The 48,472-nt window shown below is 37.4% G+C and carries 40 protein-coding genes, 3 tRNA genes and 1 pseudogene (1 of these 44 running past the window's edge); 38 read left to right on the forward strand and 6 right to left on the reverse strand.

What is annotated here, in order from left to right:
- The 6 genes from serS to ACFIMC_RS02285 all read left to right on the forward strand — a co-directional run.
- Positions 1–527 carry the end of a serine--tRNA ligase gene (gene serS / locus ACFIMC_RS02260; RefSeq protein WP_375612912.1) on the forward strand. 751 nt of this gene lie to the left of the window's left edge, so only the last 527 of its 1,278 coding nucleotides appear in the window; its start codon lies off the left edge, out of view; its stop codon occupies positions 525–527.
- Between the two features lie 133 nt (positions 528–660).
- The gene (locus tag ACFIMC_RS02265) at positions 661–1,320 is read left to right on the forward strand and encodes a protein-L-isoaspartate(D-aspartate) O-methyltransferase (protein WP_375672008.1); all 660 of its coding nucleotides are present in this window, start codon (positions 661–663) and stop codon (positions 1,318–1,320) included.
- Between the two features lie 155 nt (positions 1,321–1,475).
- Positions 1,476–2,654, forward strand: coding sequence for a peptidoglycan DD-metalloendopeptidase family protein (locus ACFIMC_RS02270; protein WP_375612911.1), 1,179 nt, complete (start codon positions 1,476–1,478; stop codon positions 2,652–2,654).
- A gap of 685 nt (positions 2,655–3,339) precedes the next feature.
- Positions 3,340–3,792 carry a preprotein translocase subunit YajC gene (gene yajC / locus ACFIMC_RS02275; RefSeq protein WP_375672005.1) on the forward strand — a complete coding sequence of 151 codons (453 nt, stop codon included), beginning with the start codon at positions 3,340–3,342 and terminating at the stop codon, positions 3,790–3,792.
- Positions 3,793–4,254: 462 nt separating this feature from the next.
- Entirely contained in the window at positions 4,255–4,641 is a 387-nt protein-coding gene (locus ACFIMC_RS02280) for an Mth938-like domain-containing protein (RefSeq protein WP_375606262.1), read from the forward strand.
- Positions 4,642–5,517: 876 nt separating this feature from the next.
- Entirely contained in the window at positions 5,518–6,378 is an 861-nt protein-coding gene (locus ACFIMC_RS02285) for a phytoene/squalene synthase family protein (protein WP_375611260.1), read from the forward strand.
- 912 nt (positions 6,379–7,290) lie between these two features.
- On the opposite strand, the gene ACFIMC_RS02290 is transcribed toward ACFIMC_RS02285, so the two are convergent.
- On the reverse strand, positions 7,291–9,180 hold the full coding sequence (locus tag ACFIMC_RS02290) for a peptidyl-prolyl cis-trans isomerase (protein ID WP_375612908.1): 1,890 nt from the start codon (positions 9,178–9,180) through the stop codon (positions 7,291–7,293).
- A gap of 154 nt (positions 9,181–9,334) precedes the next feature.
- Between ACFIMC_RS02290 and tpiA the strand changes: the two genes are divergently transcribed.
- The 15 genes from tpiA to ACFIMC_RS02365 all read left to right on the forward strand — a co-directional run bounded on the left by tpiA (position 9,335) and on the right by ACFIMC_RS02365 (position 24,298).
- Complete coding sequence (tpiA, locus tag ACFIMC_RS02295; protein ID WP_375672004.1) at positions 9,335–10,099, forward strand: triose-phosphate isomerase; 765 nt, start codon at positions 9,335–9,337, stop codon at positions 10,097–10,099.
- An 82-nt stretch (positions 10,100–10,181) separates the two neighbouring features.
- Positions 10,182–10,634 (forward strand): preprotein translocase subunit SecG, encoded by a 453-nt coding sequence (gene secG, locus ACFIMC_RS02300; protein WP_375612906.1) that lies wholly within the window; start codon positions 10,182–10,184, stop codon positions 10,632–10,634.
- 129 nt (positions 10,635–10,763) lie between these two features.
- A complete protein-coding gene (locus ACFIMC_RS02305) occupies positions 10,764–12,392 on the forward strand; it encodes a CTP synthase (RefSeq protein ID WP_375631768.1) in 1,629 nt (542 codons plus the stop codon).
- 36 nt (positions 12,393–12,428) lie between these two features.
- Positions 12,429–13,265, forward strand: a complete 837-nt coding sequence (kdsA, locus tag ACFIMC_RS02310; protein WP_273791141.1) for a 3-deoxy-8-phosphooctulonate synthase — start codon at positions 12,429–12,431, stop codon at positions 13,263–13,265.
- A 71-nt stretch (positions 13,266–13,336) separates the two neighbouring features.
- Positions 13,337–14,608, forward strand: coding sequence for a phosphopyruvate hydratase (gene eno / locus ACFIMC_RS02315; RefSeq protein ID WP_375612904.1), 1,272 nt, complete (start codon positions 13,337–13,339; stop codon positions 14,606–14,608).
- Between the two features lie 111 nt (positions 14,609–14,719).
- Complete coding sequence (locus tag ACFIMC_RS02320) at positions 14,720–15,127, forward strand: TM2 domain-containing protein (RefSeq protein WP_375672003.1); 408 nt, start codon at positions 14,720–14,722, stop codon at positions 15,125–15,127.
- 368 nt (positions 15,128–15,495) lie between these two features.
- Positions 15,496–15,906 carry a TM2 domain-containing protein gene (locus ACFIMC_RS02325; protein ID WP_375620764.1) on the forward strand — a complete coding sequence of 137 codons (411 nt, stop codon included), beginning with the start codon at positions 15,496–15,498 and terminating at the stop codon, positions 15,904–15,906.
- A 373-nt stretch (positions 15,907–16,279) separates the two neighbouring features.
- Entirely contained in the window at positions 16,280–16,711 is a 432-nt protein-coding gene (locus ACFIMC_RS02330) for a hypothetical protein (protein ID WP_375622161.1), read from the forward strand.
- A gap of 180 nt (positions 16,712–16,891) precedes the next feature.
- On the forward strand, positions 16,892–17,203 hold the full coding sequence (locus ACFIMC_RS02335) for a septum formation initiator family protein (protein ID WP_012754998.1): 312 nt from the start codon (positions 16,892–16,894) through the stop codon (positions 17,201–17,203).
- Between the two features lie 135 nt (positions 17,204–17,338).
- Positions 17,339–18,379, forward strand: coding sequence for a pyruvate dehydrogenase (acetyl-transferring) E1 component subunit alpha (gene pdhA / locus ACFIMC_RS02340; protein WP_375628974.1), 1,041 nt, complete (start codon positions 17,339–17,341; stop codon positions 18,377–18,379).
- 16 nt (positions 18,380–18,395) lie between these two features.
- Entirely contained in the window at positions 18,396–19,763 is a 1,368-nt protein-coding gene (locus ACFIMC_RS02345) for a pyruvate dehydrogenase complex E1 component subunit beta (RefSeq protein WP_375612900.1), read from the forward strand.
- A gap of 14 nt (positions 19,764–19,777) precedes the next feature.
- Positions 19,778–21,121 carry a pyruvate dehydrogenase complex dihydrolipoamide acetyltransferase gene (locus ACFIMC_RS02350; RefSeq protein ID WP_375672002.1) on the forward strand — a complete coding sequence of 448 codons (1,344 nt, stop codon included), beginning with the start codon at positions 19,778–19,780 and terminating at the stop codon, positions 21,119–21,121.
- A gap of 222 nt (positions 21,122–21,343) precedes the next feature.
- Positions 21,344–22,804, forward strand: coding sequence for a dihydrolipoyl dehydrogenase (gene lpdA / locus ACFIMC_RS02355; protein WP_375672001.1), 1,461 nt, complete (start codon positions 21,344–21,346; stop codon positions 22,802–22,804).
- A gap of 67 nt (positions 22,805–22,871) precedes the next feature.
- Positions 22,872–23,834 carry a lipoyl synthase gene (gene lipA, locus ACFIMC_RS02360; protein ID WP_375612897.1) on the forward strand — a complete coding sequence of 321 codons (963 nt, stop codon included), beginning with the start codon at positions 22,872–22,874 and terminating at the stop codon, positions 23,832–23,834.
- 2 nt (positions 23,835–23,836) lie between these two features.
- A complete protein-coding gene (locus tag ACFIMC_RS02365) occupies positions 23,837–24,298 on the forward strand; it encodes a type II toxin-antitoxin system RatA family toxin (protein ID WP_273791149.1) in 462 nt (153 codons plus the stop codon).
- Between the two features lie 599 nt (positions 24,299–24,897).
- Here the strand turns inward: ACFIMC_RS02365 and ACFIMC_RS02370 are convergent.
- Genes ACFIMC_RS02370 through rirA form a run of 3 tightly spaced genes read right to left on the reverse strand, consistent with a single transcriptional unit; the run spans position 24,898 to position 27,041 of the window.
- Entirely contained in the window at positions 24,898–25,386 is a 489-nt protein-coding gene (locus ACFIMC_RS02370) for a CinA family protein (protein WP_375628982.1), read from the reverse strand.
- Positions 25,383–26,573, reverse strand: coding sequence for a bifunctional 2-C-methyl-D-erythritol 4-phosphate cytidylyltransferase/2-C-methyl-D-erythritol 2,4-cyclodiphosphate synthase (locus ACFIMC_RS02375; protein WP_375613044.1), 1,191 nt, complete (start codon positions 26,571–26,573; stop codon positions 25,383–25,385). The genes ACFIMC_RS02370 and ACFIMC_RS02375 overlap by 4 nt, the downstream gene beginning before the upstream one ends.
- 24 nt (positions 26,574–26,597) lie before the next feature.
- The gene (gene rirA / locus ACFIMC_RS02380; protein ID WP_375611276.1) at positions 26,598–27,041 is read right to left on the reverse strand and encodes an iron-responsive transcriptional regulator RirA; all 444 of its coding nucleotides are present in this window, start codon (positions 27,039–27,041) and stop codon (positions 26,598–26,600) included.
- Between the two features lie 172 nt (positions 27,042–27,213).
- On the opposite strand from rirA, the gene ACFIMC_RS02385 reads away from it, so the two are divergent.
- The 8 genes from ACFIMC_RS02385 to ACFIMC_RS02420 all read left to right on the forward strand — a co-directional run bounded on the left by ACFIMC_RS02385 (position 27,214) and on the right by ACFIMC_RS02420 (position 38,397).
- Positions 27,214–29,481 carry an ATP-binding protein gene (locus ACFIMC_RS02385; protein WP_375611277.1) on the forward strand — a complete coding sequence of 756 codons (2,268 nt, stop codon included), beginning with the start codon at positions 27,214–27,216 and terminating at the stop codon, positions 29,479–29,481.
- A gap of 1 nt (position 29,482) precedes the next feature.
- Complete coding sequence (locus ACFIMC_RS02390) at positions 29,483–30,841, forward strand: sigma-54-dependent transcriptional regulator (RefSeq protein ID WP_375611278.1); 1,359 nt, start codon at positions 29,483–29,485, stop codon at positions 30,839–30,841.
- Between the two features lie 4 nt (positions 30,842–30,845).
- Positions 30,846–32,222, forward strand: coding sequence for a Trk system potassium transporter TrkA (gene trkA / locus ACFIMC_RS02395; RefSeq protein WP_375611279.1), 1,377 nt, complete (start codon positions 30,846–30,848; stop codon positions 32,220–32,222).
- Positions 32,223–32,232: 10 nt separating this feature from the next.
- Entirely contained in the window at positions 32,233–33,042 is an 810-nt protein-coding gene (locus tag ACFIMC_RS02400; RefSeq protein ID WP_375680713.1) for a hypothetical protein, read from the forward strand.
- A 147-nt stretch (positions 33,043–33,189) separates the two neighbouring features.
- The gene (clpP, locus tag ACFIMC_RS02405; protein WP_375611281.1) at positions 33,190–33,822 is read left to right on the forward strand and encodes an ATP-dependent Clp endopeptidase proteolytic subunit ClpP; all 633 of its coding nucleotides are present in this window, start codon (positions 33,190–33,192) and stop codon (positions 33,820–33,822) included.
- Between the two features lie 182 nt (positions 33,823–34,004).
- Complete coding sequence (clpX, locus tag ACFIMC_RS02410) at positions 34,005–35,279, forward strand: ATP-dependent Clp protease ATP-binding subunit ClpX (protein ID WP_273723371.1); 1,275 nt, start codon at positions 34,005–34,007, stop codon at positions 35,277–35,279.
- A 183-nt stretch (positions 35,280–35,462) separates the two neighbouring features.
- Positions 35,463–37,889, forward strand: a complete 2,427-nt coding sequence (gene lon / locus ACFIMC_RS02415) for an endopeptidase La (protein WP_375628987.1) — start codon at positions 35,463–35,465, stop codon at positions 37,887–37,889.
- A 229-nt stretch (positions 37,890–38,118) separates the two neighbouring features.
- Complete coding sequence (locus ACFIMC_RS02420) at positions 38,119–38,397, forward strand: HU family DNA-binding protein (protein WP_375611283.1); 279 nt, start codon at positions 38,119–38,121, stop codon at positions 38,395–38,397.
- Positions 38,398–39,456: 1,059 nt separating this feature from the next.
- Here the strand turns inward: ACFIMC_RS02420 and trmFO are convergent.
- Entirely contained in the window at positions 39,457–40,869 is a 1,413-nt protein-coding gene (trmFO, locus tag ACFIMC_RS02425; RefSeq protein ID WP_375612893.1) for a methylenetetrahydrofolate--tRNA-(uracil(54)-C(5))-methyltransferase (FADH(2)-oxidizing) TrmFO, read from the reverse strand.
- 134 nt (positions 40,870–41,003) lie between these two features.
- On the opposite strand from trmFO, the gene ACFIMC_RS02430 reads away from it, so the two are divergent.
- From ACFIMC_RS02430 to ACFIMC_RS02455, 6 genes are all read left to right on the forward strand, one after another.
- Positions 41,004–41,086: transfer RNA gene (locus ACFIMC_RS02430), tRNA-Leu, on the forward strand.
- 135 nt (positions 41,087–41,221) lie between these two features.
- The gene (tig, locus tag ACFIMC_RS02435) at positions 41,222–42,649 is read left to right on the forward strand and encodes a trigger factor (RefSeq protein WP_375680714.1); all 1,428 of its coding nucleotides are present in this window, start codon (positions 41,222–41,224) and stop codon (positions 42,647–42,649) included.
- Positions 42,650–42,779: 130 nt separating this feature from the next.
- Complete coding sequence (gatB, locus tag ACFIMC_RS02440; protein WP_375634068.1) at positions 42,780–44,279, forward strand: Asp-tRNA(Asn)/Glu-tRNA(Gln) amidotransferase subunit GatB; 1,500 nt, start codon at positions 42,780–42,782, stop codon at positions 44,277–44,279.
- Between the two features lie 181 nt (positions 44,280–44,460).
- Positions 44,461–44,859: an NADH:ubiquinone oxidoreductase subunit NDUFA12 gene (locus ACFIMC_RS02445; RefSeq protein WP_375633064.1), complete on the forward strand. Its 399-nt coding sequence runs from the start codon at positions 44,461–44,463 to the stop codon at positions 44,857–44,859.
- An 89-nt stretch (positions 44,860–44,948) separates the two neighbouring features.
- On the forward strand, positions 44,949–45,374 hold the full coding sequence (locus ACFIMC_RS02450) for a DUF2155 domain-containing protein (RefSeq protein ID WP_375633117.1): 426 nt from the start codon (positions 44,949–44,951) through the stop codon (positions 45,372–45,374).
- A gap of 883 nt (positions 45,375–46,257) precedes the next feature.
- The gene (locus ACFIMC_RS02455; protein ID WP_375680715.1) at positions 46,258–46,989 is read left to right on the forward strand and encodes a rhomboid family intramembrane serine protease; all 732 of its coding nucleotides are present in this window, start codon (positions 46,258–46,260) and stop codon (positions 46,987–46,989) included.
- Here the strand turns inward: ACFIMC_RS02455 and ACFIMC_RS02460 are convergent.
- The gene (locus tag ACFIMC_RS02460; protein WP_375671998.1) at positions 46,986–47,816 is read right to left on the reverse strand and encodes a TrmH family RNA methyltransferase; all 831 of its coding nucleotides are present in this window, start codon (positions 47,814–47,816) and stop codon (positions 46,986–46,988) included. The two genes, ACFIMC_RS02455 and ACFIMC_RS02460, sit on opposite strands and share 4 nt — an antisense overlap.
- Positions 47,817–48,021: 205 nt before the next feature.
- On the opposite strand from ACFIMC_RS02460, the gene ACFIMC_RS02465 reads away from it, so the two are divergent.
- The 3 genes and pseudogenes from ACFIMC_RS02465 to ACFIMC_RS02475 form a co-directional block, all read left to right on the forward strand.
- Positions 48,022–48,105: transfer RNA gene (locus tag ACFIMC_RS02465), tRNA-Tyr, on the forward strand.
- Between the two features lie 32 nt (positions 48,106–48,137).
- Positions 48,138–48,211: transfer RNA gene (locus ACFIMC_RS02470), tRNA-Gly, on the forward strand.
- 181 nt (positions 48,212–48,392) lie between these two features.
- Positions 48,393–48,472 (forward strand): annotated as a pseudogene (locus ACFIMC_RS02475) (elongation factor Tu); the annotation flags it as partial.

The raw sequence follows: 48,472 nt of genomic DNA on the forward strand, positions 1-48,472 counted from the left end.
CACTGCGATTTTCTTCTTTATCTCCCTGTTTTCGTTCAGAGGCGGGAGCAGCCGGTCGTGATACGCGCGGTATGTTGCGTCAGCATCAATTTTGGAAAGTTGAAATGGTCTCGATTACCAGTGAAGAGCAGTCTTTAATTGAATTAGAACGTATGACGGAATGTGCAGAAGATATATTAAAGCGGCTTGGTTTGCCTTTTCGCACAGTGGTTCTTTCTACGGGTGATATGGGGTTTGCAGCGCGTAAAACCTATGACATCGAGGTTTGGCTTCCTGGTCAAGAATGTTATCGTGAAATTTCTAGCTGTTCAGTTTGTGGAGATTTTCAAGGTCGCCGTATGAATGCGCGCTATCGTAAAGAAGGCGATAAAAAATTGCATTTTGTTCATAGCCTTAATGGTTCTGGTACGGCTGTTGGACGTTGTCTTATTGCCGTACTTGAAAATTATCAACAGGCTGATGGATCAATTATTATTCCAGATGTTTTACAACCTTATATGGGAGGCATGCGCTGTATTACTGCTTAATTTTACGAAAGGAGAGACAATATGCGTTTATTGCCAAGAGGTGATGATACACAGACGCAAGTTTTTGCCATTTTAAAAGAAGCAGTTTGTCAGTATGATAAAAGTGCACCTCCATTGGAGATTGAATGATACTATGGGGCAAAAGGGTATTTTACAATTTCGTGAGGAGTTAGCCGCTCTTGTACTGAAAATGCGTAGCAAAGGCATTGATGACGTGCGATTTTTTTCGGTATTAGAGAAAATTCCGCGTCAACAGTTTGTTGCTGCTCCTTGGTTCAATAGTGCTTATGATAATAAAGTTATTCCCCTTGAGTGTGGTGAATATATGGAACGTTTGGAAGAACAACTCTTAATTCTTTCGGCATTATCGTTGAAAAAAAGGCATCGTGTCTTAGAAATTGGTACAGGATCTGGTTTTTGTACTGCTCTTATGGCATGTCTGAGTGACCGTGTGACAACGATTGATCGTTATAAAACGCTTGTTGATTTAGCACGCCAAAAATTTCAAACTTTAGGAATTGAAAATATTGTTATAAGGCAGATTGATGGAAGTCATAGCGTGACAGGCTTAGGATCATTTGATCGCATTCTTATTTGGCCATCACGTTTTGATGAACCAAAGGAATTTTTAGAACTTTTAGCTGAAAATGGAATTCTCATTCAGGCGATAGGACCTGACGAAGGGGTACAAACGGTGACGCGCTATACAAAAATTGGTAGTCGATTTGAGTGTTTAGAACTGTTCCAAGTGCGTTACCAACCTTTTATTAAAGGCATTGCGGAGATACTTTAATTTTTAAAAGCTAAGAAGTTTCTGCGAATTGTCTACGTTAAATTCATTTTGATCTTATATAAAGATATTTATGAATAAAACATCTCATTTTAACTCTTCGGTAATTTAAAAAAGCTTTAATGGAGTGAGTTGATTATTGATGAGTGAGCAAAACGATGTGTCTAAAAGCTTTGGATAATATTTTCCAGCATAATTTTCAGAGAATAACTTTGTTAGCGGTGGTAACTATTGTTGCTGGTTGTAGTTCTGGTACACAGCGTTTTTCCAATACGTTCTCTCATCGTACGGTATCATCTCAATCAAATATATCAAGCACTATGTATACAGACCCGCGAATGCTATCATACGGTAGTGGTATGATACAAAGCACTGAATTGCCACCTGTGGAATCAAGCGATGATTCGTGGGGAGATGATAATTCCCCCTATAATTTTCCACATCAAGATAGGATAACTTCTTCTGATGGTCGCGTTATGGGCTCCCCTCCACGTAATCTTGGAACACTTTCTCGTTCACAAATGGATAAATCTCCTATTTTTCGGCGGAATTCTTATATTGTCCAGAGTGGAGATACACTGCTCAGTATTGCACGACAAGTAGGGGTTAGTGTTGAGGCATTAAAATTAGCAAATGGTATAAACAGCAATTCCATTTATATCGGTCAGGTCCTTGTTGTTCCAAGCAGGCGTACATTAGCAGCTTCAAATGCACACAATAATAACGATTGGGCAGTGTCAACAACAGAATCTGCATCCCAATCTGTGATGTCCTCTATAAAAAACAAGAAGTCCTCTCCTATATATAAAGCTCCTGTAACAACGCCACCCTCTGCAAAGATGAACAAATCAAGTTCTGAGAAAAATTTTTCTAAACAGATGACGCAATTGAAACATGAGACTGGTTTGTCAAGTACTGTTACGAATACAGATAATATGACGACTCCGCAAGCCACAGGAATTTCTAAGATGCGTTGGCCAGTACGAGGGCGTTTATTAAGCCAGTTCGGTCAAAAAAAGGGAACAGTAATGAATCGAGGAATAGATATTGCAGTGCCTGAAGGGTCTTCGGTAAAGGCGGCAGAAAATGGTGTGGTTATTTATGCGGGAGATGGACTAAAAGAGCTTGGTAATGTTGTGATGATTCGACATGAAAATGATATTATCACTATTTATGGATGTAATAGTAAGCTTGTTGTTAACAAAGGACAAAGGATAAGGCGCGGTGATGAGATTGCTAAATCTGGTGTTTCAGGAAATGTTAAAACGCCACGTGTCTATTTTGAGATGCGTAAGAATTCATTACCTGTTGATCCCCTTAAATATTTAGAAAACTAATTTATTGATGACGTTTACATTTGAATAGTCTTACAGTTTATAGAAAATTCATGAAAAATAATTGATTTTCTTAAATCAATGACATTACAGCAAAAAATCATTGGTTTTAGAAAAGTAGTTCGTTGGGGTCGGTAAATATTACCATTTTTGTATTTATGAAAGTGTAAGACAATAGTATCATACTATTTGTCAGCTTTGAGTGTTTCAATTGCTCTTGCATTTGAGAGAAGCATGAAAAAGATATTTTCACGCCTTTCTTAAAAAGTTTTTATCTACAGGCTCATTTAATATGTGTGACGTGCAAGAAAATCGTTTTGATTAATTCAGAAGGTTTGAAATGAGAGCGTTTTATTGTATTTAGATCTGTCATTTGATATCAAAAACGATAAATTATCTATATAAATTAAGTTTGTTCATTAGAAAAATTATCTTGTATAATTTATTGAGTTAGTGAAAAGATTTGTATTGTAGGATATACAATAGGGGAAAGTGAATCTATTTTTTAAGATTTTTCTCATTGTATTTTGGTATTCTGCCTCTTAAGGATTTATTGTATTTTTGTAAAGCTGTGATTAGATTATGTCGTTATTGCTTTTTATGATAAATTCTTTAGGAATTTTTTCTGTATCGGAATTTCATTTTAATAGAGTGGGAAATACCTGAGGTTTAACTATAGGAGATAAAAATGTTTATTACGAACGCTTATGCTCAAGTTGCAGGCGATGTTTCCGGTGGAATTTCATTTGCTAGCGCTGTCCCATTCATTTTAATTTTTGCAATTATGTATTTTTTTATGATTCGTCCACAGCGTGCCCAAATGAAAAAACGCCAAGAAATGCTTAATGCAGTACGTCGTGGTGATACAGTTATAACGGGTGGTGGTATTATCGGCAAGGTTACGAAGGTTCACGACGAGAGTGGTGAATTAGAGGTTGAAATTGGTGAGAGTATGAATATTCGTGTTATTCGCTCAACATTAGCTGATGTGCGCGTTAAAGGTGAGCCGGTTGCAGAAAAAAAATCAAAACTTAATGCTAAAGCAAAAAGACCACAAAAGTCTAAATCTAAAACGACAACGAAAGAAGATATGAGTATCTCTAAAGAGAAAAAAGCTATATCAAAGGAAAATGCATCTTAAGGTGTAATGGCAGTTTATTACATTTTTTAAGCATTTTTATAAAAAGCTTGGCAAGATCAAGACAATTTCATTGAAAAAGAGGCTTTTATAGTGGCTACAGAAAATGGAGTTTTTGTTTTCTTTAGATTATTAAAATAGTTGTTTTATTTATAGAATATTACGCAATTTTTTTCTGTTTTTTAAACAAGATCATTGTTTTTATAAAAAGCAATTTGTGAGTAAATAAGCTGAGGAAACTTTTTAAAAGATAGATTTATTTAAGCAGGTATAGCATTTTACAGCGGTTTATTCCCAAATTTTCATATATTTGTTGTATGAGAAGATTAGGGCATTATATAAAAATTTTCACTTCAATACTAGGCTATGTTTAACATATCAATGTTTATATCAGCCTTACTTTAATTTTTATGGTGAGAAGAAGCAAAGACAATTGGATTATTCAAAAATAAAAGGTGCATATTCATGTTCGATGCAATTCAAATTCGTGAAGCACATTTTCCAAGTCGCGCACCTATTGATGCTTATGGAAATGGTGGGTTTCGTTTTGCTGATATGTCTCATAGAGGTTCTATTATTTGTGTACCATCAGGTATTTATGGCATTGAGATGGCAGGGCCTGTTCCCACTCAAGGGGATATATCTCGTATTTTAGAAGAAGCTTCTGAAATCGAAGTTTTATTAATAGGTACTGGAATTGAATTATTACGATTACCTGAAGAGTTACGGGTGCTTTTATGGGAAAAACGTATTTCATCAGATACAATGAGTACGGGAGCGGCGGTGCGTACATTTAATGTTTTATTGGCTGAAGATCGCGCTGTTGCAGCGTTATTATTTGCGGTAGAATAGAGTATTGTTTAATAAAACAAAGGCTCTGGTCTAGCATGAAAGACTTGTGTGATTATTTTCTGCGCTGTAAAATACTGTCGTTTAAGGCGGTGATATAAGGGTATAGAATATACATAACTTAACACATTAAGTGTTTTTAAATACAGCAGCAAGTATTCAGGACAAAGTTTGCTCATAGTTCCTAATGAATCACATGAGTGATCAGCTCTTGGCACTTAAGACGGTTCATAAGAGGCATTTTAATTCTTTCTTATACAGTTTTACCTACAAGCCAGTTCCGCTTGTGACGTGCAAGGGAATAGTTTTTATTGATGTAACATGGAATTGGTTTGAAATGAAAGCATATCTACGATATTTGGGATTCTAATTTAACATACAAAACACAAAATTATCATTATAAATCAATGCGTTTATAGTAACAGAAACGTACCGAGAGCAATTGGATTTTTTAGAAATTGGTGTTGGTAAGAACCTTTGTCTTTTAGGATGGGGAGGAGGTCAATGATTTGATGAAGTTTTTGTGATCAGTGCATTTTTTATAAAATAACATTGTCATCTATCCACTGAAAAAGTGTCTTGCATTGTTTGTTGTTCAAGTTTTACTATGCATGTTACGATTGGTTTTTAGCTTTTTTATTGCAAATGAAAACTTGAAGTCCGATAAGATAAGTTTTATCAGAAAAATTATTTATTTAATTTTTTTCTTTCTAAAACGAAAAGGGATTAGAAAAGAAATTTTAATTCATAATACAGTTAAGAGACACATTTAAAAATCTTATTTTCTGAACTGTATTTGCTTATCCTTCATTTTTTAATATGAATAAAAAGAGGGTATTAATTTAATTGCTAAAAAAGGGACGTTAATAGGTTCATAGAATGATAGGCTCTCTTCCTTATTGTCTTGATATTTTACGTACCATAGATCGTGATCGCTATATATCGGTTTTATTTGCACCTAAAAAAAAGCGCCAAGCATTGGCTGCTCTTTATGTATTTAATGCTGAAGTTTCTCGTATCCGCGAAAGTGTACATGACCCACTCATAGGAGAAATACGGTTACGTTGGTGGTATGATGCTATTGCTCATGGTGAAATGCAAACGAGTGGAAACAATCCGATTTTGAATGATTTATTAAAAGCAATCACTCTTTTTAATTTACCTAAGACAGCTTTTTTACGTTATTGTGATGCGCAAATTTTAGATCTTTATCACAATCCAATAGAAACACTTCATGATCTAGAGCATTATTGTGGTGAGACAGCAGGCATAATTTTACAGCTTTCTTGTCAGATATTAGATCCTGAAACTGCACAAGAGTTTACAGATATCTATGAACATGGAGGGATTTCTCAAGGATTAAGCGGTGTATTGCGTCTTTTATCATTCATGCAATCACGATATCAATATTATTTACCCACTGATATATTAAAGGCTGTAGGAGTGAATAGGGAAGATTTGGAATCTCATCGTCTCAGCGATCAACAAAAGGGTTGTATTGTTGAAGCTATGGTAGCATTATCGCGCGATCATTATACCCAATTTTACGAGTATTCTTGTACTTTACCTAGAGTTCTTAAGCCAGCTTTTCTTCCATTGGTCATTGTACCAGCTTCTCTTCAAAAAGCTATACAGCTGGGGGCAGCAATTTTTCAAGAGAGTGCAACTTTGCCATTGATGTATCGCTATTGGTTGATAACAAGGGCAGCAATAAGCGGCAATTTTCCAAAGATATTGTAAAAAAATATTACTACGTTGGAATGCGTAACATGTAGACTGATTTTTTCATATGAAGATAAAAGGAGCTATTGTGATTCCAAACCATTTTTTTGTTATAAAAAATGTTGATGTTTTGGTTGTTATGAACGCAAAAGAATAAGAAATTTTATGATCTTGAAAATACGCTGTATTTCTTCATCAGTAATATGTTTTATTCAGAGTATTGGATGGGTGAGATGCAGAGAAAGAAAAACATGAGATAAATCTTAATACATTGGTTTGTTTGAAGAAGAACTTTTAAGTACTCTGAATGTATTGATTGTATCTCATTTGCAAATGAAATGAAATTTCTATTTTATGAGAGAAGTTATCTTAGCAGTCTATAAGTCTATAAAAAACTCTTATTTTTGAGAAATTATAACATCATAATTGATGACTGTTATGATTGATGAATATATTGATTTATAATGATAATACGTTTTTTCTTATATTGAATGAGAGTCTTGAATAGAAAAAGATTTCTCCATTTTTATAATGAATTTTAAAAATAGTTTTTTTATCTATTATAAGTTGGATGTGTAAATGAAATCATTTAAGGAAGAAGCAATACGCTCCCTATGAATGAATATTAAGAGTAGCAATATAATGAGCTATGAATGAATGACGATAGGGATGATGTTTATAGCTTAATGGGCGGCAACCTTTACGACCTTTGGATGGATAATGTTTTTTAATGCATTGCAAAAACGATTCTACATTCCATTGACTATTTTCTCGCAAATCCATACATGCACTGTTTTGCGAGAAAATGAATCATTATACAAACGCTGATCCTAAGATATGCAGACAAGAAATCCGTCTTACCTCTTCAACTATAGACGAAGAGCTGATGAAAACTTTATCAATAAGTTCTTAAAATTATGCACAATCTTTTTATTGGAGAGCGTTAAAGATCTGATTATAATTTGTGCTATTAATTTCCAAAGGATGTTCTTTATTGGCAACTTGTAGCATTTCTAGCTTGAGATCTTCTCTTATCATCATATCTATATTGGCGCGGACCTCAGTTGAAAGATTATGAGACGTGATATCTTTAGGCATGGTTACAGTCTTTATTTGATAAATGATGCGGTTTGTTGCAACCGGACCTTTTATGATGCCATAATGACCTTTGGGAGCGGAAAATAATGCTTTAATGCCTTCAACGCCAAGGGTTTCAGATGAGTCTTGACGCCGGAGGGTTGGTGTTGTTTGTTTTGTAACACCAAGGGTATGAGCAAGAGCAACAAGACTTTTTCCTTCCGTGAGCTGTTTGAGAGCATTTTGGGCTTTTTCATCAAGAAGACGTTGGATTTCCTCATCTTTCCATTGAGAAAGAACATCTAGCTTAGCCTCTTCAAGTGTCTTATCACGGGAAGGAATAATTTTATCGACCTTGTACCAGAGATATCCACCATTTTGAAAAGAGAGAGGATCAAGATCGACTCCTTCGTTTGATTGATAGATGGCATTCAGTAAAATATCTTTTTGAGGCAAATCCGTGAGTATTGCACCTTCAAGCGTTTTTCCCGTTTTATCAATAGTAATTGTGCGCAAAGATAACTTGTATTGGTCAGCTAACTCTTTGAGAGAAGCACCCTCAAAACGAGCATTTTCAATGGCAGCATAATTGTTACGGATATCATCAGTAGCACGATTTTTGGCAAGTATTTGGCGAATATTTTCTTCTACACTTTCAAAAGGAAGAGAGCTTGAAGGTTCAATATGCGTAACGCGAATGAGAACAGGTCCCTGTAAGTCATTTATCACAGGACTGACTTGGCCTTGTTGAAGTTCAAAAATTTCAGATGTCAGATGATTAGGAAGTTCGTTTTCTGCGAGAGGACCTTTTTTTATGTCATTAAGAGTCTTTTTTTCAGCTTTTACCAGTTCATCAAAACTCAATCCATCAGCTATTTTTTTTGCTGCATTATCGGCTTCTTCGCGTGAGGGGAATCGCAGTTCTTCGAATGTACGCTTTTCAGGCGTTACAAAACGTGAAGCATTTTGTGTATAATAGGCTTTCGCCTCATCTGTTGAGATATCTTTAGGTTTTACAAAATCATTAAGTTCCATAGATAGCAAAGAGACAGTACGGTATTCTGGAGCACGAAATTGACTTTGATGTGTTTCAAACCATTTTTGTAATGTTTCGTAATCAGGATCAGCAATTGTTTTCTTTTCTTTTAGATCAATAACGAGATAATCAGCAATACGCATTTCTCCTTGATAAAGAGCAAGTGCTTTATAAAAGAGATTTGGTGCCTTCATATCAGAAAGTAAAGCAGCAATAAGCTGATTACGCTTTTCTTGTTTGGTGTAATAATTAAGAAAAGCACTTTCACTAATACGTAAATGCTGAAGATAGTTATAAAACAAGTTTTTATCAAAAGTGCCATTTACCTGGAACATCTTATCAGAACCAATCGTATGAGCTATTGTATCTTTTGAAAGACTTATTTTCATTTTACGTGCTTGTTCATCAAGCAGTACATTTTGTTGTAATTGATTAAATACAAAAGCAGGAATTTGGTATTGCTGCATTTCATTTGTTGTAAACATTCGTCCAAGATGAGCAGCATATGCTAAACGTGCGCTTTGATCGGCGAGTGCAAGACGATAATCATCGACAGTTACTGTGGACTTTCCAGAAGTAATAAGATCTCTTTCACTTTTTTTGTGTAACTGCGGTACCCCCCATAAAAGAATGAAGCATAAGAGTAAAATAGCAAGGAAAATTCTAAAAATCCAAGAATTTGTAGCATTTCTTATGATGTCAAGCATTGTTCAAGTCCATTTTTAATGTGAGTTATTATCAAAGCTGTAATGGAATTTGCAATAAAGAGATGAAAGATGCAAGCTTTAAAGACTTGCTTTCATTTTATAATTTGGTAACTACAGATAAACAATGTATTGTAAAAGCTCTTGAGGTGAAAATATGTCTCAAAATATTCGGCCTTTTCTTGCTGGAAATTGGAAAATGAATGGAACGAGTGAATCGCTTGGAGAGTTGCGTGCTATTGCTACAGGCGTTAGCTCTGATCTAGGTCATCTATTTGAAGCCCTAATTTGTGTTCCAGCAACGCTTTTATCGCGTGCTTCTAATACGCTGAATGGTGAAAATCTCCTTTTAGGAGGACAAAATTGTCACTTTGATGATCATGGTCCTTATACTGGAGATATTTCAGCTTTTATGCTTAAAGAAGTGGGAGCAAGTCATGTTATTATTGGGCATTCAGAACGTCGTACAGTGTACCAGGAAAATGATGCGATTGTCTGTGCCAAAGTGCAAGCTGCGTGGCGAGCAGGTCTTGTGGCTCTTGTATGTATTGGTGAAACATTGGAGGAGCGTAATAATAATAAAGTACTGGATATTCTCACGCAGCAGCTTGAAGAATCTCTCCCAGATGATGCAACAGCAGAGAATACCATTATCGCTTATGAACCAGTTTGGGCAATAGGCACCGGCAATACAGCGACTCCAGAAGATATTGCAAAAGTACATCATTTCATTCGTGATAGGGTGCGCTCTCGTTTTGGTGATGAAGGCAATAAGATACGTTTGCTTTATGGTGGATCCGTAAAACCATCCAATGCATTTGAGCTTTTAAGCATTGCTCATGTTAATGGTGCTTTGATAGGTGGAGCAAGCTTAAAAGCGATTGATTTTTTAACTATTTGCGATGTTTGTCGTAAACTATAGCAGAGAAATTTGAGTTTCCCCTTGGATTGTGCGTTATTTATGTGTAAATAGCTATTAAAGAGTTATTTGAAGAGCAGGGTTTATGCAAACAGTACTTATAGTTATTCATTTTTTGATTGTGATTACTTTGGTTGGTGTTATATTAATTCAACCTTCAGAAGGTGGTGGGCTAGGTGTGAGTAATAGCTCAGGGTTGATGAAAACTCGTGGATCTCGAAACCCTTTAACACGTTTGACTGCTATTTTAGCCTGTTGTTTTTTTGTTGTGTCTATTGGACTTACCGTGGTGAGTAATATATCAAATTCTAGTTCTGATATCTTAAAGCGTATACCGGTTAATTCAGAACAGAATTCTACCAATAAAGACTCAGGATCAGTCCCATCGTCAGATGGTGAGTCTTCCCCTTCTATTCTTGAACAGCTAGGAGGCACTTCGAATTCTTCGCAGGAACAGAAACAGTCCACAAATCCTGAAGCAGAAAGTCCAGTTCCTCAGGTTCTTGAAAATACAGTTCCCGATAACAGTACAAAATAGTTTTTTAAGAAAACATAGACTTTTTAAAAAAGGTGATTTTTTTCGCCTTTTTTATTTTAGAAGAAAAATTGTTTCTTTTTGCATTTTTTGCTGGAAAAATCATTATAAATTGCTTATCACCATAAGCCCATGGCACGTTATGTTTTTATTACTGGTGGTGTGGTTTCTTCCCTTGGAAAAGGCATCGCAGCGGCGGCGTTAGCAGCGTTATTACAGGCTCGTGGCTATCGCGTACGTCTTCGCAAACTTGATCCTTATTTAAATGTTGATCCAGGTACGATGTCGCCTTATCAACATGGTGAAGTATTTGTGACCGATGATGGTGCAGAAACGGATCTTGATCTTGGTCATTATGAGCGTTTTACTGGGCGTTCTGCAAATAGCCAAGATAATATTACAACAGGGCGTATTTATCGCAATATCATTGAACGAGAGCGGCGTGGTGATTATTTGGGGGCAACAGTCCAAGTTATTCCTCATGTTACAGATGAAATTAAGAGATTCATTACGATGGGAAATGAAGAATTTGATTTTGTTTTGTGTGAGATAGGTGGAACGGTTGGTGATATTGAAGCAATGCCTTTTCTAGAAGCGATTCGTCAGCTTCGCAATGAGCTACCGAGACAAAATGTCGTTTATGTCCATCTCACATTAATGCCTTATATTCCTTCAGCAGGTGAATTAAAAACGAAACCAACACAACATTCTGTCAAAGAATTGCAAGCAGTTGGTATTTCTCCTGATATTTTGCTTGTACGTGCAGATCGATCTATTCCAGAAACAGAACGGTGCAAATTATCACTTTTTTGCAATGTTCGCTCCAATGCAGTCATTCAGGCATTAGATATGCCAACAATTTATGATGTTCCTATGGCATACCATAAGGAGGGTTTGGACTCTGAAGTTCTTTGCGCTTTTGGAATCGATTCGGCACCTTCCCCCAAGATGGATCGTTGGGAAGATATTACGCATCGTATTCACCATCCTGAAGGAGAAGTTACGATTGCTGTTGTGGGAAAATATACGGGCTTAAAGGATGCTTATAAATCTCTTATTGAAGCGATTGCGCATGGTGGTTTAGCGAATAGAGTGAAGGTTAATATTGAGTGGATTGATTCGGAGCTTTTTGAAAAAGAAGATTCTGTTTCAGCTTTACAAAAAGCCCATGGAATTTTGGTTCCAGGTGCTTTTGGGGCACGAGGGGCAGAAGGGAAGATTCGAGCAATTCAATTTGCGCGAGAGCGTAAAGTTCCATTTTTAGGGATTTGTTTTGGGATGCAATTAGCTTGTATAGAAGCTGCGCGCAATATTGCACAGATTGAGAATGCTTCATCAAGTGAGTTTTGCGAAACAGACAATCCAATTGTAGGTTTAATGACAGAATGGCTTAAAGGAGATGTTCTTGAAAAACGTACAAGAAATGGTGATCTCGGCGGTTCAATGCGCCTTGGTGCTTTTGCTGCTGAATTAAAAGAAGAGAGTCATATTGCTCAAATTTATGGGATGACCAAGATTGTCGAGCGACATCGTCATCGTTATGAGGTCAATATTGATTATAAGGATAAGTTAGAACAGTGTGGTTTGATTTTTTCTGGGATGTCTCCTGATGGTATTTTACCAGAAACGATAGAATATGTAGATCATCCATGGTTTATTGGTGTTCAATATCATCCAGAATTAAAATCACGTCCTTTTGATCCACATCCTCTTTTTTCTTCTTTTATTGAAGCCGCTGTAGAACAAAGTCGATTGGTTTAATGCGTAAATTGGATTACTTTGCTTTTGAGGGATAAAATGACTAAACCAAATGCCCGTGTGAAAGTTGGAAATATGATTTTTTCAAATGAAATGCCTCTTTCATTAATTGCAGGGCCGTGTCAGATGGAAAGTCGTGATCATGCTTTTGAAATGGCTGGTCGTATTAAAACAATTACCGATCAGCTTGGTATCGGGTTTGTTTATAAATCAAGTTACGATAAAGCCAACAGAACCTCTTTGGGGGCGGCACGTGGTATTGGTCTTGAAAAAGCAATGTCCATTTTTTCTGATTTAAAAAAAGAGTTTAATTGTCCCATATTAACTGATGTGCATACAGAAGAGCAATGTACAATTGTTTCTTCTACAGTTGATATTTTACAAATACCGGCTTTTTTATGTCGTCAAACAGATCTTTTGGTAGCAGCCGCCAAAACAGAATGTGTTATTAACATTAAAAAAGGTCAGTTTTTAGCGCCGTGGGACATGGAGAATGTTTTAAAAAAGGTTGTTTACAGTGGTAATCCGAATGTTATGCTTTGTGAGCGAGGCACGTCATTTGGTTACAACCGACTTATTTCTGATATGCGTTCGTTGCCTATTTTACGTTCATTTGGTGCTCCTGTTATTTTTGATGCAACGCATTCTGTTCAAGAACCTGGGGGGCAGGGGGCTTCATCTGGTGGACAGCGTCAATTTGTTGAAATTTTAGCGCGTGCAGCTGTCTCTGTTGGGGTAGCTGGTATTTTTTTAGAAACACATCAAGATCCAGATAATGCACCTTCTGATGGACCCAATATGGTTAAAGTTGATGATTTACAAAGATTGCTTGAGACTTTAATGGAATTTGATTATCTGTCAAAAAAGTTGAGTTGAGAAGAGAAAAAATATTTCATTAATAGGGCTTTATAAATGAATCGAGACTTTTATTGGATAAGGAAACACATATGACTATAATTGTCGATATCATTGGGCGTGAAGTTCTTGATAGCCGTGGTAATCCAACGGTAGAAGTTGATGTTCATTTGGAGAATGGAGCTTTTGGTCGCGCTCTGGTTCCTTCGGGAGCTTCAACAGGAGCACATGAGGCTATAGAGCTTCGTGATGGTGGTTTGCGCTATCAAGGGAAAGGTGTTGAAAAAGCGGTTGCTGCAGTTAATGGCGAAATTCTTGAAGAACTTGGTGGGCGGGATGCAACAAATCAAATTGCTATTGATCAAGCAATGATTGCTTTGGATGGAACGCCAAACAAAGCCCGTCTTGGTGCCAATGCACTTCTTGGTGTTTCATTAGCTGTTGCAAAAGCAGCTGCGGATTCATTAAATTTACCTTTGTATCGTTATATTGGTGGTACACAAGCGCATATTCTTCCAACCCCCATGATGAATATTATTAATGGTGGCGTTCATGCTGATAATTTGATTGATTTTCAAGAGTTTATGATTATCCCTATAGGAGCTCCTACTGTAAGAGAAGCTATCCGTTATGGCGCTGAGATTTTCCATGCATTGAAAAAGCGTTTAAAAGATGCAGGTTATAATACCAATGTTGGTGATGAAGGTGGTTTTGCACCTCAATTTAAAAGTGCTGATCAAGCAATTGATTTTATTATGGAATCTATCATGATATGTGGTTATAAACCAGGTGAACAAATTGCCATTGGTTTAGACTGTGCTTCAACCGAATTTTATAAAAATGGTTCGTATTTTTATAAAGGTGAGGGGAAATGCCGAGACACCCAAGAGCAGGTAGATTATTTAGCGCATCTTGTGAAAAATTATCCTATTATTACAATTGAAGATGGAATGGCAGAGGATGATTGGGAAGGTTGGAAGCTACTTACTGACACAATTGGAGAAAAATGTCAGCTTGTTGGCGATGATTTGTTTGTAACGAATTCAGCACGTTTGCGTGATGGTATCAAAATGGGGGTAGGCAATTCTATTCTCATAAAAGTTAATCAAATTGGTACATTGAGTGAAACACTTGATGCTGTAGAAGTAGCGCATAAAGCAGGTTATCGTGCCATTATATCTCATCGTTCAGGCGAAACAGAGGATTCTTTCATTGCAGATCTTGCGGTTGCAACGAATTGTGGACAAATTAAAACAGGTTCTCTTGCTCGTTCGGATAGATTAGCAAAATACAATCAACTTATTCGTATTGAAGAAATGCTAGGAGCCCAAGCGCATTATGCTGGTGATTTATATCGTGTATAGTTGTGAGCAAAAAATATGAAAGTATAAGATCATTTAGATTATGAAATTGAGATTTCTTATCAAAGGCATATACGCAATAATTTTTAAGTGTTTAAATTTATAGGGATTAAGATGAGAGGTATAATTATTAGTCAAGATCAAGGAAATTATCTCGTTTCGGGTGATGATGGTAAACGTTATCAGTTTGCGACTTGGGATTGGTTGGGAAAGAATCCACCAAGGATTGGTAATGCTGTTGATTTTGTCTGTGAAGGAGGTGTTGTCAGTTCTGTTTTCCCATTGTTGAGACCAGGTACAGAGAACACAAAGATAATGTTCGCACTGCTTTGTTGGGTTGCAGGTATCTTTGGTGTCCATCGCTTTATGGTTGGTAAAGTTAGGACTGGTGCTTTAATGCTGGTTCTATCTTTATCATTGTTTGGATTGATAATTACCGGAATTTGGGCAGTTGTTGATTTTATAGTCATTCTTGGAGGAAGATTTACGGATAAAGATGGGAATCAGATTACAGATTTGTGAAAAATTTACAATAAAAAGAAAATAATAAAGTTTACTTTTTATTTCGATCAATATATTAAGTTGCAATAATGCAAGATTATTGTACTCTATTTCTTTAATGTGAGATATTAAGAGAAATATGCACAGTTGAATAAAAGTATTGAAAAAGACTGTGCTATTTTATGTGGGTAAATCAACTAAGGTTGTTTTGTATTGCTGCTTATAGCAGCAGAAAGCGTTAGATCATTGGGGGGCAAAACTATTTTAATTTCATGTTTATCACGGCTGCTACAAATTTTATTTACGCCGTGAGGTTAATCAGCATATTATAAAAAGAAATAGTTTCTTTATGAATAACACATAAGGAGCAGCTTTATAGGTGGGCAAGGATGAAGGGTAAAATTATTGGTCAAGATCAAGGAGTTTATCTCGTTTCGGGAGGTGATGATAAGCGTTATCAATTTGAGGATTGGAATTGGTTAGGAAAAAAACCGCCGAGTATAGGGGATATTGTTGATTTTGTATATGAAGATAATGTTGTTAAATCTGTTCTCCCTCTCTTAAGTCAAAAAGAATCAGAGCAATCAAGATTAGGTCTGGCAGTTATTTGTTTTTTTTTGGGATGGTTGGGTATTCACCGCTTTATGGCTGGTAAAATTGGAACGGGTATCGTAATGCTTCTCATAAATGTAACAGGTATAGGAATTCTTATCAATATACTGTGGTCATTTATTGATTTTATAGTTATTTTATCTGGATATTTTAGAGATGCAGATGGCAATAAAATTACCAAGTTATAGCAACTCGACAAAATTTTAATATAAACAAATAATTTTATTTATATTTATCAATATATTAATTTAATAATGTAAGTTATTTTATTCTATGTCTTTAATGTTAAATATTAAATAAAATTATGAATATTTAAATAAAAATATTGAAAAAGAATGTACTATTTCATATAAAAAGCAAAAGTACAAATCGAACAGCGTGCTTTGTATTGCCACTTATAAATGCGGGAATTTTAAGTTGTTGGGGGATTTTAAGCTTTTTAAAATGTCGTATATCACGGTGAGTACAGATCGTATTCATGCCGTGAGGTTTATCCAACATATTATCTATCATATTAGAAGAAAAGCTTCTTTATGCATAACAATTTTATAGGTGGTGAAGATGAAAGGTAAAATTATTAGTCAGGATCAAGGAAATTATTTCGTTTCAGGTGGTGATGGTAAGCGTTATCAGTTCTTGAGTAGGAATTGGTCAGGAAAAAAGCCACCAAAGGTTGGTGATATGGTTGATTTTGTCTGTGAAGGGGATACCATTAAGTCTGTTTTTCCTATCTTGTCAGCAGGGCAGCCACAACAATCAAAAATGTTGTTAGCGATCGTTTGCATGTGTTTTGGTGCATTGGGGATTCATCGTTTTATGGTTGGTAAAATTATAACAGGCATTGTAATGCTTCTTATAACTATACTAAGTACAATAGGTCTACTATTTATGGGGATAGGGCTTATAGGGATTATTTTTATAATTATACCTTGGGTATTGATTGATTTTATCCTTATTTTAACAGGAAATTTGGGGAAAAAATCTACAAATTAGAGGATATCCAATATTTGTAATAGAAAAAGTGGGGCATTCAACTTACTTTGATTGTCTTAAGGGGGGGAATTGAACATAATAAGATTATTTAGTGTAGATTTGGTAATGAGGTATTAATCAAAATCGTGCATAGTTGGGCTGATTATTAAGAAATTTGTGCTGTAAAGACTGTGCTATTTTATGTGGACAAAGCAGAAACGTCGATCAATCAAAGTACGCTTTGTACTACCTCTTATGACGGTGGGAGTCTTAAGCTATTTCAGTTATCACATTTATCATGGTGAGTATGGATTGTATTCACGCAGTGAAGTTAATCAGCATATTAGCGAATTAGAAAAGGAGCTTCATAAAATAGAAGCTGAGCGGATATTCATGGAAAAGCGTATTTCTCTTTTACGCAATGGGCATATAGAAAAAGATATGTTGGATGAGTATGTCCGAAAGAATTTGAACTTTTCTAAGCCAAATGAATTGACAATCTTAATACCTTGAAATGATACCAAAGGTAAATGAAAAATCGCTTAATTTAAACAACAATCAGCAATGATATTGTTTAAGCCGATTGATAAGGCTTGTAACTTTTGTTCGTAAAGGTTATTCCTAAATAATCATAAAAGGGAGTTTAATATGGCAGAACGACTTAAAAAAAATTCTGCGTCGGCGGCGCGCACTGCATTATCAAGCACCACAAAGAAAGCACCAATAGCAGATTTTACAAAAGAAGAAGAAATTGATGCCTATCGTGAAATGCTTTTAATTCGCCGTTTTGAAGAAAAAGCAGGACAACTTTATGGTATGGGGCTTATTGGGGGATTTTGTCACCTTTATATTGGTCAGGAAGCCGTTGTTATAGGAACATTGAAAGCGGCAAAAGAAGGTGATCAGGTTATTACGTCTTACCGTGATCATGGTCATATGTTAGCCGTTGGGATGAGTCCGCGTGGTGTTATGGCAGAATTAACGGGACGTCAAGGTGGCTTTTCCAAAGGGAAAGGTGGCTCGATGCATATGTTCTCTAAAGAAAAGAACTTTTATGGGGGACATGGTATTGTTGGTGCGCAGGTTCCCATTGGTTCAGGTTTGGCATTTTCGAATCAGTACCTTGGTAAAGATAATGTGACATTGGTTTATTTTGGTGATGGTGCTGCAAATCAGGGGCAGGTTTACGAGAGTTTTAATATGGCTTCACTTTGGAAGCTTCCCGTTGTTTATATTATTGAAAACAATCAGTATGCTATGGGAACGTCAGTTTCACGTGCATCTGCAGAAACTGATTTTTCCCGACGTGGTCTTTCTTTTGAAATTCCAGGTATTGTTGTTGACGGTATGGATGTTCGATCAGTAAAAGGAGCTGCTGATAAAGCAATTTCTTGGGCACGCTCAGGTAAAGGACCGATCATTCTTGATATGCAGACCTATCGCTATCGTGGTCATTCCATGTCTGATCCAGCAAAATATCGTTCAAAGGAAGAAGTCCAAAAAATAAAAGAGGAGCACGATCCGATTGATCAAGTAAAAAGTCGGATTCTTAAAAAAAATTGGGCGAGCGAAGACGATTTAAAATCTATTGAGAAAGAGGTCCGTGCAATTGTTGCTGATGCGGTAGATTTTGCACAAAGTGATCAAGAGCCAGATGCTTCTGAGCTCTATACTGATATTTTAGTTTGATGCGAGGGAAGCAAGTATGTCTATTGATATTTTGATGCCGGCGCTTTCACCAACTATGGAAGAAGGTAAACTGTCTAAATGGCTCAAGAAAGAAGGTGATAAGGTTAGCTCTGGCGATGTTATTGCTGAAATTGAAACGGATAAGGCTACAATGGAAGTAGAGGCCGTTGATGAAGGTACTCTTGGTAAAATTTTTGTGCCTGAAGGTTCAGAAGGCGTAAGGGTTAACACTGTTATTGCAATTTTGTTAGAAGAAGGTGAGCGTGCTGAGGATATTTCGCAACCTACTGATACAGCACAAAAACCTAAGGAATCTGCTCTTTCTCTGCCTTTGTCAGTTCCGCAGGCTGCTCCTACTTTTGATACATCTCTTAATTTTGATATTCCAGCGGGAACACAAATGGTTACAATGACAGTTCGTGAAGCACTTAATCAGGCTTTGGCTGAGGAAATGCGGCGTGATGAAAAAGTTTTTCTCATGGGGGAAGAGGTCGCGCAATATCAAGGTGCCTATAAGGTTAGTCAAGGTTTGTTGGAAGAATTCGGAGAACGCCGAGTTATTGATACCCCCATTACAGAGCACGGTTTTGCTGGGCTGGCTGTTGGGGCTGCTTTTGGTGGGTTACGTCCTATTGTCGAGTTTATGACATTTAATTTTGCGATGCAGGCGATGGATCAAATTATTAACTCAGCAGCCAAAACACGTTATATGTCTGGTGGACAAATGACCGCTCCTATGGTTTTCCGAGGTCCCAATGGCGCGGCTGCCCGTGTTGGTGCTCAACATTCTCAATGTTATGCTGCATGGTATAGTCATGTACCAGGTCTGAAAGTTGTCATGCCTTATAGTGCTGCAGATGCGAAAGGTTTGCTGAAATCTGCTATTCGTGATGATAATCCTGTTATTTTCCTTGAAAATGAGATTTTGTATGGGCATCAATTTGATGTTCCTCAACTGGATGATTTTCTTTTGCCTATTGGTAAGGCACGTATTCATAAGTCTGGACAAGATGTGACGATTGTTGCATGTGGAATTGGGATGCATTATGCTGTTCAAGCGTTACCAGAAATTGAAAAACTTGGTATTGATGTTGAATTGATTGATTTACGAACCATTCGCCCGATGGATCTTCCAACAATTCTTTCGTCAGTTAAAAAAACAGGTCGTTTGGTAACAATTGAAGAGGGATTTCCTCAGTCATCTGTGGGAACTGAAATAGCAACGCGTGTTATGCAGCGGGCTTTTGACTATCTTGATGCGCCAATTGCTACGATTTCTGGCAAAGATGTTCCGATGCCTTATGCCGCTAATCTTGAGAAGTTGGCTTTGCCTAATACTGCTGAAATTATTGAGGCCGTTAAGGCTGTGACATACAGAGCATAACGGAGGAAAGCATAATGCCCATTAAAATTACAATGCCAGCGCTTTCCCCTACGATGGAAGAGGGAAATTTAACAAAATGGAATATTAAGGAGGGAGATAAGGTTTCCTCTGGTGATGTTATTGCTGAAATTGAGACGGATAAAGCGACAATGGAAGTCGAAGCCGTTGATGAAGGTAGGGTTGCTAAAATTGTTGTTCCTGCTGGAACACAAGGCGTTAAAGTAAATGCTTTAATTGTTGTTTTAGCAGAAGAAGGTGAAGATTTAGCTGAAGCTGCAAAAGTTGCAGAAGAAATCTCTTCTTCTACAAGACAAAAACCAGAGGGCATCAAACAGACAGATTCTCTGAAACAGACGGACTCAAAGGGAATAAAAATGTCTCATGAATCATCAACTGGGCAATTAATACAGCAAGATAAAAAGGAAGCTCGTCTTTTTGCCTCTCCCTTAGCGCGGCGATTAGCATCTCAGGCAGGTCTTGATTTATCCCTTATTTCTGGAAGTGGTCCGCATGGGCGCATTATTAAGCGCGATGTAGAAAAAGCTGTGAGCAGCGATATGTCTAAAGTGTCTTATTCATCATCGATAGGGGAGCTAATAGCTACAGGTGCTTCGGACAAACAGATATTGAAACTCTTCAAAGAGGATGAATATAGCTTCGCTCCCCATAATAATATGCGTAAAACAATCGCGACACGTTTGGTGGAATCAAAACAGAGAGTCCCACATTTCTATGTAACGGTAGATTGTGAACTTGATGCGCTATTAGCACTGCGTACACAACTGAATGCTGCTGCACCAATGGTTAAAAGGCAGGAAGAAACTCAGCCTACTTATAAGCTTTCTGTTAATGACATGGTGATCAAAGCTGTCGCACTTTCTTTGAAAGCGGTTCCTGATGCGAATGTCTCTTGGCTTGAAGGTGGGATGATTCATCATAAACATTGTGATGTTGGGGTTGCTGTTTCTATTCCCAATGGATTAATTACACCGATTATTCGCCATGCAGAGGAAAAGCCGTTATCACTTATTTCCAAAGAGATGAAGGATTTTGCAAAGCGTGCGCGCGAGGGCAAGTTAAAAATGGAAGAATATCAGGGTGGAACAACAGCTGTATCAAATATGGGGATGTATGGTATAAAAAGTTTTTCTGCTATTCTTAATCCACCGCATGCGACGATTTTTGCGATTGGAGCAGGGGAGCAACGCGCCGTTGTTAAAAATGGTGCATTAGTTGTTGCGACAGTTATGTCAGTTACGCTTTCTGCGGATCATCGTGCTGTCGATGGTGCTTTAGCAGCAGAGCTCGCGCGGACTTTTAAGAAGATGATTGAAAATCCATTAGCAATGTTGGTTTGAACTGTTTAACAGTTCTTCACATAAATTGTGAGAAAGCGTGTTAAGAGAATAGAAACAAATTTAAAGAGTTTAAAGAGCAATGTTATTGCTATTTCTGGTTTGGATAAAGCATTTACGTGAAGCTTAAAGCAAAGACATAAGATAATTCTCTCATATTGTTTTACAGTCTTAAGTTCAAAAAATGCATATCCATTTTATATATATATCCATGGAGGAATTACTGTGGCAAATCTTTATGATGTAATTGTGATTGGATCAGGTCCAGGCGGATATGTAACCGCAATTCGTGCAGCACAATGTGGCTTTAAGACTGCGATTGTTGAACGTGAACATTTGGGAGGGATCTGTTTAAATTGGGGATGTATTCCAACAAAGGCCCTTCTACGTTCAGCGGAAATGAAACATTTTGCTGAACATGCGACAAATTATGGATTAAAAATTAATGGTTCAATTGAGGCAAACATCAAAGATGTTGTGGCACGTTCACGGGGTGTTTCAGCACGTTTAAATGCTGGTGTTGGTTTTTTAATGAAAAAAAACAAAATTGATATTATCTGGGGTGAAGCAAAGCTTACTAAAGAAGCAAAGGGAAGCCTTCCTGCGGAAATTATGGTTTTTTCATCCTCCAAACCGATTATGCAACCGCAAAATCCAGTCCCTAAAGGGACGTTAGGGGAGGGAACTTATCAAGCAAAGCATATCATTATTGCAACGGGCGCACGTCCTCGTGTCCTTCCTGGTATTGAGCCAGATGGAAAACTCATTTGGACTTATTTTGAAGCTATGATACCGCCAGCAATGCCAAAATCGCTTTTGGTTATAGGGTCTGGGGCTATTGGCATTGAATTTGCTTCTTTTTATCATGATATGGGGGCGACAGTAACTGTTGTTGAAATGATGCCCCATATCATGCCTGCTGAAGATATTGAAATTTCAACGTTTGCTCGTAAACAGTTAGAGAAAAAAGGTTTACGCATTCTTCGTCAAACAAAAGTAACAAAGGTTGAAAAATCTTCCGATTCTGTAAGTGTACATATTGATGTTCAAGGTAAAATAGAGTCAATGACTGTTGACCGGTTGATTTCCGCTGTTGGGGTGCAAGGTAATATTGAGAATCTTGGTTTAGAAGCTTTGGGAATAAAAACCGATCGCGGCTGCATTGTAACTGATGAATGGAGTTGGACGGGGGTGGAAGGTATTTATGCTATTGGTGATGTAGCAGGCCCTCCTATGTTGGCCCATAAAGCAGAAGAAGAAGGTGTGATATGTATTGAGCATCTTGCAGGTTTGAAAAGCGCTCATCCACTTGATAAAAGAAAAATTCCAGGGTGTACATATTGTACACCACAGGTTGCCTCTGTAGGGCTTTCAGAAGCGGCAGCAAAAGAAGCAGGTTATGATATACGTATTGGTCGTTATTCTTTTGCTGCGAATGGTAAGGCGATTGCTTTGGGTGAAGATCAGGGGTTAGTAAAAACGATTTTTGATAAAAAAACAGGACAGCTTCTCGGGGCCCATATGGTAGGGGCTGAGGTAACAGAATTGATACAGGGTTTTGTTATTGCTATGAATCTTGAAACAACAGAAGAAGAATTAATGCATACTGTCTTTCCACATCCGACCTTATCGGAAATGATGAAAGAAAGTGTATTAGATGCTTATGGTCAAGTTTTAAACGCTTGATGACTGGATTGTATGAAAAATTTTATATTTTTGATTGTTACTTCGTATTTATAAGGCAAAGGCTTAAATGGTTACGGTTGTTGATAGAGTTGCAAATAGACGATTGCGTCATCCTGAAAAGGCACATCGTCCTGATACAAGCGTTCAAAAAAAGCCAGATTGGATTCGTGTAAAAGCGCCAACATCACCAATTTATAAGGAAACACATAGTATTGTACGTACGCATAAGTTAGTGACTGTATGTGAAGAAGCTGGTTGTCCTAATATTGGCGAATGTTGGAGCCAGAGGCATGCTAGCTTTATGATTTTAGGTGAAATATGTACGCGTGCTTGTGCTTTTTGTAACGTTGCAACAGGTATTCCACTTGCCGTTGATGATAATGAGCCAGAACGTGTCGCTGATGCTGTTGCACGGATGGAATTAAAACATGTTGTCATTACATCTGTTGATCGTGATGATCTTGCTGATGGTGGTGCTGAGCATTTTGCAAAAGTTATTTATGCGATTCGTCAAAAAACTCCTAAAACAACAATTGAAGTTCTTACACCTGATTTTCGTCATAAGGATGGCGCTTTAGAAGTTGTTGTTGCTGCTAAGCCTGATGTTTTTAATCATAACTTAGAAACAGTTCCTTCTAAATATTTGAAGGTCCGTCCAGGGGCACGTTATTTTCATTCAATTCGTTTATTACAACGTGTTAAAGAACTTGATCCAACAATTTTTACAAAATCGGGAATTATGGTTGGCCTTGGGGAGGAGCGAAATGAAGTTTTGCAATTGATGGATGATTTGCGCGCTGCTGATGTTGACTTTATGACAATTGGACAATATTTGCAGCCTACACGAAAACATCATCCAGTTGTTCGTTTTGTGCCTCCTGAAGAATTTGAGTCTTTTGCCAAGATTGGTAAAGTAAAAGGATTTTTACATATGGCCTCCAATCCTCTAACGCGTTCATCTCATCATGCTGGAGATGATTTTGCCATTTTGCAAAAAGCGCGTGATGAAAAATTTTCCTTACAGAGATAATTATGCCGATTTTTACAATACATCGGCAGATCACCCATAGTGCCAGTGAAATGTTTGATCTGGTTTCAGATATTGAGCGTTATCCTGAATTTTTACCAATGTGTGAGTCTTTAATAATACGTTCTCGAAAAGAATATGGAAAAAAAATATTGCTTCTTGCGGATATGACCGTTGGCTATAAGATTATTCGTGAAACTTTTACGACTCAAGTATTTCTTCAGCCGGAAAAAAGTCTTATAGAAGTTAAATATATTGATGGTCCATTCAAATATCTTGAAAATCGTTGGGCCTTTCATGATATTGAAAATACCAATGCATGTAATGTAGAGTTTTTTATTGATTATGAATTTAAAAGTAAAACGCTTGGATTAGTGATGGGCTCAATGTTTGATATTGCGTTTCGTAAATTTACCGAGGCTTTTGAGAAGCGTGCGCATCAGATTTATGGCTCTACGGTAACATAGTCTATTCTGTTATTTTTTAACAATACCTATTGCTTAAACAGCGTGAAGGTGAAAACCGGTTTCCATCTTTACTATTTGTTTTTAATTCAGCTTTCAAAAGCATATTGAGGGAATATCATTTTAAATGATGAAGATGATGCACAGTTTCATGCTTTTGTTTCTCTCTTTTTTAATGGATGCACACTCGTTAAACAAAACGCCCAAATAGAACATGCTTGCGTCATACCCATTTCATAATAGTGCTCATAATAAATAGTATAGATTCTCGTAAAAGTATATAAAATCTACATCTGTACACTTATGAAGAAGTTCTCCTGTATCATTTATTTGCCATCTCTCAAGATGTTGTACCAGCTCTTAGCACTTGAGAGAGAGGTACAAGTTTCCCTTTCATTAATCATTTTATTTATACAGTTTTTTCTCTTGTGGCGTGTAAGTGAATAAATTTGATTAATTCAACCTACACAGGACTAAAGTGAGATAATTTTAGGCTAGTCAGATCGTTCATTTTCAAGTTGTGATACAATAAAATTTTTTCAAGATGTTGACGATTATAGACTCGATGGGGAATAAAGAATTTTGAAATTAGTATGGGGAATTCAGTGAAGCAATTCCAGAATCATTTTAAAAGCATTTTCAACAGTTGCATGGCGGATAGCATTGCGATTAAGATGAGCAAAGTGCATTTCTTTGTGCAGGGGGGAGTGGTTTTTATAAGCTACTGCGCAATGCACAAGTCCTACAGGTTTATCAAGACTTGCACCTCCTGGACCAGCAATTCCTGTTACAGAAACTGCAATGTCAGCTTGTGAATGTTTTAATCCACCCTCAGCCATTGCAAGAGCAACTTCTTTTGAAACGGCACCATAGGTTTTTATAAGTTCAGCACAAACGCCAACAAGGCGTGTTTTAGATTCATTTGAATAAACAACAAATCCACAATCGAGAACATCTGACGATCCTGCTATATTTGTGAGGCATGCAGCAATGAGTCCCCCTGTACAAGACTCTACAGTTGTTAACAGCAAACCTTTTTGGCGAAAGGTATTAAGAACTTCATGTGCTTGTTTTTCACAAAGATATGTCATTGGGGAATTTCTCCTGAATAAAGGACGCTCACTGTTGCAAGAGCAGCAATTCCCTCACCACGACCAATAAATCCAAGCCTTTCATTTGTTGTTGCTTTGATAGAGATACGATCAGGTGTTATTGCAAGTATTGTTATAAGATTTTCTGTCATGGCATGACGATATGGACTAATTTTAGGATTTTCAGCGATAATTGTGATATCAACATTGGCGATACGACCACCTGCTTGTTTTATAATATCAAGAGCATGACGGAGAAAAATTTCTGATGATACATTTTTCCATTGAGGATCAGAGGGAGGAAAATGTGTACCGATATCTCCAGCACCTTGAGTTGCAAGAAGGGCATCTGTTAATGCATGAAGAGCAACATCCGCATCGGAGTGTCCATTTAATTTTTTATGAAAAGGGATTTTTATACCACATAATATAAGAAAATCACCATCCTCAAAAGAGTGAACATCATAACCATTGCCGGTACGAATATCAGGAAATATTTGCATTTTCTTTTGGAGATATAAATGTGCAGTATTAAAATCTTCATGCCATGTAATTTTTATGTTGTTAGGATCTCCAGGAACGGTACGCATAGGAATTCCAAACCATTCGGCAATTGCAGAATCGTCAGTGAATTCTTGTTTGCAAGCTTGTTTTGCTTGTTTATGGGCCGCTAAGATATGTTCAAAGGGAAAACACTGTGGAGTTTGTGCACTATAAAGATGGGTACGGGGAATTGTTTCTAAAACATGCTGATTATTTATACGTTTAAGGGTATCAGAGATGGGCAGAACAGGAAGAACACCTTCTTGAGGCGTGATAGTGTTGTGAATGTTATTAAGAAGCTTGTTTTCGATAAAAGGGCGTGCACCATCATGAATATGCACATATTGGGGGGCAAATTTTTTGAGTGCCTGAAGTCCATATAAGGTAGAGATTTGACGTGTATTGCCTCCTTCAACGATAATAAGGCGCTCTTTAAAATCGTCAATAGCTTGTTCACAGATTTGACGATCTTCTGGATGAATAACAAGAATAATTGTTGTGATAGCTGGATGCTGCAAAAAACAATGCACGGTATGATAAATAATTGGCTTTTGTCCTAGAAGCCGATATTGTTTTGGAATTTTATGGGGAGATCCTGCTCTTTCACCCCGTCCAGCGGCTAATATTATTGCTGCAATAGAAATACTTAATCTCCTTGTATTATAATCTTAGTTTGCTTTTTTGTCATTAATTTTAAAATGATTTTGAAAGGATGGTTGTTGTAGATCAGCAAGGGATATCACGGATAACACCTCAAAAAAAGCATTTAATGCTTTTTGAAGTGCGGTATTTAAACCACAAAAATCAAACAAGGGGCAAGTTGGTTCTGCAGTATCGAAACATTCTGCGAGGGAAAAGTTGTCTTCTGTTACTTTCACAACATCCGCGACTGAAATTTCTGCTGCGGGTTTAGCCAATCTAACTCCACCATTGCGTCCACGCACTGTTTGTATAAAACCTGCTTGAACAAGCAGCTGAAGGATTTTAAATAAAAAAAGCTCTGAAACGGCATATGCTTTAGCAATTTCTGGAACACGACTGAGAGTTCCCTGATTATCTGCACAATACATAAGCATTCGAAGAGCATAATTTGTTTGTTTTGTTAATCGCATCTCATTTCCTTCGTAAAGTATCGTCGAACACAGTCTATTTTAAAGATATTTTGCAAAATGTAGAAGTTTTTTCTCGTTGACTATATTTGCCTATTTTAAATGTAGTATTAGTATTGTCAATTTTTGCTACAAAAGGTTATATGAGAATAATGGGATAAGGGTATGTAAGCTCATGACGAATATAACATCTGTGACGAATCTTCAAGACATAGATAAAAATACTTATAACGATGAGTTGTATCGTTTAAGTAAGGTATATATTTTTTTAGGGATTACAATTATTGTATTGGCTTTACTTACGGCCTCTGTTTCATTTATTATTCTTATTGGATTAACTCCTGTTGTTCCCAGTAGAACAGTAACCCTTATTCTTATAGGAATTAATAGTTTTTGGGTTTTAGGGCTTATTGTCATCGTTTTTTATGAGATGATACCGATCATTCGTGCTTGGCGTTCAAGGCGTGCAGGATCGCGTCTTCATGTGCGCCTTATTTCATTGTTTGCACTTGTTGCGACAATGCCAGCTGTTGCTGTAGCTCTTGTATCGGGTCCAGCACTAAATTTGGGACTTGATCGATGGTTTGATACAACAACGCGGCAAATTGTGGGCTCTTCTATTGATTTAGCAAATGCTTATGCAGATGAAATGCTCCAAAATTTAAAAAATTTATCCTACGCGATGGCATTTGCACTTGATAACAAAAAACTCTTAGAACGTAATCCAGCTGAATATAGGATGCAATTGACGCGTCATGCTCTAGGACGCAATTTGCGTGGTGCATTTTTGTTAAGTTCTAGTGGAGCTATTTTTGTATCGAGTGCTCTTGGTGATGAAGATAAACTGCCAATTCCTCCTTCTCATCTTATTGAACGTGCAACCAGTGCGAGACCTTTTTCTTTTCAACCAGGCGTTCATGATTATTTTGGTATTATTTTAAAATTTACCAATATTCCAAACACATTTTTATATTTGGTGCGTGACGTTGATAAAGGTGTTTTATCTGCTTTGCGTTTGACAGAAGTTAATACAGATCGTTATCGTGATTTAAATGAGAATCGCCTGCTGACACAGATTGCATTTGGTATGCTTTATTTGTGTCTTTTTTTTAGTTTATTCTTATCAGCCATTTGGGCTGCTATTGCTGTTGCTGATCGCTTAGTACGTCCTATTCGTCTTCTCATTAGTGCTGCCGATGATGTTGCTTCTGGAAATATGGAAATTTTCGTGCCAGTACGAGCAAAAGATGGAGATATTGGGCAATTATCCAAAACTTTTAATTACATGGTCAGTGAATTGAAAAGTCGGCGTAATGAATTGATTGCAGTGCGTGATCAAATTGATGAAAGACGGCGTTTTTCTGAAGCTGTGTTATCGGGTGTAACAGCGGGAGTAGCAGGTATAGATGATAATGGTGATATCACCATTATCAATCGGTCTATTGAAGCGATGTTTGATATTCGCTCAGAGCGCGTTGTTGGAAAAAGTCTTTTATCTTTAAGCGCTGAAATTTGGCAGGTTTTTCAGTTTGTGCGTTCATTGGATCGTAAAAACCATCGTGAGCAGGTCACTTTAAACGTTGCAGGAAAAGAGCGTGTCTGTAATGTCCAAGTTACGATGGAGGAGGATGATGGACAAGGGCAATCTTGGGTTCTAACAATTGATGATATTACAGACCTTGTTGCAGCGCAACGTACAGCGGCGTGGGCGGATATTGCGCGGCGTATTGCACACGAAATTAAAAATCCTCTTACACCTATTCAGTTATCCGCTGAACGCATTCGTAAACGTTATAACAAAGCTATTACACAAGATAGAGAGGTCTTTGAGCGGTGTATTGACACAATTATTCGGCAGGTTGGAGATATTGGGCGTATGGTTGATGAGTTTTCCTCTTTTGCACGTATGCCCAAACCCAAAATGCATATTTTAGATATACGAGAATTGTTGCGCGAAGCATGTTTCTTGATAGAGGTGACGCGACATGATATTCATTTTGAGCAAGATTTAGGAACTCTACCACTTATGGGTGCATTTGATAATCGTCTCATTGTACAGGCTTTTTGCAATGTTATCAAAAACGCGAGCGAATCCATAGATTCAGTTATGCGAGAGGAAAATATTCACGGTCATATTCTTATCCGTTCTTATCGTCAGGAAGAATGGGTGGTTGTGGATGTTGTTGATAACGGGAAAGGACTTCCTAAAGAGCAAAGACAAAAGTTATTAGAACCCTATATAACAACGCGGGAAAAAGGAACAGGGCTGGGGTTAGCTATTGTGCGCAAAGTTATTGAAGATCACGGTGGTTTCATGGAGCTTCATGATGCACCGGAGAGTTTTTATGAAGGTCGTGGTGCGATGATCCGTTTGATATTTCCAGCGGATGGGGGTAAGCAGGGTAATATTATACAAGCCATAAATCATAAGATAGGGGAATAGTATGGTATCAGATATCTTGATTGTTGATGATGAAGCAGATATTCGTGAGCTTGTTGCTGGTATTTTAGATGATGAAGGTTATGAAACGCGTGTTGCTTGTAACTCTGATGAAGCATTGGCTCAAATTAGTGAGCGTATTCCAAAGCTCATTTTTTTGGATATTTGGCTACAGGGTAGTCGTCTCGATGGTTTAGCACTGCTTGATGAAATTAAAACACAATATCCGGCTCTTCCGGTCGTTATGATCTCTGGTCATGGTAATATTGAGACGGCTGTTTCCGCTATAAAGCGAGGGGCATATGATTTCATTGAAAAACCTTTTAAAGCTGATAGACTTGTATTGGTTGCAGAGAGAACACTTGAAAATTCAAATTTAAAACGTGAGCTTTTAGAATTGCGAAAGCGTTCGAACGAGACATTAGAGTTGCTCGGAAAATCGACAGTTATAAAAAATTTGCGTCAAATCATAGAAAAAGTAGCACCAACCAATAGTCGCATCATGATAACAGGTCCTTCAGGGGCAGGAAAAGAGACTGTTGCACGAGCTATTCATGCGCTCTCAACGCGTTCGAATGGGCCATTTGTTACAATAAATGCTGCAACGATTACTCCGGAAAGAATGGAAATAGAGCTGTTTGGCAGCGAAATGGAGGGAAGAGAGCGTAAAATTGGTGCCTTAGAGGAAGCTCATGGCGGTATCTTATATCTTGATGAAATTGCTGATATGCCGCGTGAGACTCAAGGGAAGATTCTTCGGGTTTTAACGGGGCAAACATTTGAGAGAATTGGCGGCACAAAACGTGTTAAGGTGGATGTCCGTATCATTTCTTCGACAGCGCAAAATCTTGAAAACCTCATTTCTGATGGGCGCTTTAGGGAGGATCTTTTTCACCGTCTTTCCGTTGTTCCTATTGTTGTTCCGCCCCTTTCAGCGCGTCGTGAAGATATTCCAGAACTTGTACATCATTTTGTAAAAACAATATCACAGCAGGTTGGGATTAAACCGCGTGCAATCAGTGATGATGTGATTGCTATTTTGCAAACGCACGCTTGGCCGGGTAATGTGCGGCAATTACGTAATAATATTGAGCGTCTTCTTATTCTTGTGCGGGATGGTGATGGTCCTATAACAGCGGACTTTCTTCCCAGTGAAGTAAGTGATTCTTTGCCACGTCTTCAAATGGATTCAGATGAAAGTATAATGGATTTGCCGTTACGTGAAGCTCGAGAATTATTTGAAAAGAGATATTTAGTGGCGCAGATTGGGCGTTTGGGTGGAAATATATCACGTACTGCTGAATTTATAGGCATGGAGCGTTCAGCTTTGCACCGTAAACTTAAAGCGCTTGGAGTTTCTTAAAGCGATGCGTATTATTATTTGTGGAGCAGGACAGGTTGGTTATGGGATAGCAGAGCGTCTTGCTGCTGAAAATCACGATGTTACTGTTATTGATATTGAAACGAGATTAATTGAAAAGATTCGCGATACATTGGATGTGAGAGGTTTTGTTGGTCACGGTTCACGGCCTGAAGTTCTTTTGGCTGCAGATGCAGACAAAGCTGATATGTTGATTGCTGTCACTTTGTTTGATGAAGTTAATATGGTAGCTTGCCAAGTAGCACATTCATTATTTAATGTGCCCACAAAAATTGCTCGTATTCGCTCACAATCTTATTTAGAACCACGTTATAAGACGCTTTTTTCCAGAGAGAATATTCCCATTGATGTGGTTATTTCGCCAGAAGTTGAAGTTGGGGAAATGGTTTTGCGCCGTATTGCTTTACCTGGTGCAATAGATGTTCTTTATTTTTGTAATGATGATATTGTGGCACTAGCTTTGGAATGCATGGAAGATTGTCCCGTTATTAATACACCTTTGCGTCAATTAACAGAGCTTTTTCCAGATCTTCATACGACGGTTACTGCTATTAAACGTGGCGCGGAATTATTGGTTGCACATTCAGAAACGCAACTACGCGTTGGTGATATAACCTATCTTGTTGTTTCTCGTGAACAGATGCGTCGTGCTGTTGGGCTTTTTGGTCATAAAGAACAAGATGCCCACCGCATGATTATTGCAGGGGGTGGTCACATTGGCCTTTATGTTGCACAGGCTATTGAAAAGCGTTTTCATAAATTAAAATTGAAGATTATAGAAGCGCATAGAGAAAGAGCCCTCACAATTGCTGATCAGCTTGAAAAAACAACAGTTTTATACGGTAACGTGTTAGATCCAGTGATTCTTCAAGATGCGGGAATTGATCAGTCCGATTTAATGATTACATTGACCAATCAAGATCAGGTTAATCTCTTAAGCGCTATTATTGCTAAAAGATTGGGCTGCAAAGCCAATATGGTATTGATTAATAATGTTGCCTATCAAGAATTTAGTCGTGCTGTTGGTGTGGATGCATATCTTAATCCCCATAGTGTTACAATATCGAGAATTTTGCAACAAATGCGCCGTGGGCGTATTCGTTCTGTTCATTCAGTTTTTAATGGCCGAGCAGAAATTATTGAAGCTGAAGTGATGCAAACATCTTCATTGGTTGGTAAGTCATTATCAGAGCTCAATTTATCAGATGGTTTGAGAATTGGTGCAATTTATCGCAATAAGACAATAATACAGCTTTCGGCAGATACGCGTATTTTGTCTGGTGATAGAATAGTGATTTTTGCTCTTGCTGATAGGGTTCGTGATGTTGAACAACTCTTTCGCGTAAGTTTAGAATATTTTTGATGTATTATCTATGGATATTTGTACTTTTTGGTATAGTGGACAATTAAGATTGGTAGATAGGCTTTGTTTGTCTTCAATGGTTAAAACTGGACAGCGCGTTAAGCTTTTTAGTTATGATAAAAAAATAGATAATCTCCCTGCTGGTGTTGAGCTGTATGAAGCCGAATCAATTTTACCACACTCAGCAATTTATCGCCTTGATCCCGATTTGTCTGATGATAAACTAGGGTGTACAATTGTTCAGTTCTCGGATTTTTCTCGTGTTATGCTGATGAAATATCAACAAGGTGTTTGGTTAGATACAGATGTTTACCTTGTTAAACAATTTCATCCAGATGCGGATAAGGTTTGGTTGTCAAGAGAAAATAATACAAGAGTAGGCGTTTCTGCACTTTATTTTCCGCCCAATAACCCTATTATAAAAATATTTGAGGATTATTGGGCTGGCACAGAAATTATTCCTCATTGGCTTGGGTTTAAGCGTCGTGTTTGGAGACCGTTCTGGTTAAAGAGGAAAAAAATGCCGATTTTACCGAGAAATCTTGGCGTTACAATATTTGGCAATGATGGTATTTCACGATTAGCAAAACGATATGGTTTTTTTCATGAAGCAAAGGAAAAGGAAACTTTTTATTATTGGACTGGGCGAAAAACTGAACGTATTTTTGAACCAGCTTTTGGCGTAAAGCCGCTTACAGATTCACGCTTGATAGGCTTTCATATTCACAGAAAGACAAAGACCACGAAAAGACCTCAGGAAGGAAGTTTTTACCATTGGGCGGTATCTCGCATTCCGGATGTTCATCATTTGTTTAGGTAGAGTTATTATTGCTATTTTAACTATTGAGATTTTAATCTATCTTATACAATCTCTTGATTGTAGCTTGCACAAGAGAGTAATGTTAACATATGGACAAAAACATTGAATGTGTAAAGAGCGGTTGTTATATGAACGGAAAGTAAAAATATGAGTGATCCAATGAAAACAGCATTAAGCCTTGTTCCTATGGTTATTGAACAAACAAATCGTGGTGAACGGGCCTATGATATTTTTTCCCGTCTTTTAAAGGAACGGATTATTTTTATTAATGGACCTGTTGAAGATGGTATGGCAATGCTTGTTTGTGCACAATTGCTTTTTTTGGAAGCGGAAAATCCTAAAAAAGAAATTAGTCTTTATATTAATTCTCCAGGTGGTGTCGTAACATCTGGTATGGCTATTTATGATACTATGCAGTTTATTCGCCCTCCTGTTTCTACGCTTTGCATGGGGCAAGCGGCATCTATGGGGTCTTTATTATTAACGGCTGGAGCAAAAGGTCATCGTTTTACATTGCCAAACGCACGTATTATGGTGCATCAACCATCTGGTGGTTTTCAAGGTCAAGCTTCAGATATTGAGCGACATGCGCAAGATATTATAAAGATGAAACGGCGTTTAAATGAAATTTATGTTCAACATACGAGTCAAGATTATGAGGTTATAGAGAGAACTCTCGATCGCGATCATTTTATGACAGCAGAAGAAGCCAAAGCGTTTGGCTTAGTTGATGATGTTATACAATACCGTGCAGAAACTGAAAAAGAAGAAAAAGATTAAGAATTTTTATAGAAAAAACAGCTACTTTAAATCAAGAGTTTTATAAAAAATATCGCAAAATAAGAGAAACACCTAAAAGTATTGAGACATGCATGGTTTTCTATATGTCTTTTAGTTTTCATGATGAAAGGCTTCCTTTGAAAAGGCAAAGTGTTCATATATTGTGGTGAAAGGAAAGAAAAATGAGCAAAATTAGCAATAGCGGGAACGAATCAAAAAATACTCTCTATTGCTCGTTCTGCGGCAAGAGTCAGCATGAGGTGCGTAAGCTCATTGCGGGGCCTACTGTATTTATCTGTGATGAATGTGTAGAGCTTTGCATGGATATTATTCGGGAAGAAAATAAGTCTTCTGGGGTTAAGGTGCGTGATGGTGTTCCTACGCCACAGGAAATTATAACAGTTCTTGATGACTATGTTATTGGTCAGCAGCATGCAAAGCGTGTTCTTTCTGTTGCTGTTCATAATCATTATAAACGGTTGGCGCATCAGTCTAAAAGCAATGATATTGAGTTGGCTAAATCAAATATTCTTCTTGTTGGTCCAACGGGTTGTGGTAAAACTTATCTTGCACAAACATTAGCACGTATTATTGATGTGCCTTTTACGATGGCGGATGCGACCACTTTGACTGAAGCGGGTTATGTGGGAGAAGATGTTGAAAATATTATTTTGAAGCTTCTTCAAGCAGCAGATTATAATGTTGAACGTGCGCAGCGTGGTATTGTTTATATTGATGAGGTTGATAAGATTTCTCGTAAAGCAGACAATCCTTCTATTACAAGAGATGTTTCGGGGGAAGGAGTTCAGCAAGCATTATTAAAAATTATGGAAGGAACGATTGCTTCTGTTCCTCCTCAAGGTGGACGTAAGCATCCGCAACAAGAGTTTCTTCAGGTTGACACCACAAACATCTTATTCATTTGTGGGGGAGCTTTTGCAGGTTTAGAACGGATTATTTCAGGGCGTGGTGAAAAAACTTCTATTGGTTTTTCTGCGACTGTTAAGGCTCCGGATGAGCGTTGTGTCGGTGAAATTTTTCGTGATTTAGAGCCTGAAGATCTTATTAAATTTGGTTTAATACCAGAATTTATTGGGCGGCTTCCTATAGTCGCTACCTTAGAGGATTTAGATGTTAACGCCCTCATGCAAATTTTATCCCAACCTAAAAATGCGTTAGTAAAGCAATATCAGCGTCTTTTTGAAATGGAGAATGTTGAGTTAGCATTTCATGAAGATGCTTTACGTGTTATTGCAAAGAAAGCAATTGAACGTAAAACTGGTGCTCGTGGTTTACGTTCTATTATGGAGAAGATCCTTCTTGAGACGATGTTTGAGCTACCGGCTCTTGAAGGCGTTCAAAAAGTGGTTATTTCGAGTGATGTCGTTGATGGTAAAGCGCGTCCTCTTTATATTTACTCAGAACGTGCAGAAGATAAAGAAAATGTATCAGCATGACATTGTGCGATGCACAATATAAAAGGTGGTAGTGAACGGTATTTGATAGGTGTTTCTAATAATATCATTATAATGCTTGATTTATGTATGAGTAATTACCACTTCATGTACAGTGAAGAGCTGAGATTTTCTAAAGGTGGGCTAATTGTTGTAGATAGCTCATAGGCTCCAGAAAGGAGAGTTATGCAATATATTGATGAAAAGACAGATGAAGTAAGAGATGGGGTTTATGCTGTTTTACCTCTTCGTGATATTGTTGTCTTCCCCCATATGATTGTTCCACTTTTTGTGGGCCGCGAAAAATCAATTCGTGCTCTTGAAGAAACGATGGCGGTTGATAAGCAAATACTATTGGTGACACAAAAAAATGCTTCTGATGACGATCCAAAATCAGAGGATGTTTATCATATTGGTACATTTGCTAATATTCTTCAACTTTTAAAGCTTCCTGATGGTACTGTAAAGGTTTTGGTTGAAGGAACTGCACGTGCAAAAATTAGTCAATTTTCTTTAAGTGAAGGTTATCATCAGGCTTTTGCAACTGTTACAGAAGAACCTAGAGAGAGTGATGTTGAGATTGAAGCTCTTTCAAGGTCAGTGATTACTTATTTTGAAAACTATGTAAAGCTTAATAAAAAAATCTCTCCTGAAGTTGTGAATGCGATTGGCCAGCTTGATAATCCTTCTAAGCTTGCCGATACGATTGCTTCTCATTTGATGATTAAACTGGCAGAAAAACAGGAAATATTAGAGCTCTTACCTGTGCGGGCCCGTCTTGAACGTGTTTTGTCCTTCATGGAAGGAGAAATTTCTGTTTTGCAGGTTGAAAAACGTATTCGTTCGCATGTTAAACGGCAAATGGAAAAAAACCAACGAGAATATTATCTCAATGAGCAGATGAAGGCTATTCAAAAAGAGTTAGGAGCAGGTGATGATAGCCGAGATGAACTCTCTGAATTAGAAGAACGTATCAAGAATACAAAACTATCCAAGGAAGCACAGGAAAAAGCTGGAGCAGAATTGAGAAAATTACGGAATATGTCTCCTATGTCTGCAGAAGCGACAGTTGTACGTAACTATCTTGATTGGTTATTAGCAATGCCTTGGGGTAAAAAATCTAAGATTAAAAACAATTTAGATTTTGCTGAAAAGGTCATGAATAATGAACATTTTGGTCTTGAAAAAGTTAAGGAGCGAATTATTGAATATTTGGCCGTACAAAGTCGCGCGTCAAAGATAAAAGGTCCCATTATTTGTTTGTTAGGTCCTCCAGGTGTAGGGAAAACATCATTAGCGCGCTCTATTGCAAAGGCAACGGGACGTGAGTATGTTCGTATCTCATTGGGAGGTGTCCGAGATGAAGCAGAAATTCGTGGACATCGCCGAACATATATTGGCTCGATGCCTGGGAAAATTATCCAGTCTATGAAAAAAGCAAAAAAATCTAATCCGCTTTTCTTGCTTGATGAAATTGATAAAATGGGCCAAGATTTTCGTGGTGATCCTTCATCCGCTTTATTAGAAGTTCTTGATCCTGAACAAAATGGTACATTCATTGATCACTATTTGGAAGTTGAATATGATCTTTCTGATGTCATGTTTATCACAACTGCCAATACGCTTAATATTCCAGGTCCGTTAATGGATCGTATGGAAATTATTCGTATCGCTGGTTATACTGAATGTGAGAAAATGGAAATTGTTAAACAGCATCTTTTACCAAAGGCACTAAAAGATCACTGTTTATCTAAAAAAGAACTCAGTATTTCTGATGGCGCACTAAGGTCAATTATTCAGTTTTATACACGTGAGGCAGGCGTTCGTAACCTTGAACGTGAACTCATGAAAATTTCCCGCAAATCCGTTACAAAAATTCTCAAAACACATCAAAAATCTGTAAAAGTTACAGAAAGTAATATTCATGATTTCTTGGGTGTTAAACGTTATCATTACAATCAGATTGAAGGAGAAAATCAAGTTGGTGTTGTAACAGGTCTTGCGTGGACAGAAGTCGGTGGAGAGTTATTGACTATTGAAGGAGTTATGATGCCCGGCAAAGGGAAGATGACTGTAACTGGAAATTTACGTGATATTATGAAAGAGTCCATTTCAGCGGCAGCATCTTATGTACGTTCTCGTGCTGTTGATTTTGGTATTGAACCTCCACTTTTTGAAAAACGCGATATCCATGTTCATGTTCCAGAGGGTGCGACACCAAAAGATGGCCCATCGGCTGGGATTGCAATGGTGACAGCAATTGTTTCGGTCCTTACAGGAGTAGCTGTGCATAAAGATATTGCAATGACTGGTGAAATTACTTTACGTGGACGCGTTTTACCCATTGGTGGATTAAAAGAAAAACTCTTAGCAGCTCTTCGAGGAGGGATAAAAAAAGTACTTATTCCTGAAGAAAATGCAAAAGATTTGGTTGATATTCCTGATGATGTCAAAAATAATATGGAAATTATTCCGGTAAATCATGTGAGTGAAGTTTTGAAACACGCTTTGGTTCGTTTTCCAGACACTATTGAATGGAAAGAACCCTCTACAGGGGCTGTGCCAATCCGGTCAGAGAGCAGTGATAGTGAAGGAATACAGATTGCGCACTGATTCACTTATCTCATTTATAACGGCATTTTTTAGGTGGTAGAAGATGTTGTTGAGGTTATTATTCTGTTTTTTGTTGGAAAAAGTGAAAAATTCCGTGAATAACTGTGATTATTGCTAAAAAAACAATGTTTTGGATAAAAATAAGACTTCTGTTTGCTGTACTTTTCAATAAACTGACCAATAACATGATTAAGTCATGTTCAGGTAATATAGGGAAAGGAAATATTTTATGAATAAAAGTGAATTCGTTAGCTCCGTTGCTGAAAAGGCAGGTGTTTCGAAAGCGCAAGCTGGTGCTGTTGTTGATGCTTTTATGGCTTCTGTAACAGAAGCTTTGGCTTCAGGAGGAGATGTTCGTCTTCCAGGTTTTGGCACTTTTGAAGTTTCTCATCGTGCTGCAACAAAGGGGCGTAATCCTTCAACTGGTGCTGAAATCGATATTCCAGCACGTTCTGTACCCAAATTTTCTGCAGGAAAAAGCCTTAAAGAAGCAGTTAATAAAAAATAATTCTAAGCTACATTAAAAAAACCCGATTTATTTATAAGCGGGTTTTTTTAACACATGTGTTATGCTTATTTTTCACATAAAACTTTGAGATCCTTGCGATATTTTTTATTTTCATGTATTGCTGGAAATATATTGTTTTTAGTCATTTTCAATGAAATATTGCACTGTATTAATTGAGCGCGGGTATGGCTTATAAAATGTAATATTAACTTTTATTACGCTGAAGTGTTACGGTATTTATTTCAAAACAAGATCCGTAAATAATATGAAGCGGAAAACTCTGTAAAGTCCATAAAAGTTATTATATATCACCATTTACGCTTAATAAAAGTGCATGTTGGTGCCACCTTGCTATCTATTTTCTCAGTTCCTATAATGTTGCGACTAGCCCCAGATATCTGAGACGAGTGCATAAGGGATAGTTTTATTCTTTTACTCTTATACGCCAACCTTTCTTGTGACGCACCAAGAGGATAATTTTATTGATTTATTATAAGATCCTGAAATAAAAAAATCTTTTGATATTCAGATTTGGTTTTTAATATTGGGATTTTTCTTGGCATTTGAGAGGGGAGAGATAGCTCCAGCTCTATCCTACAAATATTTTTTCCATATCTTTATTTCACTTGTGATATGCAAGCGAGTATTTTTCCTTCATCATACAAGAGTTAAAATGAGAGAACATCACAAACTTTGAGGGAGGAAGTTAAAAAACAGAAAAATTACTCTTATAAAATAATATACATTACGTAATATAAAAACTATTAATAAAGATAGTACAGTATTACTTGTGTATTTCCATTTATTTATTTTGATTATTCATAATATGTTTATATAATTATTTTGTTTTTAGTCATTAAATCATATTAAATTATTGATAGCGGTAAAGTTTTTTTATAGCCAAAAGTTATTTTACAGCATCTACATAATTGAATAAATGATGAAACGTAGGGTAGTATTTATTGATTGGGGGAGACAGTCTTTAAAAGGCTTTAGAATGATTTTTTCACGAGAGTTATAAAGATCTATTCAGTAGGAGAGAGGCGAATCGTGTGTTTTTTATAAACAGGAGCTCTTTGATTCTTTATTTGCTAACCACTGAGTACAATCATTGAGAGCTCTCGCTGTTATGGCTTGTTTTTTTACTAATTTTTTTTCTTTACTTGGTAAACGTTTTCCTGAATGTTTAATAGAAGCAATAGGGGGAAAAAGTCCGAAATTGATATTCATTGGCTGAAAAGATTGTGTTTCTGCTTTTTCATCTATGATGTGTCCCCCCGTAATATGATTCAAAAGGGCTCCGAATGCTGTAGTTTGTGGGGGTAGGCAAGGGGAAATATGATGATATTCGGCAGCAGCAAAACGTCCAGCAAGAAGCCCTATTGCCGCTGATTCTACATAACCTTCACATCCGGTAATTTGCCCTGCAAAGCGTAGTTGTTTTTTTTGTTTTAAACGAAGGGTTTGATCAAGAATAATTGGCGAGTTGAGGTAGGTATTGCGGTGAAGACCACCAAGACGCGCAAACTCTGCTTTTTCAAGACCGGGAATCATTCTAAAAATGCGAATTTGTTCACCATATTTCAATTTTGTCTGAAAGCCGACCATATTATAAAGCGTTCCAAGTTTATTATCTTGGCGTAATTGAACGACAGCATAGGGTTTAACTGTAGGGTTATGGGCATTAGTTAAGCCCATAGGTTTCATAGGACCATGTCTTAACGTTTCAAGTCCGCGCTCAGCCATAATTTCAATGGGGAGGCATCCATCAAAATAGGGCGTTTTTTCAAAGTCACGAAACTCTGTTTTTTCAGCATTTTTTAACGCTTCAACGAATGTTTCATATTGTTCTTTGTTGAGGGGACAATTAAGATAATCTTTTCCTGTTCCCTCAGGACCAATTTTATCATAGCGAGACTGATACCAACAAATGTTGATATCAATACTGTCGGTATGGATAATAGGTGCAATTGCATCAAAAAAAGAAAGAGCTTTTATACCGGTTATTGCTTGTAATTTTTGAGCAAGTGCAGGCGATGTAAGGGGGCCTGTTGCAATGACAACATGTTTCCAAGCTTTAGGAATTTCTTGAACTTCTTCACGTTTGATTGTTATAAGAGGGTGGTTTTCAAGTGCTGTCGTAACGGTTTTTGAAAATCCATCACGGTCAACAGCAAGAGCACTACCTGCGGGAACTTTGTTGGCATCAGCAGCTTTCATAATTAACGATTTTGCTAATCGCATTTCAGCATGTAAAAGTCCTACGGCATTTGTTAATGAATCATCGCAACGAAACGAATTTGAACAAACCAGTTCTGCCAATTTATCGGTTTTATGGGCATCTGATTTTTTTTCGGGTCGCATTTCATGCAAAACAACAGAAATTCCTGACTGAGCGATTTGCCAGCTTGCTTCACACCCCGCAAGACCGCCACCGATGATATGAATTGGGATATCAAATGTCTTTAACATAATTGACTTTTAGCGTAAGCAGTTATGTATGAAAAGCATAGATTTTGTTTTTTTTAATATATTTGTTTGCTTTTTTTCTGTAATTAATGGTATAGAAACGCCGCTTGTATAAGGTTATTAGCTTGTAAGTTTGAGCGGATGTGGCGAAATTGGTAGACGCACCAGATTTAGGTTCTGGCGGGAGACCGTGGGGGTTCGAGTCCCTCCATCCGCACCAAAGCAATCCCTTAAGTGCTACGGATTTCTACGTGTCTGAAATTCCGCTTCATGGTAAATGTAACACTCGAAGTGTTAGAATGTAATGATTATTAGAGTGGGTTGATCCCTCTCCTTAGAAAAATGAAGGTGTTTAATGCAGGTTACCGAGACGCTTAATGAAGGACTGAAGCGCGAAATTAAGATCGTGGTTCCAGCGAAAGATTTAGAAGAAAAGTTGAATGAACGATTGGATGATACCAAGGGAAAAATCAAGCTTAATGGTTTTCGTCCCGGTAAAGTGCCTAGTGGGCATTTGCGAAAAATGTATGGTAAATCCTTTATGGCGGAGATTCTCAATGAGATACTCAGTGATGCACCCCGTTCTATTTTAGCGGACCGCAATGAACGTGCAGCGATGCAGCCAAAAATTGATATAGATGAAGATGAAAAAATTCTAGATGGCAAAGCTGATTTTACTTTTAGTTTAAAGTATGAAGTTTTACCAAAAATTGACATTAAAGATTTTGAACATATTAAGGTTATCCGTGAAATTGCAATTATTCCTGAACAGGATATTGATGATCAAGTCAATCGCGTCCTTTCTTCTACGCGTAATTATTCTCTAAAAGAGGGGAATTCTGAAGAAGGTGATCGCATTACCATAGATTATCAAGGTAAGCTTGAAGGCGTTCCATTTGAAGGTGGGGCAGATAGTGATGCACAACTGATTCTTGGGGCAAAACAATTTATTCCTGGTTTTGAAGAGCAATTGGTTGGTGTGAAAGCTGGGGATGTAAAAACGATTTTTGTTAAATTTCCTGATAATTACAGTGCGGCACATTTGGCGGGACGGGAAGCAGAGTTTGACATTACTGTCAAAGCTGTCTTTAAACCAGATGAATTAAAAATTGATGATGAAGCAGCGCAAAAAGTTGGTTTAGAGTCTCTAGATCGCTTACGTGAGGTCGTTCGTGGGCAGATTGAAAGCCAATATGGTTCAGTGACACGTCAAAAAGTTAAGCGTCAAATTCTTGATGCTTTAGATGCTGATTATAATTTTGAGATTCCTGAAGAACTTTTAGAGGTTGAGTTTAACAATATATGGGCTCAGGTTAATGATGATTTGAAAAAGGCTGGGCGCAGTTTTGAAGATGAAGGTATTACAGAAGAAAAGGCACGGGAGGAATATCGTGTCCTTGCGCAGCGTCGTGTTCGTCTTGGTTTGGTGCTTTCTGAAATTGGAATGAAGGTTGGTGTTAAAGTTAGTGAAGATGAGCTAAAAGCAGCCGTTTTTGATCAGGTTCGCCAGTATCCTGGACAAGAGAAAGAGATTATGGATTTTTTCCGTAAGACTCCGGAAGCTGTTGAAAATCTACGTGCTCCGATTTTTGAAGAAAAGGTCATTGATCATTTATTAGCACAGATAAAAGTCACAGATAAAGAAGTGACGGTTGAAGAGTTGATGAAAGAATATGACGAATCAGATGTCCCTGAAGAAAAGCCGGCAAAGAAAAAGTCTGCAGTGAAAGAAACGTCTACAGAGAAAAAACCAGCTAAGAAAAAGGCTCCTAAAAAAGCTTAATATTTATGCAAACAACACAAGCCCGATAAAATCGGGCTTGTGTTGTAAGATTTATATCCTAGGATTGCACTGAGAGAATGGTTTTAGATAAGCCATGAGTGAATTTTAAAATATTGGTAGTGGATTGGCAATGAGCATCATTGATACGCGTACTCCTGATTCTAAGCGTTTTATTTCTGGAGTTACAGGTGATTGGGAAGTCATCATTGGCATGGAAGTTCATGCGCAAATCATATCAAATTCGAAACTTTTTTCAGGAGCATCAACCAAATTTGGTGCAGAGCCGAACAATCATGTATCACTTATTGATGCAGCCATGCCAGGTATGTTGCCTGTTCTTAATCAAGAATGTGTTCGTCAAGCGGTTCGAATGGGGTTAGGATTAAAGGCGCATATTAATTTAAAATCTGTTTTTGATCGCAAAAACTATTTTTATCCAGATTTACCGCAGGGGTATCAGATTTCTCAATTTCGCTATCCCATTGTAGGAGAGGGAAAGATTATTATATCTGTTGGTCCAGATTCGAATGGACAATTTGAGGATATTGAAGTGGGAATTGAGAGGTTGCATCTTGAACAGGATGCTGGAAAATCGATGCACGATCAACATCCAACAATGTCTTTTGTAGATCTGAATCGTTCTGGTGTTGCTCTTATGGAAATTGTTTCCAAGCCTGATATGCGCTCATCAGATGAAGCCAAAGCCTATATGACAAAATTGCGTACGATTGTTCGTTATTTGGGCACTTGCGATGGCAATATGGATGAAGGTTCTATGCGTGCAGATGTCAATGTATCTGTTCGTCGTCCTGGTGAAGATTTTGGAACGCGCTGTGAAATTAAAAACGTTAATTCTATTCGCTTTATTGGTCAAGCAATTGAATATGAAGCGCGTCGTCAGATTGCAATTTTAGAAGATGGAGGCGTCATAGATCAAGAGACTCGGCTTTTTGATGCCGCTAAAGGTGAAACGCGCTCTATGCGCTCAAAGGAAGAAGCGCATGACTATCGTTATTTTCCTGATCCTGATCTTTTACCGTTAGAATTTGATCAAGCATTTGTGGATGATTTGGCAGCAGACTTACCAGAGTTGCCTGACGCTATAAAAGCACGTTTTGTTAAGGAAATGGGATTGACAGTGTATGATGCTTCCATTCTTGTGACAGAAAAGGCTATTGCTGATTATTTTGAAGAAGTAGCGCGTGGGCGTGATGGAAAAATAGTTGCCAATTGGGTGATTAACGACCTTTTAGGGGCTTTAAATAAAGATAATCGTGAGATTGAAGAGTCACCAGTATCGCCAAATCAATTGGGAAGCATTATTGATCTTATAAAAGAAGGAGTTATTTCTGGAAAAATTGCCAAAGATCTTTTTGAGATTATTTGGAATGAGGGGGGAGATGCACGCCAAATTGTAGAAGAACGAAATATGAAGCAGGTAACGGATACAAAGGCTATTGAAAGAGCTGTTGATGAGATCGTTGCCAATAATTCTGATAAAGTTGCGCAAGCAAAGCACAAACCTGCTTTAGCTGGTTGGTTTGTTGGACAGGTAATGAAAGCAACAGGTGGTAAGGCAAATCCCCAAGCTGTTAATGAATTGGTTAAGATGAAACTTGGCATAGATTAAATTTTATGGGGTGGAGAAGAAGCCATACATATGATATCTTCTTGAAATTAAAGGATAGCACGTTAACCTATCAATTGGAATTGTAGTTGAATTTACTAGTAACTTTTTCGCTAATTTCAATCGTTAATAATTTTATTCCAACGATTAATTTCATGAACGCACTAAATGAATGGAATAGCAGATGGCTCGTTTTTTTAAGCAAATCTTCACATGGTGGAATGGCAATACCATTGGTACGCGTTTTTTCACATGGCGCAAAGGTAAGCGGATAGGGGAAGATCAATTTGGAAATATATATTATGAAGGAGGACTTCATAAGGATGGTTATCCGCACCGTTGGGTTATCTATAAAGACTATTCTGAGGCCTCTACTATTCCACCAGGTTGGCACGGCTGGATTCATCATCGCTGTGAGTGTCCACCAACACAAGAGGATTATCATCCTTATGAATGGGAAAAGCCTCATGTTGCAAATATGACAGGAACAAGTGAGAGCTATCGACCAAAGGGGGCTATCACCTCCAATGGAGAGCGTTCTTGTGTGCATGAAGATTATGATGCGTGGTCACCTAAAAAATAACATGTTTTAATGTGCGTGTGTATTTTTGTCTTATTTGACTCTATGTTATGAAAAGAATTATTTTTTAAGGTGCGATTGATTTTGATATGATGAGATTTTTTTTATTGTTAGGGGTGAGGCATTTTATATATATTTTTTTTATGGGAATTTTAGTGTTTTTATCCTTAAATAATGGGGTGCGGGCTGAGCGTATTAGCAATGGAATTGCTGTTTTTGCAGGTCTTGACAAAATCACGGGACGGACCACACGTTTTGAAGTTACTCTTGGTAAAATTTATCAGTACGGCGCATTACAGGTAACACCACGTGCGTGTTATACGAGCTCTAAAGATGAACCCACGCGTACAACTGGTTTTATTGAAGTCAATGAAGTAACATTAGATAAAAAAATACGGCGTATTTTTACAGGATGGATGTTTGCAGATAGTCCTGGTTTGAACGCTGTTGAGCATCCTATTTATGATGTGTGGTTAAAGGATTGCAAACAGAATTCTCAAGATCGTCCTCTTCAATAATTAGTGTGTTATCTATTTATAATTCATTGGTTTATAATGGTCCTTTATCATTTTGCAACTTAATAGGAAGGTTCAAATTCCTATGATTGCCTCATTTAAATTTTTTATATTGAATTAATCCGGACTATTCTCTTGCACGTTACAAGTGGCGGATGTATCAATAAGACTGTCTAAGAAAGGAATAAAAAATTCTGTCATGAACTGTTTAAATTCAAAGATGCATCATTAGAATCAACATATTTTTTCAGTGTTTCATAAGAGACAGTTCTTGAATTATATCTGTTAAAGGTTGAAATGAAAGGCTTGTTTATATTTGTTAAAGAGATGAACTGACGCTTTTGCATGTATGAAGGAAACAGACTATCAAGTAAGTAATTCATCATGAAACACCAATTAGTATATCTAGAGAACGCTGTATTGGTATTTTTTCTCATAGAGATGTCGTTTTTCGTTCAAAGCGTAGAAGTAATGCAGGACATATTAATGGAAAAATTGAGATTTAAGATTCTTTAAAGTTTATCAATCGAAGTATAGCTTGGTTAAAAAATGCAATAATCAATATATTTCTAGTAAGAAAATAATGTTTATATATTTTTATTATACACCACCTCATAAGTGAGTTTGTCTATTCGTAAGTTCTTGTATATTGCATGGTAACTTCACATTTAAGTAAGCAGGATACCACTAAGTTTGTAAATCATATTCTTGATATCCATGCTTTTTAAAATCTTTTGTATAAAATACACGTGTTTTCATGTAGAGCTATTGAAAATTTAAAAAAGGGCTTCGAAGAGGCGTTGAGAAGATTCTGCATCACTGGGAATGGTATATTTATTTTGTATAAAGAATAACCCATTTTCTAAAAAATACGAGATTTCATACAATGAAAGTTTCTAGTCACCAACATAATGATGTTGCCCGATTGCCGAAACAACCTAAAGAACCCTTATTGAATGTTCCATTTATTATAGTTGTTTTGATAGCATTTTGTTTTTGTCTTTATTGCATTTCTCAGTATTTTTTTTCTCATCAGGTTTATGTTGAAAGCCTTGAGTTTTTTTCATTTATACCAGCATTGTTTAAGAGGGATCCTGTAGCATTTTGTTATACCATGGTGAGTTATTCATTTATGCATAGTAGTTTTAAACATGTTGCTCTTAATATGGTTTGGCTTTTGGTTTTCGGCTCTCCTTTAGCAAGGCATTTTGGTGTTTTACGTTTTTTAATTTTTTGGGTGTTAACGGCAGTTATTTCTGTTTTGACTTATTTTACATTTCATCAAGAAAGTACCATATCACTTATTGGGGCGTCAGGTGCCGTATCTGGAATGATGGGGGCTATTGCACGTTACGGTTTTCCTAGTGGTAATCTAACTGTCAATGTGCAGAACGAAAAACTTTTGGGATCTTTATTATCTGTCAAAAAAGCTCTGTGTTCTAAGGGGGTTCTTGTTTATATGAGTGTATGGCTGACGACTGATTTGATCATAGGTATTTCTTCTATTTTGTTTGAAGAAAATGGCATCTCAATAGCATGGGAAGCTCATATTGGCGGGTTTTTTGCGGGTTTTTTGTTGGTTGGTTTTTTTGATGTTTCACAAAAAATTAAAAACTAGAATCTAAGATATTGATGTGCCACATAAAGAGCTATTGTTGCTGCATTTGAAACATTTAATGATTTAATATTTCCAGGCATGTCAAGGCGTGTTAAAGCGCAAACGGTTTCGCGTGTTTTTTTACGTAAACCTTTACCTTCTGCTCCTAAAACAAGAGCAATTTTATTCCCTGTTAATGCTGTTTCTAGAGGTTGGTCACCTTCTGAATCGAGACCAAAGCTTGTAAAACCTGTTTGATGAAGTTCTTGAAGAGTTTCAGCAAGGTTTCGTACGGTAATATAATGAATCATTTCCAGAGCTCCAGATGCCGCTTTCGCAAGAACACCGCTTTCGTGGGGAGAGTGACGGCAAGTTGTAATAAGTGCTTTAGCTTTCAATGCAACTGCAGAGCGCATAATAGCGCCAACATTATGTGGATCGGTAATTTGATCCATGACAATGACCAGATCAGTATTGGTTAGTTCCGACAGTTTGCATGGTTTGAGGGGGAGAGTTTCCAAAACAATACCTTGATGAACAGCCTCACTTCCAACAAGCGAATCAAGATATTTGGGGGTGCATAATGTAACAGAGCAAGGATAATCTGATTCGGATATATTTAATCGTTTTAAGGCATTTTGTGTAACGTAAAGACATTTTAAAATTCTTTTTGGGTTTTCTAAAGCAGCCTGAACAGAATGAATGCCATAAAGATGGATGATCTCTTGCTGTAAAGAAGCAGCTTTCTTCTTTGGGTGTGTAAAAGATCGAGAAGGAGAGCCTTTTGTATCGCGATATCGGCGACGCAAACGAGCATAATGAGAATTTTGTGATGTTTTTTCTTTCATAGCTTCTTTATAACGTGTTAATAAGAAAAATAGAGAGAAAAAATCTATGATTTAAAATTATGAGCAGGAAATTTGTACAGAATTGTATTTATTCTGTTGACAGATACAATAGTAATCGTCATAACCACTTCGCAATCAGATTGAATTGAATGGGTATTCAAGATGGTTGTCGTGATGTCTCATTGCGCGACTTTATCGGTGGAATGGAGGGGTGCCCGAGTGGTTAAAGGGGGCGGACTGTAAATCCGTTGCGTATGCTACGTTGGTTCGAATCCAACCCCCTCCACCATTCATCGAAGGAGAGTTAGTACGTGGGGTCATGCGGGTATAGCTCAATGGTAGAGCAGCAGCCTTCCAAGCTGAATATGCGGGTTCGATTCCCGCTACCCGCTCCAAATGGTTGTTGATGATTGGGCAAATAGGTATGATGGAGGATATTCCATTTATAGATTTGGTGGGGTTTTCCGTCTAAGAGTTGTGGTGATTGGGCTGTTTTCAGTCTGGTCAGACTTAAGTTTTGCAGAACTGTCCCTAGGTGCTAATAAAAATAGGGAATAAAACAAGAGATTAATAGCAATGGCGAAGAGCAAGTTTGAACGAACAAAACCGCATGTTAATATTGGTACGATTGGTCACGTTGATCATGGGAAGACCTC

Origin of the sequence: Bartonella sp. AP21QHHD (genome assembly GCF_042196205.1) — a bacterium.
Taxonomy (GTDB): Bacteria; Pseudomonadota; Alphaproteobacteria; order Rhizobiales; family Rhizobiaceae; genus Bartonella.

What these genes read in the sequence shown, in the direction of transcription:
- trkA (WP_375611279.1), top strand. Translation starts at nt 30,846, where the DNA reads ATGCGTATTATTATTTGTGGAGCAGGACAGGTTGGTTATGGGATAGCA.
- ACFIMC_RS02365 (WP_273791149.1), top strand. Translation starts at nt 23,837, where the DNA reads ATGCCGATTTTTACAATACATCGGCAGATCACCCATAGTGCCAGTGAA.
- ACFIMC_RS02320 (WP_375672003.1), top strand. Translation starts at nt 14,720, where the DNA reads ATGAGAGGTATAATTATTAGTCAAGATCAAGGAAATTATCTCGTTTCG.
- secG (WP_375612906.1), top strand. Translation starts at nt 10,182, where the DNA reads ATGCAAACAGTACTTATAGTTATTCATTTTTTGATTGTGATTACTTTG.
- tpiA (WP_375672004.1), top strand. Translation starts at nt 9,335, where the DNA reads ATGTCTCAAAATATTCGGCCTTTTCTTGCTGGAAATTGGAAAATGAAT.
- lon (WP_375628987.1), top strand. Translation starts at nt 35,463, where the DNA reads ATGCAATATATTGATGAAAAGACAGATGAAGTAAGAGATGGGGTTTAT.
- gatB (WP_375634068.1), top strand. Translation starts at nt 42,780, where the DNA reads ATGAGCATCATTGATACGCGTACTCCTGATTCTAAGCGTTTTATTTCT.
- trmFO (WP_375612893.1), bottom strand. Translation starts at nt 40,869, where the DNA reads ATGTTAAAGACATTTGATATCCCAATTCATATCATCGGTGGCGGTCTT.
- tig (WP_375680714.1), top strand. Translation starts at nt 41,222, where the DNA reads ATGCAGGTTACCGAGACGCTTAATGAAGGACTGAAGCGCGAAATTAAG.
- ACFIMC_RS02350 (WP_375672002.1), top strand. Translation starts at nt 19,778, where the DNA reads ATGCCCATTAAAATTACAATGCCAGCGCTTTCCCCTACGATGGAAGAG.
- yajC (WP_375672005.1), top strand. Translation starts at nt 3,340, where the DNA reads ATGTTTATTACGAACGCTTATGCTCAAGTTGCAGGCGATGTTTCCGGT.
- ACFIMC_RS02335 (WP_012754998.1), top strand. Translation starts at nt 16,892, where the DNA reads ATGTGGACAAAGCAGAAACGTCGATCAATCAAAGTACGCTTTGTACTA.
- clpP (WP_375611281.1), top strand. Translation starts at nt 33,190, where the DNA reads ATGAGTGATCCAATGAAAACAGCATTAAGCCTTGTTCCTATGGTTATT.
- eno (WP_375612904.1), top strand. Translation starts at nt 13,337, where the DNA reads ATGACTATAATTGTCGATATCATTGGGCGTGAAGTTCTTGATAGCCGT.
- ACFIMC_RS02370 (WP_375628982.1), bottom strand. Translation starts at nt 25,386, where the DNA reads ATGACATATCTTTGTGAAAAACAAGCACATGAAGTTCTTAATACCTTT.
- ACFIMC_RS02325 (WP_375620764.1), top strand. Translation starts at nt 15,496, where the DNA reads ATGAAGGGTAAAATTATTGGTCAAGATCAAGGAGTTTATCTCGTTTCG.
- ACFIMC_RS02390 (WP_375611278.1), top strand. Translation starts at nt 29,483, where the DNA reads ATGGTATCAGATATCTTGATTGTTGATGATGAAGCAGATATTCGTGAG.
- ACFIMC_RS02330 (WP_375622161.1), top strand. Translation starts at nt 16,280, where the DNA reads ATGAAAGGTAAAATTATTAGTCAGGATCAAGGAAATTATTTCGTTTCA.
- ACFIMC_RS02400 (WP_375680713.1), top strand. Translation starts at nt 32,233, where the DNA reads ATGGATATTTGTACTTTTTGGTATAGTGGACAATTAAGATTGGTAGAT.
- ACFIMC_RS02455 (WP_375680715.1), top strand. Translation starts at nt 46,258, where the DNA reads ATGAAAGTTTCTAGTCACCAACATAATGATGTTGCCCGATTGCCGAAA.
- pdhA (WP_375628974.1), top strand. Translation starts at nt 17,339, where the DNA reads ATGGCAGAACGACTTAAAAAAAATTCTGCGTCGGCGGCGCGCACTGCA.
- ACFIMC_RS02285 (WP_375611260.1), top strand. Translation starts at nt 5,518, where the DNA reads ATGATAGGCTCTCTTCCTTATTGTCTTGATATTTTACGTACCATAGAT.
- ACFIMC_RS02420 (WP_375611283.1), top strand. Translation starts at nt 38,119, where the DNA reads ATGAATAAAAGTGAATTCGTTAGCTCCGTTGCTGAAAAGGCAGGTGTT.
- lipA (WP_375612897.1), top strand. Translation starts at nt 22,872, where the DNA reads ATGGTTACGGTTGTTGATAGAGTTGCAAATAGACGATTGCGTCATCCT.
- ACFIMC_RS02460 (WP_375671998.1), bottom strand. Translation starts at nt 47,816, where the DNA reads ATGAAAGAAAAAACATCACAAAATTCTCATTATGCTCGTTTGCGTCGC.
- ACFIMC_RS02265 (WP_375672008.1), top strand. Translation starts at nt 661, where the DNA reads ATGGGGCAAAAGGGTATTTTACAATTTCGTGAGGAGTTAGCCGCTCTT.
- rirA (WP_375611276.1), bottom strand. Translation starts at nt 27,041, where the DNA reads ATGCGATTAACAAAACAAACAAATTATGCTCTTCGAATGCTTATGTAT.
- clpX (WP_273723371.1), top strand. Translation starts at nt 34,005, where the DNA reads ATGAGCAAAATTAGCAATAGCGGGAACGAATCAAAAAATACTCTCTAT.
- ACFIMC_RS02445 (WP_375633064.1), top strand. Translation starts at nt 44,461, where the DNA reads ATGGCTCGTTTTTTTAAGCAAATCTTCACATGGTGGAATGGCAATACC.
- kdsA (WP_273791141.1), top strand. Translation starts at nt 12,429, where the DNA reads ATGACTAAACCAAATGCCCGTGTGAAAGTTGGAAATATGATTTTTTCA.
- ACFIMC_RS02385 (WP_375611277.1), top strand. Translation starts at nt 27,214, where the DNA reads ATGACGAATATAACATCTGTGACGAATCTTCAAGACATAGATAAAAAT.
- ACFIMC_RS02280 (WP_375606262.1), top strand. Translation starts at nt 4,255, where the DNA reads ATGTTCGATGCAATTCAAATTCGTGAAGCACATTTTCCAAGTCGCGCA.
- ACFIMC_RS02450 (WP_375633117.1), top strand. Translation starts at nt 44,949, where the DNA reads ATGAGATTTTTTTTATTGTTAGGGGTGAGGCATTTTATATATATTTTT.
- ACFIMC_RS02290 (WP_375612908.1), bottom strand. Translation starts at nt 9,180, where the DNA reads ATGCTTGACATCATAAGAAATGCTACAAATTCTTGGATTTTTAGAATT.
- ACFIMC_RS02345 (WP_375612900.1), top strand. Translation starts at nt 18,396, where the DNA reads ATGTCTATTGATATTTTGATGCCGGCGCTTTCACCAACTATGGAAGAA.
- ACFIMC_RS02305 (WP_375631768.1), top strand. Translation starts at nt 10,764, where the DNA reads ATGGCACGTTATGTTTTTATTACTGGTGGTGTGGTTTCTTCCCTTGGA.
- ACFIMC_RS02270 (WP_375612911.1), top strand. Translation starts at nt 1,476, where the DNA reads ATGTGTCTAAAAGCTTTGGATAATATTTTCCAGCATAATTTTCAGAGA.